The 57,671-nt window shown below is 45.9% G+C and carries 53 protein-coding genes and 1 pseudogene (2 of these 54 cut by a window edge); 22 read left to right on the forward strand and 32 right to left on the reverse strand.

Features of this window, described 5'->3' with window-relative positions; genetic code table 11:
* From argF to dnaB, 3 genes are all read right to left on the reverse strand, one after another.
* Positions 1-795, reverse strand: the 5' portion of a protein-coding gene (argF, locus tag LU290_RS04620) for an ornithine carbamoyltransferase (RefSeq protein ID WP_277809373.1). It extends 126 nt beyond the left edge of the window; the window shows 795 of its 921 coding nt (coding positions 1-795); its start codon is at positions 793-795; its stop codon lies beyond the left edge, outside the window.
* Between the two features lie 130 nt (positions 796-925).
* Entirely contained in the window at positions 926-2,047 is a 1,122-nt protein-coding gene (alr, locus tag LU290_RS04625) for an alanine racemase (RefSeq protein WP_277809374.1), read from the reverse strand.
* 356 nt (positions 2,048-2,403) lie between these two features.
* A complete protein-coding gene (dnaB, locus tag LU290_RS04630; protein ID WP_277809375.1) occupies positions 2,404-3,846 on the reverse strand; it encodes a replicative DNA helicase in 1,443 nt (480 codons plus the stop codon).
* A 114-nt stretch (positions 3,847-3,960) separates the two neighbouring features.
* On the opposite strand from dnaB, the gene pdxA reads away from it, so the two are divergent.
* Together pdxA and LU290_RS04640 are read left to right on the forward strand one after the other, a co-directional pair.
* Positions 3,961-5,061 (forward strand): 4-hydroxythreonine-4-phosphate dehydrogenase PdxA, encoded by a 1,101-nt coding sequence (pdxA, locus tag LU290_RS04635; protein WP_277809376.1) that lies wholly within the window; start codon positions 3,961-3,963, stop codon positions 5,059-5,061.
* Positions 5,062-5,163: 102 nt separating this feature from the next.
* On the forward strand, positions 5,164-5,529 hold the full coding sequence (locus LU290_RS04640; RefSeq protein WP_277809377.1) for a hypothetical protein: 366 nt from the start codon (positions 5,164-5,166) through the stop codon (positions 5,527-5,529).
* Between the two features lie 79 nt (positions 5,530-5,608).
* Here the strand turns inward: LU290_RS04640 and LU290_RS04645 are convergent, their stop codons facing one another.
* Together LU290_RS04645 and LU290_RS04650 are read right to left on the reverse strand one after the other, a co-directional pair.
* Positions 5,609-6,142 carry a hypothetical protein gene (locus LU290_RS04645; RefSeq protein WP_277809378.1) on the reverse strand — a complete coding sequence of 178 codons (534 nt, stop codon included), beginning with the start codon at positions 6,140-6,142 and terminating at the stop codon, positions 5,609-5,611.
* A 129-nt stretch (positions 6,143-6,271) separates the two neighbouring features.
* Positions 6,272-6,838 carry a 5-formyltetrahydrofolate cyclo-ligase gene (locus LU290_RS04650; protein ID WP_277809379.1) on the reverse strand — a complete coding sequence of 189 codons (567 nt, stop codon included), beginning with the start codon at positions 6,836-6,838 and terminating at the stop codon, positions 6,272-6,274.
* 165 nt (positions 6,839-7,003) lie between these two features.
* Here LU290_RS04650 and fumC point away from each other — a divergent pair, with 165 nt between their 5' ends.
* Entirely contained in the window at positions 7,004-8,395 is a 1,392-nt protein-coding gene (gene fumC / locus LU290_RS04655; RefSeq protein WP_277809380.1) for a class II fumarate hydratase, read from the forward strand.
* Between the two features lie 126 nt (positions 8,396-8,521).
* On the opposite strand, the gene LU290_RS04660 is transcribed toward fumC, so the two are convergent.
* Both LU290_RS04660 and LU290_RS04665 read right to left on the reverse strand, forming a co-directional pair.
* A complete protein-coding gene (locus LU290_RS04660) occupies positions 8,522-9,424 on the reverse strand; it encodes a LysO family transporter (protein ID WP_277809381.1) in 903 nt (300 codons plus the stop codon).
* Between the two features lie 221 nt (positions 9,425-9,645).
* Positions 9,646-9,786, reverse strand: a complete 141-nt coding sequence (locus LU290_RS04665) for a hypothetical protein (RefSeq protein WP_277809382.1) — start codon at positions 9,784-9,786, stop codon at positions 9,646-9,648.
* Positions 9,787-9,816: 30 nt separating this feature from the next.
* Between LU290_RS04665 and LU290_RS04670 the strand changes: the two genes are divergently transcribed.
* From LU290_RS04670 to ttcA, 3 genes are all read left to right on the forward strand, one after another.
* Positions 9,817-11,004, forward strand: a complete 1,188-nt coding sequence (locus LU290_RS04670; RefSeq protein ID WP_277809383.1) for a mechanosensitive ion channel family protein — start codon at positions 9,817-9,819, stop codon at positions 11,002-11,004.
* Between the two features lie 98 nt (positions 11,005-11,102).
* Positions 11,103-13,976 carry a bifunctional 23S rRNA (guanine(2069)-N(7))-methyltransferase RlmK/23S rRNA (guanine(2445)-N(2))-methyltransferase RlmL gene (rlmKL, locus tag LU290_RS04675; protein ID WP_277809384.1) on the forward strand — a complete coding sequence of 958 codons (2,874 nt, stop codon included), beginning with the start codon at positions 11,103-11,105 and terminating at the stop codon, positions 13,974-13,976.
* A 33-nt stretch (positions 13,977-14,009) separates the two neighbouring features.
* A complete protein-coding gene (gene ttcA, locus LU290_RS04680; protein WP_277809385.1) occupies positions 14,010-15,089 on the forward strand; it encodes a tRNA 2-thiocytidine(32) synthetase TtcA in 1,080 nt (359 codons plus the stop codon).
* 143 nt (positions 15,090-15,232) lie between these two features.
* Here ttcA and ilvD read toward each other — a convergent pair whose 3' ends face one another.
* A complete protein-coding gene (gene ilvD / locus LU290_RS04685) occupies positions 15,233-17,131 on the reverse strand; it encodes a dihydroxy-acid dehydratase (protein ID WP_277809386.1) in 1,899 nt (632 codons plus the stop codon).
* Between the two features lie 657 nt (positions 17,132-17,788).
* Between ilvD and LU290_RS04690 the strand changes: the two genes are divergently transcribed.
* Positions 17,789-19,423 (forward strand): BCCT family transporter, encoded by a 1,635-nt coding sequence (locus LU290_RS04690; protein WP_277809557.1) that lies wholly within the window; start codon positions 17,789-17,791, stop codon positions 19,421-19,423.
* Between the two features lie 100 nt (positions 19,424-19,523).
* Here LU290_RS04690 and nth read toward each other — a convergent pair whose 3' ends face one another.
* On the reverse strand, positions 19,524-20,168 hold the full coding sequence (gene nth, locus LU290_RS04695) for an endonuclease III (RefSeq protein ID WP_277809558.1): 645 nt from the start codon (positions 20,166-20,168) through the stop codon (positions 19,524-19,526).
* Between the two features lie 327 nt (positions 20,169-20,495).
* On the opposite strand from nth, the gene LU290_RS04700 reads away from it, so the two are divergent.
* Positions 20,496-21,104 carry a 4'-phosphopantetheinyl transferase family protein gene (locus LU290_RS04700; RefSeq protein WP_277809387.1) on the forward strand — a complete coding sequence of 203 codons (609 nt, stop codon included), beginning with the start codon at positions 20,496-20,498 and terminating at the stop codon, positions 21,102-21,104.
* 43 nt (positions 21,105-21,147) lie between these two features.
* Here LU290_RS04700 and hpt read toward each other — a convergent pair whose 3' ends face one another.
* The 4 genes from hpt to LU290_RS04720 form a co-directional block, all read right to left on the reverse strand.
* Positions 21,148-21,666 carry a hypoxanthine phosphoribosyltransferase gene (gene hpt / locus LU290_RS04705; protein WP_370688554.1) on the reverse strand — a complete coding sequence of 173 codons (519 nt, stop codon included), beginning with the start codon at positions 21,664-21,666 and terminating at the stop codon, positions 21,148-21,150.
* Positions 21,667-21,750: 84 nt separating this feature from the next.
* Positions 21,751-23,013 carry a serine hydrolase domain-containing protein gene (locus LU290_RS04710; RefSeq protein WP_277809389.1) on the reverse strand — a complete coding sequence of 421 codons (1,263 nt, stop codon included), beginning with the start codon at positions 23,011-23,013 and terminating at the stop codon, positions 21,751-21,753.
* A 96-nt stretch (positions 23,014-23,109) separates the two neighbouring features.
* Positions 23,110-23,988, reverse strand: a complete 879-nt coding sequence (locus tag LU290_RS04715) for a MaoC family dehydratase (protein WP_277809390.1) — start codon at positions 23,986-23,988, stop codon at positions 23,110-23,112.
* A 49-nt stretch (positions 23,989-24,037) separates the two neighbouring features.
* Entirely contained in the window at positions 24,038-25,399 is a 1,362-nt protein-coding gene (locus tag LU290_RS04720; RefSeq protein ID WP_277809391.1) for a 3-oxoacyl-ACP reductase, read from the reverse strand.
* 511 nt (positions 25,400-25,910) lie between these two features.
* Between LU290_RS04720 and LU290_RS04725 the strand changes: the two genes are divergently transcribed.
* Together LU290_RS04725 and LU290_RS04730 are read left to right on the forward strand one after the other, a co-directional pair.
* Positions 25,911-27,194 (forward strand): acetyl-CoA C-acetyltransferase, encoded by a 1,284-nt coding sequence (locus LU290_RS04725; protein WP_277809392.1) that lies wholly within the window; start codon positions 25,911-25,913, stop codon positions 27,192-27,194.
* Positions 27,195-27,468: 274 nt separating this feature from the next.
* Entirely contained in the window at positions 27,469-29,052 is a 1,584-nt protein-coding gene (locus tag LU290_RS04730) for a carbon starvation CstA family protein (protein WP_277809393.1), read from the forward strand.
* Positions 29,053-29,159: 107 nt separating this feature from the next.
* Here the strand turns inward: LU290_RS04730 and LU290_RS04735 are convergent, their stop codons facing one another.
* From LU290_RS04735 to tusD, 3 genes are all read right to left on the reverse strand, one after another.
* Complete coding sequence (locus tag LU290_RS04735; RefSeq protein WP_277809559.1) at positions 29,160-29,474, reverse strand: TusE/DsrC/DsvC family sulfur relay protein; 315 nt, start codon at positions 29,472-29,474, stop codon at positions 29,160-29,162.
* Between the two features lie 25 nt (positions 29,475-29,499).
* A complete protein-coding gene (locus LU290_RS04740; protein WP_277809394.1) occupies positions 29,500-29,805 on the reverse strand; it encodes a hypothetical protein in 306 nt (101 codons plus the stop codon).
* Positions 29,806-29,867: 62 nt separating this feature from the next.
* Positions 29,868-30,248: a sulfurtransferase complex subunit TusD gene (gene tusD, locus LU290_RS04745; RefSeq protein ID WP_277809395.1), complete on the reverse strand. Its 381-nt coding sequence runs from the start codon at positions 30,246-30,248 to the stop codon at positions 29,868-29,870.
* Between the two features lie 117 nt (positions 30,249-30,365).
* On the opposite strand from tusD, the gene glnE reads away from it, so the two are divergent.
* Positions 30,366-33,155: a bifunctional [glutamate--ammonia ligase]-adenylyl-L-tyrosine phosphorylase/[glutamate--ammonia-ligase] adenylyltransferase gene (gene glnE / locus LU290_RS04750; RefSeq protein WP_277809396.1), complete on the forward strand. Its 2,790-nt coding sequence runs from the start codon at positions 30,366-30,368 to the stop codon at positions 33,153-33,155.
* A 3-nt stretch (positions 33,156-33,158) separates the two neighbouring features.
* On the opposite strand, the gene LU290_RS04755 is transcribed toward glnE, so the two are convergent.
* The 13 genes and pseudogenes from LU290_RS04755 to LU290_RS04815 form a co-directional block, all read right to left on the reverse strand.
* Positions 33,159-34,109, reverse strand: a complete 951-nt coding sequence (locus tag LU290_RS04755) for a capsular polysaccharide synthesis protein (RefSeq protein ID WP_277809397.1) — start codon at positions 34,107-34,109, stop codon at positions 33,159-33,161.
* A gap of 64 nt (positions 34,110-34,173) precedes the next feature.
* The gene (locus LU290_RS04760; protein ID WP_277809398.1) at positions 34,174-35,019 is read right to left on the reverse strand and encodes a WlaTC/HtrL family glycosyltransferase; all 846 of its coding nucleotides are present in this window, start codon (positions 35,017-35,019) and stop codon (positions 34,174-34,176) included.
* A gap of 1 nt (position 35,020) precedes the next feature.
* Positions 35,021-35,854: a glycosyltransferase gene (locus LU290_RS04765; RefSeq protein WP_277809399.1), complete on the reverse strand. Its 834-nt coding sequence runs from the start codon at positions 35,852-35,854 to the stop codon at positions 35,021-35,023.
* On the reverse strand, positions 35,855-36,454 hold the full coding sequence (locus tag LU290_RS04770) for an acyltransferase (protein WP_277809400.1): 600 nt from the start codon (positions 36,452-36,454) through the stop codon (positions 35,855-35,857).
* The gene (locus LU290_RS04775) at positions 36,444-37,562 is read right to left on the reverse strand and encodes a DegT/DnrJ/EryC1/StrS family aminotransferase (RefSeq protein WP_277809401.1); all 1,119 of its coding nucleotides are present in this window, start codon (positions 37,560-37,562) and stop codon (positions 36,444-36,446) included. The genes LU290_RS04770 and LU290_RS04775 overlap by 11 nt, the downstream gene beginning before the upstream one ends.
* On the reverse strand, positions 37,559-38,416 hold the full coding sequence (locus tag LU290_RS04780) for a WxcM-like domain-containing protein (protein WP_277809402.1): 858 nt from the start codon (positions 38,414-38,416) through the stop codon (positions 37,559-37,561). Before LU290_RS04780 ends, LU290_RS04775 begins: the two co-directional genes overlap by 4 nt.
* Entirely contained in the window at positions 38,413-39,282 is an 870-nt protein-coding gene (gene rfbA, locus LU290_RS04785; protein ID WP_277809403.1) for a glucose-1-phosphate thymidylyltransferase RfbA, read from the reverse strand. Before rfbA ends, LU290_RS04780 begins: the two co-directional genes overlap by 4 nt.
* 14 nt (positions 39,283-39,296) lie before the next feature.
* Positions 39,297-40,364, reverse strand: a complete 1,068-nt coding sequence (gene rfbB / locus LU290_RS04790; RefSeq protein WP_277809404.1) for a dTDP-glucose 4,6-dehydratase — start codon at positions 40,362-40,364, stop codon at positions 39,297-39,299.
* On the reverse strand, positions 40,365-41,147 hold the full coding sequence (locus LU290_RS04795) for a glycosyltransferase family 25 protein (protein WP_277809405.1): 783 nt from the start codon (positions 41,145-41,147) through the stop codon (positions 40,365-40,367).
* Between the two features lie 3 nt (positions 41,148-41,150).
* Complete coding sequence (locus tag LU290_RS04800; RefSeq protein WP_277809406.1) at positions 41,151-41,939, reverse strand: glycosyltransferase; 789 nt, start codon at positions 41,937-41,939, stop codon at positions 41,151-41,153.
* A gap of 10 nt (positions 41,940-41,949) precedes the next feature.
* Positions 41,950-42,756 (reverse strand): glycosyltransferase family 25 protein, encoded by an 807-nt coding sequence (locus LU290_RS04805; RefSeq protein WP_277809407.1) that lies wholly within the window; start codon positions 42,754-42,756, stop codon positions 41,950-41,952.
* Positions 42,757-42,773: 17 nt separating this feature from the next.
* Positions 42,774-43,529, reverse strand: a pseudogene (locus tag LU290_RS04810) (glycosyltransferase family 2 protein); the annotation flags it as partial.
* Between the two features lie 86 nt (positions 43,530-43,615).
* Positions 43,616-44,086, reverse strand: coding sequence for an Lrp/AsnC family transcriptional regulator (locus LU290_RS04815; RefSeq protein WP_277809560.1), 471 nt, complete (start codon positions 44,084-44,086; stop codon positions 43,616-43,618).
* A gap of 167 nt (positions 44,087-44,253) precedes the next feature.
* Here LU290_RS04815 and leuA point away from each other — a divergent pair, with 167 nt between their 5' ends.
* The 4 genes from leuA to LU290_RS04835 all read left to right on the forward strand — a co-directional run bounded on the left by leuA (position 44,254) and on the right by LU290_RS04835 (position 48,572).
* Positions 44,254-45,996, forward strand: coding sequence for a 2-isopropylmalate synthase (gene leuA, locus LU290_RS04820; protein ID WP_277809408.1), 1,743 nt, complete (start codon positions 44,254-44,256; stop codon positions 45,994-45,996).
* A 133-nt stretch (positions 45,997-46,129) separates the two neighbouring features.
* Entirely contained in the window at positions 46,130-46,483 is a 354-nt protein-coding gene (locus tag LU290_RS04825) for a hypothetical protein (RefSeq protein ID WP_277809409.1), read from the forward strand.
* Between the two features lie 23 nt (positions 46,484-46,506).
* Positions 46,507-46,854 (forward strand): phosphoribosyltransferase, encoded by a 348-nt coding sequence (locus LU290_RS04830; protein ID WP_277809410.1) that lies wholly within the window; start codon positions 46,507-46,509, stop codon positions 46,852-46,854.
* A 188-nt stretch (positions 46,855-47,042) separates the two neighbouring features.
* Positions 47,043-48,572, forward strand: coding sequence for a helicase HerA-like domain-containing protein (locus LU290_RS04835; RefSeq protein ID WP_277809411.1), 1,530 nt, complete (start codon positions 47,043-47,045; stop codon positions 48,570-48,572).
* Between the two features lie 67 nt (positions 48,573-48,639).
* Here LU290_RS04835 and LU290_RS04840 read toward each other — a convergent pair whose 3' ends face one another.
* A complete protein-coding gene (locus LU290_RS04840; RefSeq protein ID WP_277809412.1) occupies positions 48,640-49,299 on the reverse strand; it encodes a TerD family protein in 660 nt (219 codons plus the stop codon).
* Between the two features lie 400 nt (positions 49,300-49,699).
* Between LU290_RS04840 and LU290_RS04845 the strand changes: the two genes are divergently transcribed.
* On the forward strand, positions 49,700-50,542 hold the full coding sequence (locus tag LU290_RS04845; RefSeq protein WP_277809413.1) for an META domain-containing protein: 843 nt from the start codon (positions 49,700-49,702) through the stop codon (positions 50,540-50,542).
* 95 nt (positions 50,543-50,637) lie between these two features.
* Here the strand turns inward: LU290_RS04845 and ruvC are convergent, their stop codons facing one another.
* Positions 50,638-51,222 (reverse strand): crossover junction endodeoxyribonuclease RuvC, encoded by a 585-nt coding sequence (gene ruvC / locus LU290_RS04850; protein ID WP_277809414.1) that lies wholly within the window; start codon positions 51,220-51,222, stop codon positions 50,638-50,640.
* Between the two features lie 138 nt (positions 51,223-51,360).
* Here ruvC and LU290_RS04855 point away from each other — a divergent pair, with 138 nt between their 5' ends.
* Together LU290_RS04855 and LU290_RS04860 are read left to right on the forward strand one after the other, a co-directional pair.
* Positions 51,361-51,984, forward strand: coding sequence for an FxsA family protein (locus tag LU290_RS04855; RefSeq protein ID WP_277809415.1), 624 nt, complete (start codon positions 51,361-51,363; stop codon positions 51,982-51,984).
* A gap of 153 nt (positions 51,985-52,137) precedes the next feature.
* A complete protein-coding gene (locus LU290_RS04860; RefSeq protein WP_277809416.1) occupies positions 52,138-52,743 on the forward strand; it encodes an MORN repeat-containing protein in 606 nt (201 codons plus the stop codon).
* Positions 52,744-52,803: 60 nt separating this feature from the next.
* On the opposite strand, the gene LU290_RS04865 is transcribed toward LU290_RS04860, so the two are convergent.
* Entirely contained in the window at positions 52,804-53,745 is a 942-nt protein-coding gene (locus tag LU290_RS04865; protein WP_277809417.1) for a LysR substrate-binding domain-containing protein, read from the reverse strand.
* 273 nt (positions 53,746-54,018) lie between these two features.
* Here LU290_RS04865 and LU290_RS04870 point away from each other — a divergent pair, with 273 nt between their 5' ends.
* From LU290_RS04870 to LU290_RS04885, 4 genes are all read left to right on the forward strand, one after another.
* On the forward strand, positions 54,019-55,851 hold the full coding sequence (locus LU290_RS04870; protein ID WP_277809418.1) for an AmpG family muropeptide MFS transporter: 1,833 nt from the start codon (positions 54,019-54,021) through the stop codon (positions 55,849-55,851).
* Complete coding sequence (gene prmC / locus LU290_RS04875; protein ID WP_277809419.1) at positions 55,844-56,695, forward strand: peptide chain release factor N(5)-glutamine methyltransferase; 852 nt, start codon at positions 55,844-55,846, stop codon at positions 56,693-56,695. Before LU290_RS04870 ends, prmC begins: the two co-directional genes overlap by 8 nt.
* Complete coding sequence (locus LU290_RS04880; protein WP_277809420.1) at positions 56,692-57,441, forward strand: HesA/MoeB/ThiF family protein; 750 nt, start codon at positions 56,692-56,694, stop codon at positions 57,439-57,441. The genes prmC and LU290_RS04880 overlap by 4 nt, the downstream gene beginning before the upstream one ends.
* A gap of 131 nt (positions 57,442-57,572) precedes the next feature.
* On the forward strand, positions 57,573-57,671 hold the start of the coding sequence (locus LU290_RS04885) for an ABC1 kinase family protein (protein ID WP_277809421.1). The gene runs 1,191 nt beyond the window's last position; the window shows 99 of its 1,290 coding nt (coding positions 1-99); it begins with the start codon at positions 57,573-57,575; the stop codon falls past the right edge of the window.

Here is a 57,671-nt window from a genome sequence, read left to right on the forward strand (position 1 = left end):
GCCACGATGTGCAGGCAAGCAGTGCATGAACAACACTTCCTTATCGGCGGTGTCTAGCAGGGCAGGTGTGATTTGAAAACCTGTAAAGTCTTTTTCACGCTGTTTTTGCTCGGCTTCTTGCCCCATGCTTGCCCAGACATCGGTAACGACAAGGTGTGAATCTTTGACCGCATCCGCCACGCTGTTGGTCAAGGTCAAGCGATGGGAGTATTTGGCGACAAGCTTGGCATTTGGCTCATAGCCTTTTGGCGTGGCAATGTTTAGATGAAAATCAAACTGCTCAGCTGCCAAGATGTAAGAATTGCACATATTGTTGCCATCGCCCACCCAAGTGACGGTCTTGCCCTTGATGTCGCCTTTATGCTCAAAAAAGGTCTGCATGTCCGCAAGCAGCTGGCAAGGGTGATAATCGTCCGTTAGGGCGTTGATGACAGGTACGCTTGAATATTCGGCGAAAGTCTGCACTTTTTGATGGGCAAAGGTACGGATCATGACGATGTCGGTCATTGAGCTGATGACTCGTGCCGAATCTTCAATCGGCTCGCCACGACCCAGCTGCGTGTCGTTGGGCGACAAAAACAGGGCTTGACCGCCAAATTGTCCCATGCCTGTTTCAAAAGAAACTCGGGTGCGAGTGCTTGATTTTTCAAAAATCATGGCAAGCGTACGCCCAACAAAAGGGCGATAAATCTCGCCTGCGCGTTGCATTTTTTTAAGTTCAGACGCACGGGCAATCACGCCTTTAAGTTCATCTTTGGACAAATCAAGCAAGGTTAAAAAGTGGCGAACGCTCATGGCAGGTTCCTTCGGCTAATGAGTGAAAAAAATTTCAGTATAGCAAAATTTTACAAATATTGACAATGGCTTTTTGTAATTAATTGCCAATGTGTGCCAATGCGCTTGCCAATTTGCATCAGGTCTGCCATCACACCACAGTCCGTCTGGTCGGTCGGTTGGTTGTTTTACAAAACAGCTCGTAGTCAATGGTATTTGCCCAGCTTGCCACCTGATGAGCAGGCAAACCATCGCCCCAAAGCAGGACTTCATCACCCACATTTAAGGATAAATCGCTGATGTCAATCATCATCGTATCCATCGCCACTCGCCCAATAATCGGCACAAAGTAAGGCTGATTTTCCTTAATAATCAATACCTTAGCACCATTGACCACACGCGGGTAGCCATCGCCATAGCCGACACTTAGCACGCCAATCTGGGCGGGCTTATCCGCCGTCCAAAGTCCGCCATAGCTGACACTCTCGCCTGTGCGTAGCTGATGTGTGGCAAAAATTGACGCACCAAAAGTCATCGCAGGGCGTAATCCTAGCTCATAAGCCGTGCGATCTGCCACCGCCTTGCCACCATATAAGGCAATGCCAGCACGCACCCAGTCATGATGGCAATCAGGCTGGCTAAAAATCCCTGCCGAATTGCACAGCGATGCTTGAATGTCTGTATCAATGTCTGTTCTTAGTATGTGCAAAATTTCGTCAAAACGCGCGATTTGCTTGGCGGTGATGGGGTGGTTTGGTTCATCAGCACAGGCAAAATGACTGGTCAAAATCAGCTTGTAGCCTGCTTGGTGCAAGGCTTTGGCAGCACAAATCACGCCGTCTTTATCAAAGCCTAAGCGGTTCATGCCAGTGTTGTATTTAAGCCAAACGGTGCGTGTAAAGCTGTCTGGCTTGGCAGGGTGTTTGATGGCAAAATTAAGCTGAGCGGTGTTGTGAATCACACAGCCAAAGCCGTGTTCTCGTGCCAGCTGCCATTCGTCAAAACCAAACACGCCTTCAATGAGCACAATGGGCTTGTCCATGTCAAGCGTTTGGCAAACCTCTTGCACTTCCAAAGCCTCGCTCATGCACGCCACCCCAAATGCATCCGCCTCGCCAAGCCCTGACAGCGTGTGAGATATGCCATGCCCATAGGCATTTGCCTTGACCATCGCTAGGACTTTGGCAGGGCGGTCTGGGTTTAGGGTGTGTTTGATGGTGCTTAGGTTGTGGGCTAAGGCGGTTTGATTGATGGTGATGGTCGTATTTCGCATGGTTTTTGTGGTTAAAATTTGGTTGTTGGGTTTTATGAAGTCTGAGCGTACAAATCTGCTCGTAGGATTATCATTGATATGGTAGGGGCGAAATATTTTTCGCCCCATAAAATTTTGTAGGCTAGGGGCTGAGCATAACCCAAAACTTTTAAGTGTAACTCTTTGAATTTGTTGGTTTTCGCTTTGCTCAACCCAACCTACGACTGCTTTCATTAAAAGCGTATCAAACCTTAAATGGTGGGCATAGTCCACCCTACATAGGCTACGACTGCTTGTAGGATTGTCATTTGTAGTAGGGGCGAAATATTTTTCGCTCCAAAGACCATAACACAAAAATTTCTGGGTTCGGCGGTCATTTACTCTTCTTCATAGTCATCAGGCATGCCATGACCTGCGATGAAATTGCTAAAACGAGTAAATTGCCCTTCAAAGCGTAGTGGCACTGTGCCGATCGGGCCGTTACGCTGTTTGCCGATGATGATTTCCGCAAAGCCTTTATTGTCCGCCTTGTCCTTATTATACACTTCATCACGATAGATGAACATGATGAGGTCGGCATCTTGTTCAATCGCCCCAGATTCACGCAAATCCGACATCACAGGGCGTTTATTGGGTCGTTGTTCAAGGCTACGGTTGAGCTGAGAGAGTGCCACCACAGGGCAATTCATCTCACGAGCCAGTGCCTTGATGCTACGGCTAATCTCGCCAATCTCACCGACACGGTTATTCTCCATGCCGGGGACTTTCATGAGTTGCAAATAGTCAATGATGACCATGCCCAAGCCTGTATCTGGGTGGTTTTTGGCGATGCGGCGACAGGCAGAGCGAATCTCGGTCGGCGGTAAGTTGTTGCGAGCATCCACATACAAGTGCGTGTCTTGGAGCATGGTGATGGCGGTGGAAAGCTGTGCCCATTCTTGCTCGCTCATGTTGGCAGAACGCAGGTTGGTTTGGTTGATTTGCCCTAGTGATGACAGCATACGAGTACCGATGGCTTCGGCAGGCATTTCCATAGAAAACACCACCACTGGCAAGCCTTGCATCAGCACCGACTCAGCAAGGTTCATTGCAAAAGTCGTCTTACCCATGGATGGGCGAGCCGCCACGACAATCATATCGCCTTTTTGTAGTCCTTGGGTTTTGTTGTTCAGCTCTTCAAAGGGTGTCGGCAGACCAATCATTGAGCCGTCTCGCGCCTTTAATTCGGCAAGCTGATTGGTGATGTTTTGCAGAATGTCGGTGATGTTTTGCACACCTTGTTTGCCCACGCCACTGGTGTAGTTTTCGTTGATACGAAAAATGTCCGCTTCTACGATGTCCAAAATCTCGCTCACCGTTTGTTTTTTTGGATGATAGGCAAGATTGAGCATATTATTGGCAGACTTAATCAGCTGGCGATACACCGAAAATTCACGCACACGCTCGGCATAAGGCACAAGGTTAAAGATGGTGGCAGGGCTTTGGTTGATTTGCATCAAATACTCTTCGCCCCCTGCGGCGTTCAGCAGGTTTTGGGTGTTTAGATAATCATACACCATCAAGCTGTCATAAGGCTGATTGACTCTGGATAAATGCGTGATGGCACGAAAAATGTGCTTGTGTCGCTCGCCATAAAAATCATCGTCTGTGATGATACTGTCGATTTTTTCAAATGATTCATCAATGCTTATCAAAGACGCAAGCAACGCCTGCTCAATCTCAATGCTGTGTGGCGGTTGTAGGCTTAATAAATCGTCTGTGCTGGCGGTGGATTTGTCATGCTCTTGGGTTTTGTTTTTGGTTAAAGTGTCGTTTTTCATGGTTTATTTTGGTCAAAGTTTTTTATTGTTGGCGGTAAATTTTAGCACAAAAATCCACCGATAAATGGTAAAATTTATTTATCAAAACGATAAAATCATCAAGGAAAAATCATCATGACCGCCCAAAGCTCCATCGCACTTGCAGCCACGCCCACCGTCCCATTTGCCCACACAAAACCACTACTCATCACCACAGGCGAGCCTGCTGGTATTGGCATGGACATTGTCATTGATGTGCTGTGCCATCATCAAGATGAATTGCCAAAACCGCTATTCATCACCGCCGATGCGACCGCTTTTGGCGAGCGGGCAAAAACGCTGTTGGCTGTTGGCGTGATTGATGCTTTGCCAGCATTTACCGTCATCAATGACGATGAGGCTTTGACCGAAAATATCACCCATGCAACACAAAGACATCGTGATGGTGTCTTTATTATTAACATACCTTGTCATGACAAAGTCATTGCAGGGAAATTAAACACAAAGAATGCACCGATGGTTGAACGCCAACTGAATTTGGCTCATACTTTGGCAAGTCTTGGGGTGATTGGGGCGATTGTTACCGCACCGATTCAAAAATCGGTGATGATTGATGGTGGAATTTGTCTTGATGATGGGCAGATGTTTAGCGGACATACCGAGTATTTTATGCAAAAGGCAGGCTGTGATAAGGTGGTGATGATGCTTGCCAATGCCAAAATGCGTGTGGCACTCGTTACCACGCACATTCCCCTAAGGGCAGTGGCTGATGCCATCACGCCAGAGGAAGTTCGCCAAACGGTGCAAATCACTCATGACGAAATGGTGAATAAATTTGGCATTTTATCTCCTAAAATTTTGGTGTGCGGTCTAAATCCGCACGCAGGCGAGGATGGTCATCTGGGCGATGAGGAGATGAATATCATAAATCCCACACTACAAAAATTCATTGATAAGGGTATGGACATCAGCCTTGCCATGCCTGCCGATACGCTCTTTACGGACAAATATCTGTCTCAGGCACACGCCATCATCGCCATGTATCACGATCAAGGGCTATCTCCGCTCAAATCGCACGGCTTTGGCGATACGGTCAATATCACGCTAGGTCTGCCCTATGTTCGCACTTCGGTGGATCACGGTACGGCACTGGATTTGGCAGGTACAGGTAGGGCGAGCAGTAGCAGTCTAAGACAGGCGATAAAAGTGGCGTGTGAGATGATGGGTGGGGTGTAGGGGGTTGGGTTTGTTAGGGTTTGCAAGCAGGGTTCAGCCTACGGACTTACAAGCTGAGCGTAATGCAGTTGCAAATTTTTAAGGTAGGGAGATAATGAAAGTATGACTGTAATCAGAAAAATCTACATACCTATATCTGTAGATGCTTTAATTAGATTGAATTACGATATTAGTCAAGATGATGAATTGATTGAGATAATTATTGGAGAATCTGAATTTGATTCTCTATTTCAAACAGGTTTATTTAAGAAAATAAGTCAGCAATTGAAAATATTGGTAGATGATTATGAAGATGAATTAATTTTTTATAGCCAGCTTGAGGTATTTGGTAAAATCTTGAATGAGGTTATTCTTGATAATCCAAATAATATGGCTTTGCAAAAGTTGTGGTTGATTTACCAATTTGCCCATGATCTTAAAACAGGTTTATATCTTAACTTTACACCTACATATATTGAAATTAAATAAAGTCCATGCGGGCTTAGGTTAGCGATAGCGTAACCCAGCATTATGATATAACTTATTGATTTTATTGGGTTTCTCAGGCTCAACCCAACTTACAGGGCTTTGCATAAGCAATGATATAATCTGGATTGGCAGCGAATAAAAATAAGTTTTGTGAACTCGTCATCACGCAAAACTCGGTATGATTATCAGTAGCAAGAGCACCCATAAAATCGCCAAGCAACATGTAATAATATTCAGCATTACAAGGGGTTTCGGCAATCATCGGTGGAGTATACCATTCAAGTGTTTCAATGATGACTGTTCCTTTTTTTTCAGAATCGGAAAAGAAGATAAGCGTATCGTCTATTGCACAATAGCTTTGTAGCAACAATGGAATTACCACTTCACAATAATTGGCTTCAAGCCCCAAATCATCATCGGTAAAATCAACAGCATAAGGAAATTCTAGCTTGCTGTAGCCAGCCCTGACAAACAATTCATCACGCATATCTCTATGATAAGTTTTTAAAAAATCATACAGCAGTTTGACTGATTGTTCTGTTGGATTAAATAGTGGCTTGATTTCATTCAAGTCCCGATCAAAGAATGGCGGGTGAATTTCTTGGTTTGACATGATAATTTACCTTGTTGGATAACGAATTTTTAATGTGGGTGATTTTTGCCAGTTCGGCAGATTGAACTCTGGCACGAAACTCAACATTTATGACACAACCCATTAAATTTATTAGATTTTTTCTTAACATCAGCCCACTCTTATCACGCCACCATCGCTGATGACGATATCCACCCCTTTATCCCAATCATTGACCGCCAGTCTTTCTACCACCTGAAAATCATAGCACCAGCCCACTTTTAGACCTTTAAAAGTGGTAAAGGTGCGGTCATAAAATCCACCACCCATGCCCAGCCGATTGCCCTGTTTATCTACCGCCACCAAAGGGCAGATGATACAGTCTAACTGATTGATTTTAATGATGTTTTTGTAAAATGGCTCTTTCATGCCAAGTGCGTGGCGTTTGAGCGGTGTTTTGCCAAGATCATAAAAACACGGGGCGAATGTCAAGGGCTTGTTCTTTGCTGTGATGGGCAGGTAGGGCATAAAGCCGTGTTTTTGGCAAAATTTGAGAATGGGTGCGGTCGGCAATTCGCCAAAATCGTCCAAATACAGCCCGATGTTGGCATTTTTTGGTAAGAGTTTGGCAAGTTTTGGTAAATGCAAACTGGCAAGCGATGATGAGTGCTTGCGCTGTGCGTGGCTTAGGGTTCTACGCTGTTTGCGTATGCGTTGGCGTAGGGCGATGTTATCCATGTTCGTCCTTTTTTGATAATGAGAATTATTTTTGATTGAAAATTGAGCTTGATGATGTTATAGTAGCTAAATGATGGCGGTTTTGCTTGAATTTGCCATTTTAGCTTTGCATTTTAACCCTGTTTTGATAAAAATTTAACCATCTTTTTAAAAAAGGAACATTTTATGACAAATACTCGCATTGAAAAAGACACGATGGGTGAAATTGCTGTCCCTGTCGATGCCTATTGGGGCGCTCAGACTCAGCGAAGTCGTGAGAATTTTAAGATTGGTGGCGAGACTTTGCCCGTGCCACTCATTCGTGCGATGGCATTGGTCAAAAAGTCGGCAGCCCTGACTAACGGCGGCTTGGGACGCATTAGCGAGGATAAGGCAAAGCTTATCGTGCAGGCGTGCGATGAGGTGCTAGACGGCAAATTGTCCGACCAATTTCCGCTCATGGTCTGGCAAACTGGCTCTGGCACGCAGTCTAATATGAACATGAACGAAGTCATCGCCAACCGTGCTAATGAAATTGTAGGCAATGCCAAAGGCAGCTATCAGCCAGTGCACCCCAATGACGATGTCAATCACGCCCAATCCACCAACGACAGCTTTCCGACAGCCATTCGTGTGGCGGCAGCGGTGGAGATTGAGGGCAAATTAGTGCCAGCGATTACCAGATTGCGTGATACTTTGAGCCGTAAATCGGCAGAATTTAATGATATTATCAAAATTGGACGCACGCATTTACAAGACGCCACGCCACTCACTCTGGGGCAGGAATTTAGTGGCTATGTGTGTCAGCTTGACAATGCACTGGTGCGTGTCGGTCAGGCTTTGACAGGGCTTTGCGAATTGCCACTGGGCGGTACGGCAGTCGGCACAGGGCTAAACAGCCACCCAGATTATGCCGTCAAATCCGCTCAAACGCTGGCAGAATTGACAGGCTTGCCGTTCGTCACCGCACCGAATAAATTTGAGGCTCTGGCGGCTCGTGATGCCGAAGTGTTCGCCAGTGGTGCATTAAAGACTTTGGCGGTAAGCCTAAATAAAATTGCCAATGACATTCGTTGGTTGGCAAGTGGTCCTAGATGTGGCTTGGGTGAGCTTCGTATTCCAGAGAATGAACCGGGGTCGTCCATCATGCCGGGTAAGGTCAATCCCACACAATGCGAGGCGATGACGATGGTCTGCTGTCAGGTCATCGGCAATGATACGACCATCACGATGGCAGGAGCGAGCGGTAATTTTGAGCTCAATGTCTATATGCCTGTGATTGGTTATAATCTGCTCCAATCCATTCGCCTATTGACGGACAGCATCAACAGCTTTGATGAGCATTGTGCGGTAGGTATTGAGCCAAATCGTGAAAAAATTGATTATTATCTGCATCATTCGCTGATGCTTGTTACGGCTTTAAATCGCAAAATCGGCTATGAAAATGCCGCAAAAGTGGCAAAAACCGCTTATAAAAACGACAAATCGCTTAAAGAAACAGCGATTGAGCTTGGTTTATTGACAGGCGATGAATTTGACGAAATTGTCCGTCCAGAGCAGATGGTGTCGCCAAGATAAAGCGGTGGATAACAAGGATATTTAAAGACAGCAGATAAAATCCATCATAAAAAGGGGCGTACAATCTTTCGCCCCTTTATTATTAGATTTTTTCTTAGTGTTGTTTTTATAAAATCGCCAAAAAATTTAGCCAAGGGCGCTAAAAAACACCATCAAAATCGGCGAGATGACATTGGTGATAAAGCCAAAGCTGATGATGGTGGGAATGATTTGCGTGCCACCTGAGGCGGTGAGCGTAGGTAGGGTGAAGTCAAGACTGGTGACGCCACCAAGTCCGATCGCCGCCGATGATGAATGGCGCATGACATAGGGGATGAAAATCAAGGCGAGAATCTCTCGGGTGAGGTCGTTGAGTAGTGCCACACTGCCCCAAACCGCCCCATAAGCATCCGTCATGACTGTGCCTGAGAGCGAATACCAGCCAAAGCCAGAGGACAGCGCCAAGCCTTTGGTGATGGAGACATTCTCAAAAATGAGCGCAAAAACCACGCCAGATAACAAAGTCGCCGCCATAAAGACAAGGCTGATCTGCACGCCTTTTTTGTTGAGCATTGCTTCTTTTAGGGTGACGCCTGCGCCTTTTAGGCTGATGCCCACCAAAAAAAGCAGCGCCATGAGTAAGGCGGTGGTGCTGCCTTGCGGAGGTAGAAAAGAGGCAGGTAGCACGCTTGCCATCACAAAGCCTAGCGCCAGACAGCCAAGCTGCACCAGACTGCCGCCTAGGCTGATTTTGGTCTTGGTGTGTGGGGCGTGTGTGCGAGTCTGGCTGCGATGGTCAAACAGCCACAGCGCCACCAAGCCAAAGCTGATTGTAAGCACCACCAGCGTGCTTAAATACAAAGCAATCTCACCGACTTTTTGTGCCAAATCATCGACCAGCCCAAGCTCAATGCCGATGACAATCAAGATCAAATAAATCAAGTAATTAAGCGCACGCTCAGCAGCCTTGACCAAGCCTTGATGGGCAGGCAGGGCAAAGCCTATGAACATGGGCGTTAAAATCAAAATGAGCGTAATCAATCCATTCATTGTCAGTCTGTCTTTATGCCAGTGCGCTCACCTTGCGGACGAAATGACGATGCCTTCGCCACAGATCGCATTTTTGAACATTTTTATAAAAAACCCAAAATATTTCAATATTTCAAAAATAAAAGCGTATTTTTGCAAATAAGTTTGTTAAAATAACACATATCATTAGCGCTTGTCTTTTTCCGCTGTTTTGGCGGTTGTGGGGTGTGCGATGATGATAGTCAAGCCTGATTTTGCCACCAGTCACCGCCAGTCATCAGCAGTCTGATGAGTGCGTCTTCGCCGTGCATGGCATGGGCGAATTTGTCGCAGATTTTGGCTTGATTTGATAAGCATTTGCTCATTTTTGCTAATTGTAACATTATTGCCCAACAAACGCCACCGTCAGCCCTATGAACAGTCAAAGTGTGATTCAGTTTTTTGATAAGATTTTAAACGACCTTTACCAAAGCGTGTATTTGTTTTTGGGTGGGTCATTGGACGATCAGACCCTAAACTGGGCGGAGCGTGGGCTGTCTTTGGCAGCGACGATGATAAAGATTCTCATTTTGCTGTCTTTGATTGGCTTTGTTTATTGGCTGCTTGTTTATTGTGTCAAGCACACCCAGCGGTTTTTGCATGTGTCGCATCGTGGCATGCGCATTGTGCGTGCGGTGCTGCGCTATGTGTGGTTTGTGACGAGCTTGATTGCGGTGATGATGCAGATCGGCTTTCATGCGGACACGGTCAAGGCGACGGCGAAGGCAGCGGCGTGGGCGGGCTTTTATTATGTGCTTTGGGCGACCTCAGGTCGAATGCTAAGCGGTGTGTTGAAGCACTACGAGCTGAACGCCTCCATCGAGCAGCTGCTCAAAAACATGATTTTGGTCGTGGTGCTGGTGCTGGTGTTTGCCAGTGTGCTTGCGCAGTTTGGCTTTGACATCGTCTCACTGGTGGCAGGTCTTGGTATCGTGGGTTTGGCGGTGGGTTTTGCCGCCCAAAGCACTCTGGCAAACTTCATCGCTGGCATCACCATTTTGATTGAGCAGTCGTTTCAAGTGGGTGATTGGATTCGTCTGGGCGATAAAGAGGGGCGAGTGGTCAAGATTTCTTTGAGAGCCACGCAGATTCTCGATCGTGACAACATCATCATTATTATTCCAAATTCCACCGTCTCATCGTCTGAGGTGGTCAATCTGACTTCCAAAAAGATGATTCGCTTTGATGTCAAAGCTCGTATTGCTTTGGAGGCGGACATCAGTCAGGCGCGCAGCATCATCGTCAAATTACTTTCCAAAGACGAAGTGGTGTTAAAGCACCCTGCACCGATGGCGACGGTGAGTGAGGTGGGGGAGTATGGCGTGTATTTTATCGTGCGTTTTTGGGTGGCGCCTGTGTCGGTGGCACGCATTCCCATCATCAAAGAAAACATCACCGAAAAAATCAAGCGCGCCTTGGATGAGGCAGGCATAAAGGCGCCGTATCCGCACATGCGCCTGATCATGCCTGATGATGGACTACAAATCATTAAGCCAACCCCCGCAGTGGGCACTGATGATGGCATCGAAGAGAATATTGAGCTTGCCGAGCGCAAAAACTGATAAAACCACAAAATCTCAACAAATCCGCCAAAATTCCCCTGAAATTGGCGGATTTGTGCTATAATAATCCGTTTGATTTGCCTGCTTTTGGAAAAACTATGAGTCACACCGCCCCTGTATTAACCCATCCGTTTGCCCAGTTTGATGTCAATGATTTTGAGCTTGTCATCACTTGTGCCGATGGGCTTGAAAATGCCTTGTTGATTGAGCTGGACGGCTTTGGCATTAAGGGCGAGCTGATTCGTGCAGGTCGTATTTTGGCACGGCTGAATTTGGCTCAGTTTTATCACATTTGTCTGTATAGTCGTGTGGCGAGCCGTGTGCTTTTGCCCATTGGCGAATACCATTTCAAACAAAAACAAGCCACCACCAACCAAATTTCCAAAGACAGCCAAGGGCGTGCCATCACTCGTACGCTAGACACTCAAATCATTGATGAGGATGTGCCAGAGGCGTTGTATCGTTTTGCCGCTCGTTATGATTGGACGCAGATTTTTGGGCTTGATGATACTTTTGCCATTCGCCTATCCACCGACAAACGCATGACGGTCAATCAGCAGTTCGCCACTTTGCGTATCAAAGATGCGATTGCTGACACTTTTAATAAAAAATTGGGCGCTCGTCCTGATGTCTCTAAAACGCCAGATTTTCATATTTTTGCGGCGGCGAATAATAAATTTGCCGAGCTGTTTTTGGATTTGTCTGGTACAAGTTTGCACCGCCGTGGCTATCGTGTGGTCAATACCGCAGCACCGCTCAAAGAAAACTTGGCGGCGGCACTGTTGTATGAGGCAGGCTGGCACACAGGTCGTCATGATGCTCTGATTGATCCGATGTGTGGTTCGGGGACTTTTATCACTGAGGCGCTTCTCATGCGCGCCAATTATCCTGTGGGTCTGGATAAAACCACCAGCGAGTTTGGTTTTTATCATTGGCAGTATCACGATGATACGCTGTGGCAAGAGCTGGTCAGTTGTGCCAGTGATGAATTTCATGCCAATTTGCAAAAACTGAGCGACACCATGCCGACCATCATCGCATCAGACGCTGACGCTACGGCGGTTCATGCGTGCCATCAAAACTTGCTTGCCTCAGGGCTTGCGCCGATTGCGTCAAAAATCAGCCTACAACAAAAGCCTTTGTCCGCCCTAAAACATACGCTGGCTGACATGAAAGCGACATATCCGCTCATCATCACCAACCCACCTTATGGCGAGCGACTGGGCGAGAGCGATTTTATCAAGCCTTTATATCAAGGCTTGGGGCTGTCTGCGGTAGATGGGCTAAAGCGTGCAGGCGTGGTGCGTGCAGATTTGGCGGTGCTTGGCAGTCATGTGGAGTATGTGGATACGCTACCGATTGTTGAGCCTGCGACTTTGCGTTGTCATAACGGGGCATTGACGGTGTATTTTCGTCATGGGGCGATGGATTTGTCGGACAAGCCCAGTCTGATTGAGCGTTTTGAAAAGCGAGAAGTCATCAATGACGATTCTCAAGAGTTCATCAACCGCCTACAAAAAAATCTTGCCCACCTAAAAAAACTTGCCAAAGCCGATGGCGTGAGCAATCTGCGTGCTTATGACGCTGATTTGCCAAATTATAATGTTGCCATTGACATTTATGGCGACAAAGTCCATGTGCAAGAATACGCACCGCCCAAGCAAATCCCTGCTGATGTTGCCAAGGCTCGTTTTAATTTGGTCTTAAATGGCGTTCGTGAAGTGCTGGGCGTATTTCGTGAAGATGTGTTCATCAAAACTCGTGCCAGACAGCTTGGCAACGAACAATACACCAAAAACCCCAATGCCGATAACAAACGCAAAAAAATGTATGTCGTGCAAGAACATGGGGCTTATTTTTATGCCAATTTTACCGATTATCTGGATACTGGGCTGTTTCTTGACCATCGTAACATGCGTCAAATCGTGGCGGCGGCAAGTCGTGGCAAGCGAGTGTTAAATTTGTTCGCCTATACTTGCAGTGCCAGTGTTCATGCGGCGATGGCAGGGGCAAAAAGCGTAACGAGCGTGGATTTGTCCGCCAATTATCTGGACTGGGGTCGTCAAAATTTCGCCCTAAATGGACTGGATTTGACCGCCACTTTCCAAGATGAATTAAAATATCAGTTTGTCGCTGCCGATACTTTTGAATGGATTAAGGAAAATACCGAGCAGTATGAGGTGATTTTTATTGATCCGCCGACTTTTTCTAATTCCAAAAAATTCAAAGGCACCTTTGATGTGCAGCGAGATCATGTCGCACTCATCAATCGTGCGATGAACCGCCTGACCGCTGATGGCGTGCTGTATTTTAGTAATAATTTTACTCGTTTTGAGATGGACGAGTGCCTATCCGAGCGTTATGAAGTGGTGTGCATCACCGATAAGACCATTGGCTTTGATTTTAATCCCAAAAAACCCATTCATCAAAGTTTTGAGATCCGCCACAAAAATCGCCTAAAACGCATGGCAGATGTGCATGATGATTTTGAATTTGCTGATGGCGTGGCGGATCGTTTTGACGGTGGTTTTGCTGACAAATCGGCAAGCAGACAAGCTCAGTTTTCAGCCAAGCCAGTATTTGATAAAAAAGCAGAGAGCAAGTCTTATGCCAAAGATGGTCGTCAAGGCAAAACTTACGGCGATCGCCATGTGAATCATGATCGCCCAAAAACTTCGTCCAAAGACTTTAAAAAGAGCCTTGATAAAAAAGATGGTAAAAAAGATTTTGGCAAAAAAGACCGTGATCATCATGGCTTTGGCAAAAAAGACTTTGCCAAAAATGGCGTCAATAAATCAGCCCAATTTGTCTCTCATCGCCGTGAGTTTGATGACAAGTCATCATCCAATGATAAGCCTGTGCAAAAAGTGCGTTATGAGAAAATTGATGGCAAGCTGGTCGCCATGCCGATGGAGACTATGGCAGATACTACGCCTAAGCCAAAAAAATACACCGTAAAATCAAAAACTTAAGCATATAAATAGCATATTAAAATTGAGAGATTGATGATGACCATGCAAGAAAAACAGCCACTAAGCCTAGATGCAGACGAGCTAGAAATCGTGCAGGCGTTTGCTGATGGCGAACGCCTAGATGACGATGGCGATGATGATGAGCATGATTTTGATGACGGTATCAAATCCGCTCGCTTTAAAAAGCTACAAAAAAAGCTAAGAAAAGAAGTCTCGTGGGCGATTCGTGATTTTAAGATGATCGAAGATGGCGATGTCGTGATGGTGTGCATTTCTGGTGGTAAAGACAGCTTTACTTTGCTGGATATTTTACTATTTTTAAAGAAAATTGCACCAATTCATTTTGATGTCGTGGCGGTCAATCTTGACCAAAAACAGCCTGGTTTCCCAGAAGAAGTCTTGCCAAAATACCTATCCGAGCAGGGCATTCCCTATTATATCTTGGAAAAAGACACTTATAGCATCGTCAAGCAAGTCGTACCAGAAGGCAAAACTTATTGCTCGGCGTGTTCAAGACTTCGCCGCGGCTCGCTGTATGGTTTTGCCAAGCAGATTGGGGCGACCAAAGTGGCGCTCGGACATCATAGAGATGATATTTTGGCGACTTTCTTTTTGAATTTATTCCACGGTGGTAGCCTAAAAGCCATGCCACCAAAACTGCTGAGCGATGATAAGCAAAATGTCTTGATTCGTCCGCTGGCTTATGTCGCCGAAAAAGACATCATCAAGTACGCCAATTACAAAAAATTCCCCATCATTCCGTGTAATCTGTGCGGCTCTCAGGAAAATCTGCAACGAGCGATGATCAATGACATGCTTAGAGAATGGGACAAGGCACACCCAAAACGCCTTGCCAGCATGTTTAAGGCACTACAAAATGTTGCCCCAAGTCAGCTTGCCGACCGTGAGCTGTTTGATTTTGAAAACCTAAACCTTGACCGCAACAGTGACGAGCGGCTGTTTGAAGGCGATAACATTCAAGTGGGTGTGGCGGACAAACTGGACGAGATGGGTCTGCCTGTCAATCCAGAAGTGCAGACCTACAACCCAAAATACGACAAGGACAAAGACAGTAAAGATAACAAAATCCCTGTGATCAATCCTGTCTTATGATTGGCAAAATAAAAACTGGGCGGATGATTTGCCCAGTTTTTATTTAAGTGTGGTATGCGCTGGATTGCACTATTCATACATAAGCCATGCATGAGTTTATGTCATGCAAGGGCAATTATTGCAAGTTAGCGCTCATTCGATCATCACTCCACCTGAGAGACATCTCGCACCGCCCCTGTATCGGCACTCGTTGTCAAAACTGCATAGGCTCGCAGAGCTTGGCTTACCTTGCGGACGCGTGAGACAGGTTTCCACGCTTGTTTGCCTTTTGCGTTCATTTGTTCACGGCGACGGGCAAGCTCGTCATCAGACACATCTAGGTGGATAGAGCGGTTTGGAATGTCAATGATGATGGTATCAAACTCTTCCACCAGCCCAATCGCACCGCCTTCTGCCGCCTCTGGGCTTGCGTGTCCGATAGACAGCCCCGAAGTACCGCCGCTAAATCGTCCGTCCGTCAATAAGGCACAGGCTTTGCCCAAGCCTTTGGATTTTAGGTAACTTGTCGGATAGAGCATTTCTTGCATACCAGGCCCGCCTTTTGGACCTTCGTAGCGGATGATGACAATGTCGCCTGCCACAATTTTATCTGCCAAAATCGCCTCCACCGCAGAATCTTGGCTTTCAAAGACACGGGCACGCCCCGTAAATTTCAAAATACTCTCGTCCACGCCTGCGGTCTTGACCACACAGCCTCGCTCGGCAATGTTGCCAAACAGCACCGCCAAGCCACCATCTTGGGAATAGGCATGTTCTTTACTACGAATACAGCCAGACTCACGATTGACATCAAGATTGGACCATTCTTTATTTTGGCTAAATGCCTGCGTGGTGCGAACGCCAGCAGGGGCGGCGATATACAAGTTTCGTGCGTCCACATTGTCAGGGTTCATGATGTCCCATTTATTTAGAGCGTCTTTTAATGTGGGCGAATGCACGGTTGGTACATCGGTTTTTAATAGCCCAGCTCGGTCAAGCTCTGCTAAAATGCCCATTACGCCCCCTGCACGGTGGACATCTTCCATATGATATTTTTGCGTTGCAGGGGCGACTTTAGACAGGCACGGTACGGCACGGCTTAGGCGGTCAATGTCCGCCATTTTAAAGTCCACGCCTGCCTCGTGTGCGGCTGCGAGCAAATGCAAAATCGTGTTGGTGCTACCGCCCATGGCAATGTCAAGACTCATTGCGTTTTCAAAAGCCGACTTAGTGGCGATACTTCTTGGCAAAACGCTATAATCGTCCTTCTCATAATGGCGTTTGGCAAGCTCAACAATCATTCTGCCCGCTTCTAAAAATAAGTCTTTGCGTTTGGCGTGTGTCGCCAATAACGAGCCGTTACCTGGTAAAGACAGCCCCAATGCCTCGGTCAAGCAGTTCATCGAATTGGCGGTAAACATACCAGAACAGCTGCCACAAGTTGGGCAGGCTGAGCGCTCCACGCTAGCCACATCTTCGTCCGAAATCAAATCGTCCGCTGCGTCAATCATCGCATCCACAAGGTCAAGTTTTCGTACCTTTTTGCCGTCATCAGAAGTTACGGTTTCGTGGGTGGTGTGTCCATCTGCCAAATCAGATGCAAGCACCTTGCCAGCTTCCATCGGACCGCCAGAGACAAAGATGGTCGGAATGTTAAGTCGCAAAGCCGCCATCAGCATACCTGGGGTGATTTTGTCGCAGTTAGAAATACATACCAACGCATCGGCGCAATGGGCATTGACCATATATTCTACCGAGTCGGCAATCAAATCACGGCTTGGCAAGCTGTACAGCATACCCCCGTGTCCCATGGCAATGCCGTCATCAACGGCAATGGTGTTAAATTCTTTGGCAACGCCGCCTGCCTGCTCTATCTCGCGAGCGACCAGCTGACCTAGGTCCTTTAAATGCACATGACCTGGCACAAACTGGGTAAAAGAGTTGGCGATGGCGATGATCGGCTTATTAAAATCATCATCATTCATACCTGTGGCACGCCATAGCGCACGAGCGCCTGCCATATTACGACCTGCGGTAGAAGTTTTGGAGCGGTAGATTGGCATAGTGATTCCTATTTTTACATTTTATCAGTTTGTAACAATAATCAATAATTATCAATTTTGTGGCGATATTTGTGGCAATAATCGTGCCAAAACAACACCAAAAAAGATGGCGACAGCTGTCTTTGGTTTTGGGCATCGCATAAATCAGATGTATTGTACCACCATTGACGCTAAATTTTCATAAAAAATTCTTTATAAATGATAAACTTTCAGATTGGCTGATTTGGTTTACGATCAAAATGTGACGGCATAAATGATGGGTCGTTGGATGGTGTTTATGGGAGGTGGCGTATTTTGTTACAAAATTATAACTCACAGAAAAAATCCATAAAATACAAAGGGTTAATTTTAAATAATATCAAAAATTTGCTGTAAGATGGACGCTTAATTTGCAAAAATAGCGTGATTTTGTTAAGGTTAGACTGCTGTAATTTATGGTTAATTTTTAAATTTGTTTAGTTAATCACCTAAAAATGATGATTTTTGCAAGATGTTTTTGAATATTTGAATTTATGAATGGATGAGTATTTTGTATTGTGTTTTTAAATTTAAGTATTTTATGGAAATCTGAATAAAATCATAAGGAGAAGATCAATGAATGTCGATAATGAAAAACCCACCGCCGAAGAACGGCAGCTACAAGAGGACAGGGCGCTGATGGATGAGGGGCTTACCACCAAAAGATTTTTGGTGTTTCCCAAGGTCAGTCGCCCTGTTTTTATCATCTCAATGCTGCTGATTGTGGCATTTATGGTGTTTGGCTCGCTGTTTACGGAGTTTGCTGGACAGCTGTTTGGCGATTTGCAAGCCTTAATCACCAAGCACTTTGGCTTTATGTTCATCATCTTGATGAATGCTGCCTTGGTGTTTTGTGTGTATGTGGCGCTCAGTCGTTATGGCGACATTCGGCTGGGGGCGCAGACCGAGACGCCTGAATACAGCTTTGGCTCGTGGATTGGCATGCTGTTTTCGGCGGGGATTGGTATTGGGCTTTTGTACTGGGGTACGGCTGAGCCTTTGTATCACTTCGTGCAGCCGCCGATGGCTGAGCCCAGCACCGTTGAGAGCGCCAAAGAGGCGATGCAGCTGTCGTTCCTGCATTGGGGGCTGCACGCATGGGCGGTGTATGCACTGGTGGCGCTGTCTTTGGCGTATTTTCATTACCGCCGTGGGCTGCCGCTGTCGATTCGCTCGGTGCTATTTCCCATCATTGGTAAGAATATTTATGGCAAATGGGGTCATGCGGTAGACATCTTGGCGGTGTTTGGTACGATGTTTGGTGTCGTGACTTCGCTAGGCTTGGGGGTGATGCAACTTGAAACAGGGCTTGGACAGGTGTTTGGCATTGAGCCTAGCTTGGTGTTTAAGGTCGCCTTGATCGCAGGCATCACGGCGTGTGCGGCATTCTCGGTGATGGCAGGGCTTGATAAGGGCGTGAAGCGGCTAAGTGACATCACCATCATCGGTACGCTTGTCATGCTGGCATTCATGATCGTCACAGGTCCGACGCAGTTTATCTTAGACAGCTTTGTGGAGAATGTGGGCAATTATGCTGGCGATCTTGTTACTTTGGGGCTTTGGAATGAAGCTTATATGGACAGTAGTTGGCAGGCGTCTTGGACGATTTTCTACTGGGCATGGTGGGTGAGCTGGTCGCCATTTGTGGGGATTTTTATCGCTCGTATTTCAAGAGGTCGTACGATTCGAGAGTTTATCTTTGGCGTGCTGTTTGTGCCAATGCTGCTGTTGTTTTTGTGGTTTACGACTTTTGGTGGCGTGGCGATTCACATGGAGCTGATGGGCGACTATGGGCTGTCGGCGGCGGTGCTAAACGACTCAGGCAGTGCGATTTTTAAATTCATTGAATACTATCCATTCACACAAGGCTTAGTGGTGGTGATTTTGGTGATGATTGTGCTGTGGTTTGTGACTTCGGCAGACTCAGCCAGTCTTGTGGTGGACATGCTTACTGCTGGCGGCGACACCAATCCACCGAAAATTCAGCGCCTGTTTTGGGTGACTTCTGAGGGCATGATTGCTGCGATTTTGATGGCGGCAGGTGGATTGTCTGCGCTACAAGCGGCGGCGATCGTGGCAGGCTTGCCATTTGCCTTTGTCATCTTTGTGATGATGTACTGCCTGATTCGTGGTCTGGGTCGAGACCGATTGACCTTGTATCGCAACACCCAGTGGTACATCACCGAAGAGTCGGCAGAGCATAACAGTGCCAATGAGATGGTGGATGAGCATTTGCTCCCCGGTCCGCCACCGACAACAGACAAGACGGAGTAAGGCATATCAATTAAAAATGCCAAAAAAAATCGGGCGGTTTAGGCTGCTCGATTTTTTTTTTGATTTTTAAGTTTTTGGTGGTTGGCAGCAAGGTGGGCTGTTAAAAATCCGCCCATTTTTCTTTGTCTTTGAACATACATTCATCAAAGACCACGCACGAGCCGCATTTTGGACTTCTTGCCATACAAGTATAGCGGCCGTGCAGGATTAGATAGTGATGAGCATCAACCAAAAACTGTTTGGGGATTCGCTTCATCAGGGCTTTTTCTACCGCCAGCACGGTTTTGCCTGTGGCAAGTCCTGTACGATTGCCAACACGGAAAATGTGCGTATCCACCGCCATCACAGGCTCGCCAAATGCGGTGTTCAAGACGACATTGGCGGTCTTTCGCCCTACACCAGCCAGTGCTTCAAGCTCGGCTCTGGTGCGTGGTACTTGACCGCCGTGTTTTTTTAGCAAATCTTCACAAGTTTTCATCACATTGGCAGCTTTGGAATTATACAGTCCGATGGTGCTGATGTAGCTTTTTAGCCCATCAAGCCCCAAATCTAGGATTGCCTGCGGTGTGTTGGCGACAGGGAATAGCTTGTCGGTGGCGATATTGACGCTTTTGTCGGTGGCTTGTGCTGAGAGCATCACGGCGATGAGTAGCTCAAAATCGCTAGAATAGTTCAGCTCGGTAACAGGCTCTTTGATGTGTTGGGATAATTTTTGAAAAAACGCCAAGCGTTTTTCATCATTCATCGGACGAGAGGCAGGCGTGTCGGCGGTTTTGGCGACGGTGAGCTTACTGGCTTTGCCAGAGGCAGCAGTGCTAACGGCTTTTGAGATGGCTTTGGATTTTGGTTTTTTGATGTCGGTCATAAAATGGGGTTTGGTAAATTTGGTTTAAAATTGGCAGAAAAATTTACATTATTATAACATGGCTGATGATAAAAAATGGATTCTAAGCATTGGCAAAACTAAAATTTGTCATCGATGAATTAAAATGGGTTGCAATTTTTGACGTTTTCAAGTAAGTTTTTAAGTAATTTTTAGGGTGTTTTTAAGCTGTTTTTAAGATATTGTTTTATGATTTATGTTTATTTTGACAAATTGGCAAATATCATCGCACAAGCAAATATTGCGCAAGACAATCTGCAAAAATCTCAAATAAAATCAATGCTTTTTAGTCATAGACATCAGATTTTAAGCCAGTTTTGCTCGCAAAATCATCTGCCTGTGCCAGTATATGCCAAACAATCGCATGGCAAGCCTGTGGTGACAAACAGTCCGCTTGCGTTTAATCAATCACACAGTGATGATGATTATGCGCTTGTGTATTCATTGTCTGTACAAAGATTGGGCGTGGACATTGAGGGTGTTCATCGGCAGGCGAATTTTGAGCCGTTGGCAAGGCGGTTTTTTCATGCAGATGAATATGCACTTTGGCAGGCGAGTGGATGCGATCGTGTGCTGTGGTTTAAGATTTGGACGATTAAAGAAGCGGTGTTAAAGGCAAGTGGTCTGGGCATTCGCATGCCACTTCGTGAGCTCAATGCTCAATTTGCAAGCGAGCGACAGGGCGAGGTTGTTCATGAGAAAATCGGTCGTTATCGCTTTGAATGTGTGATGGTGGGCGAGTGTGTGCTGACGGTGGCTTATGAGGGGTGTGTGCAGGCGTGGCAGTTTGTCAAATGACTGAGCGCCCAAATGCAGGCGCTCACTGTGATAAAAATGTGGTTTATAGTCCGATTTCACCGATGAATGGCAGGTGGCGATATTTTTGATCATAATCAAGCCCGTAGCCAACGATGAAACGATCTTCCACTTCAAAGCCCAAAAACTTCACTTCCATCTCAATTTCACGGCGAGAGGGCTTGCTGACTAGGGTGCAAAGCTCGATGGAGTTTGGATTGCGGGTTTGTAGAATCTCAACGACCTTTGACAGCGTGCGTCCAGAGTCGATGATGTCTTCGACGATCAGCACATCTTTACCTGAGATCTCGCTGTCCAAATCTTTTAAAATCTTGACATCGCCGCTGGATACGGTGGTCTTATTGATGTAGCTTGATACGGTCATAAAATCCAGCTCGTGCGGCTTGTCGATGGCACGGCACAAGTCTGCCATAAAAATCACCGAGCCACGCAGCAAGCCGACCAAGATTAGCTCTTTGTCGCTGTTTTGGTAGTGTGCGTTGATGGCGGCGCCAAGCTCTTTGACCTTGTGGGCGATGTCTTCGGCTGTGATCATGACATTCATGGTTGGTTGTGTATTCATTGCGATATTTTATTAAAAAAAAGTTTATTTTAGTGCATTGTGTCAAAATTAGCAAGCGCCTGCTTTCTAAAAGCTACTGTGAAGCACCGCCATCTCAGACAGGGCAAACTGCCGCACATCGTTTAGCATCGTCGTGTCAAAATTGTGAATAAAGGCAAACGAAAGCTTGCGGTCAGGGTCGCAAAAAGCCACCGAGCCATTATAGCCCATGTGTCCATAGGCATTGGGCGTGTGCTGTATGCTAAATAGTCGATGAAAGCCTGTCCGCCAGCGCATGTTGGCAGGCATCACCGCATCAAAGCCATCGACCTGCACACGGCGCAAATCTGCCATGACAGCAGGGGAGATCAGTATCTGATCTTGCCATACGCCGCCATTTGCGTGCATGGCGTAAATCAAAGCTAGGGCATGGGCGCTGGATACGCCATTGGCAGCAGGGATTTTGGCGCACATTACTGACGGGCTATAATACTCCACGCCATCTCGTCCATTGGGCATGAGGGCGTTTTTGTAGTTAGTAAGATTCATCTTGGAGGTGTCAAAATACAGACGGTTGATGTTGGCGGTACCAAGAAGATTGGTGCTGCCAAGTGCATCTTGCCACAGCTTAGCGGCAGGCAGCTTTGACAGCGTCTGTACGGTCTGTGGGCTGTCTGGCTTTAAAGTGGGTTTGCGCTTAGTGTCAGGCACGCCTTCAAAATAACGCACCGGTCTTGCCACCTCATCGACCTTATCATAAGGAAGCTCATAATAAATCTGCCCGACCATGCCAAGTGGCTTGGCAAGATGCTCATCGAGCACCGCCTGCAAACGCTGACCTGTGACACGCTCAATCACATGACCCAAGATCCAGCCTGAGACAAGGGCGCTGTATGCACTGGCATAGCCATGCTGTTCTTGACCTTTTGGGATATCAGGACTCATCGACGCCACAAGCTCGCCCATCGCCTGCCAGTCGGTCAAGTCATCGACAGACTGTGTCAAATTTGCAATATTAAACAGCCCAGCGCTGTGCGTGAGTACTTGGCGCAGTGTGATGTTTTGTTTGCCATGATTGGCAAATGCCGCCCAATACTGCCCAATCGGTGCGTCATAATCGATGATGCCTTTTGATACCAAGATCGCCACCAGCGTCGCCATCACGCCCTTGCCGATGGAAAAATTCACCGAAAGCGTCTTGGTCGTCCATGCGTCATTGATGGTGGCGTTGCCAAAGGCTGTATTGACCACTTCTTTGCCATCTTGATAAATGACGAGCGCACCGCCTGCCGTTGGTTCGTCGAATTGTAGCTGTTCTAGCACTTGGGGGAAATCTTGCCAGCTTGTCATGAAGCACTCTTTGTTTGGGGTTTGGAAACAGTGGGGCTGCCATCAACACAAAAACTGGAAATTAATCCAGTCTTTGAGCGTTGGATTTGTGCATGATCACAAAAAAGTAATGCGACCTTGCAGATGTGGCTTGTCTGTGCCTGCTGCATACAGCGCAAAGCTGCGACCATCTGTCTCTTGGCGTGCCACAAAATCAATCTTAGAAGGCAGAAAAATCGGCGTTTTGAATGATACATCCACTCGATAAGCCTTGGGCAAATCATGAAACTGAGCGATGCTTGCCGCCTTTGACCACATGCCATGCGCAATCGCACGAGGAAAGCCAAAAGCTCTCGCCGACAGCGGATGCAAGTGAATCAAGTTAAAATCACCAGAGACGAACGCATAGCGACGACCGATGTCTTCAGGAATGTTGATGAGCTCTGCCCAGTGGTTATCATCAGGTTCAAGGCGTGGGGCTGGCGTTTCGATGCTTTTAGCCTTGGCACGCTCTTCGGCGCTTTTTTTCTGGCGAGAAAGGTAGGTGGATACGCCTTCCCACACCAGCTCGCCGTCGATGGTGGCTGTCGTCACGAAATCAAACTGCTGCCCTTTGTCATGCGCTCGCAGATTTGCCAGACGCACCGAGAGTGTCACAGACTCGCTGTCGTAGATGACTCGATACTGGGTGACGCTGTTTTCAAGATGCACCAAGCCAAGCATGGCAAAAGGAAAATCTGGCTTTGCCATCATGTTCATCTGCAAAGTCTGAGACAGCACGGCATAATAAGTTGGCGGCACACGACCGTCATTGATGAATCCGCAGATTTTGCGGTACTCTTTTAAGTTATGCTCATCAATGGCAAGATGATCCACTTGATACACCGACTCTGGCAAATCACTCGCCTTATTATCGCCAATGGGAATCAAGCTTTTGATGACATTGGCGTAAGTGGTGTGCATTTTTGGCAATTCTTTAAAATGTTGTTCTGCCATACGATACCTATTGTTAAGTTTTTTTTGAAATGTTAATCATCGATGCGGTTTAGGCGCCAAGCAGGCTTTGACCGCAAACTCGTACGACATTGCCATTAAGACCGCAGGCTTTTGGTGACAGCAGCCATGAGATGGTCTCTGCCACATCGACAGGCTCGCCGCCTTGGCTCATGGAGTTCATGCGTCTGCCTGCCTCTCGAATGGCAAACGGAATCAGCCCTGTCATCTTGGTCTCGATGAAACCCGGTGCGACAGCATTGATGGTTTGGTTGGTACCTTCAAAGGCTTTGGCGGTCGCCTCGACCAAGCCGATCACACCTGCCTTGCTCATGGCGTAGTTGGTCTGACCCAGATTGCCCGCAATGCCTGAGATGGACGAGACGCAGACGATGCGTGCGCTGTCGCTAAATCCTTGGTTGTTCATCAGATGGTCATTGATGGTGTGGATGGCTTTTAGGTTGATGTTCATCACCAGATCCCATTTGTCCTCGCCCATGTTCGCCAGCGTCTTATCACGGGTAACGCCCGCATTATGCACGATGCCATCTAGCGCGCCACACGCTTTGACAATCTGTTCGGCAGCGTCTGGCGCTGTGATGTCAAGCGGCAGGGCGTGAGCGCCTAAGTTGCCAGCGACTTTTTGTAGCTCAGACAGGCTTTGAGGCACATCCAGACAGTATAGCGTAGCGCCATCACGAGCCAGCACTTGTGCCACTGCCGCACCGATGCCACGAGAGGCACCTGTGACGAGAATTTTTCGACCTTGTAGTGGCTTGTTTTCATTGAATGCCACGACATTTACTTCACCGCCTTTTTTGATAAAAATAGGCTGACCTGACACATAGGCAGACTTTGCTGACAAGAAAAATCTTAGTGCGTGGTCGAGGTGTGACTCAGCACCCATTTGCGTATAAAGGACATTGGCAGTGATGCCTTTTTTGAATTCTTTGCCCACTGATTTGGCAAAGCCTAGTAGGGCACGCTGAGCCAAGGCAAAGCCGATGTCATCTGCCGTGCAGCACTCAGGGCGAGCGATGATGATCACACGACCAGAGGCTTTGATACGGCGAGCAAGCGCATGGAAAAATTCATACACCGCTTTGAGTCCGTCTGTGTCTTTGATGTTGGTGGCATCAAAAATCGCCACTTTAAATTTGGCATGGTCATCAGCAAGTCTTTCACTAAGCTGTTCACTGGTGGTGATCTTGGCGTCGAGATTGGCAAGCAGGCTACCGATGGCGTCTGCCACCGAAGTATCCTCGCCTGCCGTTTTGCCAAAGGCGACCTCACCACGCAGCACAGGCTGACCTGACTCATAGCGGTCAAGCTTGATGGGCATGGGCAGCCCTAGGTTTTTGGCGACTTTTTTGCCCAGTGGAGACTGTACCAATTCACCATAACGATCGCTCATAAGATTGTCCTATTATCCTTAAAAGTGTATGTCATCTGTCATCAAAGCCTTAAGTCCATGATGAACTTGGGATCATCTGCCGTAAACTTTGGCGTTGGGTTGTGGCTTTGCATTCATTTTAATACTGCTTTAATTGTCATGCTGCTTGCGTCAAGCTTGGTCTTTAAAATTTACAACGACATTGGCATGACTCAGCTTGGCATAACCATACAAAAAGCATAAACACCTACATTCTAACACAAAAAATCAGCCTTACCACCCATTTATCATCGCTTTTTGTGTACTGGTCGGTATTTGTTTGCGTGATTTGCCAAAATTTTGTTACAAATTACATCAATCTTTTTGCATCAATCTTTGGATTTTGATAAAAATAATGCTAAGCTAGTGGGGTGTTAAGACTGAGTGTTTGGGCTTTAAACCACCGATTGAACAGCGGATTTTAACAATATTAACAATGAACAACCCCTAAAATTTCACGATCACAGATCGCACTTGATTCAAGGAGAATCTTATGACCATCAAAAAAGTCGCCATCTTAGGTGGCAATCGCATTCCCTTTGCCCGCTCAAATGGCGCTTATGCCGACGCCAGCAACATCGACATGCTAAGCGCTGCCTTAGATGGCTTGGTGACACGCTTTGATCTGGCTGATAAAGAGATCGGCGAGGTGGTGGCAGGCACGGTGCTAAAACACAGCCGTGACCTAAACCTAACCCGTGAGTCTGTGCTAAATACCAGGCTTTCTGCCACGACGCCTGCCTATGACATCTCGCAAGCGTGCGGCACAGGTCTTCAGGCAGCTTTTGCGGTGGCAAACAAAATCGCACTTGGCATCATTGATAGTGGCATTGCAGGCGGTACGGACACGACTTCTGATGCACCGATTGCCTTAGGTGATGGCATCAGAAAGCCACTGCTGCGCTTAAATACTGCCAAAGACGCCAAGGCAAAACTTGCCGCACTAAGCACCATCAATCCAAAAAAACTACTGGCGTTTCCTGAAAATGGTGAGCCACGCACCCGCCTATCTATGGGTGAGCACCAAGCAATCACTGCTTTGGAGTGGGACATCACTCGTGCTGATCAAGATGCACTCGCCTATGCCAGCCATCAGAACTTGGCTCGTGCTTATGAAGAAGGCTTTTTTGACGACCTAATCACCCCTTACAAAGGCGTCAGCCGTGATAATAATTTGCGTGCCGACACCACCCTTGAAAAACTTGCCACCTTAAAGCCTGTCTTTGGCAAGAAAAACGCCAATCCAACCATGACCGCCGCCAACTCCACGCCACTGACTGACGGTGCGTCTTGCGTGCTTTTGTCCAGTGATGAGTGGGCGCAGGCAAATGGCTATGAGCCTTTGGCGTACATCACGCATCAGCAGACGGCAGCTGTGGATTTCATCGGCAAAGAAGGCTTGACCGAAGGGCTGCTCATGGCGCCTGCCTATGCCGTGCCAAAGATGCTACAAAGAGCAGGACTGACCTTGCAAGACTTTGATTTTTATGAAATTCATGAGGCATTTGCTTCGCAAGTGCTGTCCACTTTGGCGGCATGGGAAGATGAAAAATTCTGTAAAAATCGTTTGGGCTTGGATGCGCCGCTTGGCTCAATCGACCGCAGCAAGCTCAATGTCAATGGCTCAAGCCTTGCCGCAGGGCATCCATTTGCAGCGACAGGTGGGCGCATTCTTGCCACTGCTGCCAAGCTACTGGCTCAAAAAGGCTCGGGTCGTGCGCTCATCTCCATCTGTGCAGCTGGCGGTCAAGGCGTTACTTGTATCTTGGAGCGCTGATTAGCCTGTATTTGCTTTAAGCTTAAGCATATGATAAGCATTTAATAAAAGCATGCCTTAGGGCGTGCTTTTTTGTGGCTTATTTATGACTTAAAGTCGTCTGATAAATTGTATGACTTTTGTTAATTTTTCACTTTACATTTGTACATTTTTTAGGTATGTTATTGCAGATGTATGTCTGGAAGTTTAAACACTTTTGGTGTTTTTTAGTGTTTTTTCGTGTTTTAAAATTTTCTTAACAGTAAATTTATCATCTTTTTAGGAATAACAACTCATGTTATGGTTCTTTTTCTGTGTGGCGGTGCTTGTCATTGGCTACTTTGTGTATGGTAAGGTGGTCGAAAAAATTTTCGTCATCAATCCAAATCGTGAAACGCCCGCCTACACGATGGCGGATGGCGTGGACTATGTGCCGATGTCAAAAGGTAAGATTTGGCTCATTCAGCTGCTGAATATCGCTGGCACAGGTCCGATTTTTGGTCCGATTTTGGGTGCGCTGTATGGGCCTGTGGCGATGCTTTGGATCGTGCTTGGCTGTATTTTTGCTGGGGCGGTGCATGACTATATGTGTGGTATGCTGTCTGTGCGTAATGGCGGTGCAAGCATGCCGTACTTGACGGGTAAATACTTGGGCGCCATCCCTAAGCACTTCATCAATCTTTTGGCGGTGGTGCTTTTGGTGTTGGTGGGCGTGGTATTTGTGGCAAGTCCTGCGCAGCTGCTTAGCTCCATCACGATGGATGTCTTTGGCACGACGGCGACGGGCGCCATCTCGGTGGACAATGCTGAGAGTGTGAGTGTTGCCGCCACCGATGCTGCCAATACGGTCTTTGGCATGACCAAAGAGGGCGTCATCATCGCTTGGACGACCATCATTTTTGTGTATTACATCGTCGCAACCTTGCTACCGATTGACAAAATCATTGGGCGTGTTTATCCATTCTTTGGCGGTCTATTGCTGTTCATGTCGCTTGGCATGACTTATGGCTTGGTTGCCAATGAATTAGGCACTGCTCAAAGCTATTTTTATAGTAGCATGGGCGGTCTGTCTGTCGAGGCATTTTTCCAAAACTTCCAGCCCAAAGGCGATCTGCCCATCTGGCCGCTGCTATTTTTGACCATCACCTGTGGTGCTTTGTCGGGCTTTCACGCCACGCAGACACCGCTGATGGCTCGCTGCGCCATGAATGAATCGGAAGGGCGCTTTATTTTCTACGGTGCGATGATTGCCGAGGGTATCATTGCTCTCATCTGGTGTACAGTGGGTCTGTCGTTCTATCCTGATTTGGTGTCGCTACAAGAAGCCATCGCCGCAGGTTCGCCATCAAAAGTGGTCTATGACAGCTCGATTGCTTACCTAGGTGCGATTGGCGGTGTATTTGCTGTGCTGGGTGTAGTGGTATTACCGATCACTTCGGGTGATACAGCTTTCCGTGCCGCTCGCTTGATCATTGCAGAGTTTTTGAACATGGAGCAGCGCACTTTGATGAAGCGCCTCATGATCGCCATTCCGCTGTTTGTGATTGGCTTTGTCGTGTCAAAAGTGGACTTTCAGATTCTATGGCGCTATTTTAGCTGGGCAAACCAAACGGTCGCTGTCGTGATGCTTTGGACTGCCGCAGGCTATTTGTATCGCTATCGCAAGCTACATTGGATCTGCACCATTCCTGCCATCTTTATGACTGCCGCTTGCGCAACTTTCTTAGCCTATAATAAGATCGGCTTTGGTCTGGATTATACGCTGTCGCTGTACATCGGTGCGGCTTTGACTGCCTTGATTACCGCTGCGTTTTTCTTGTTTGTCAAGCGTGAAGGCATCGCAGGCGATCCTGAGGCGCTGGTGAATCACAAAGCTTAACAGCCCTTAATGAAAAAATGCGAATCTTGACGGTTCGCATTTTTTTTTTGATTTGGGCGTCTTAAAATGATGGCAAGGCTACCTTTAAAGCCTTCAAGTCATAAGGACTACAAGCAGTTTGGCGGCTTGGGCAAGCCTGCAATGCGATTGACATGGCGAGCGACCAATCCTGTATTAAACAAGGCTTGCAGCTTGGCGTTGTTGATTTCATCGTCAGGCAGGGTTTGGCTTAGGTGTTTGATGAGTGGGCGTGTCGCAGGACTGTGATGATATTTGTCAAAAAATGCCCGCACTTCGCCCAAAATGCGATAGTGAATCTCATCAAGCGTCACATCCAGCGTGTCCGCCAATATTTGTGCCACCACAGGCGTCCAAAGCGTGTGATCGGTCAAATGCCCATCATCGTCTAAAGTCAATGTCAAATCTGCCATAACAACTCCCAACCCATCAAAACACCAGTACGCTGTCAAAATCTGTCGAACACACCGCATCCGTTGGCACAACCACATCGCCAATCACATCGTCCAAGCGAATGTCTGGGGCGAAATCTGCCCACGCTTTTGGTAAATCGTACAAATCCAGCGACTGAATCATGCCATAAATTCGGCTCTGTGGGTCATTTAACACCAAATGACTGCCATCTGTAAAATAAAATTGTACCTGATGATCAAAACTTGCCAAAGTAAAACCCAAAGCAATCGCTTCGTAGCCGATCAGCTCACTGTCTGAGCGGATTTGTATTAAGAATTTCATGATAAATCAACATGGTCAAATGATAAAAATGGATAAATTCGCCAAAGGCTTAGTGGGCGTGATTAAAATTGCATGACGGTGTCAGCACCATCAATCTGTAAGGCAAGCTCGGAAAGTCCCACCAAGCGAAACGGCGAACGCAAATTATCGCCGTCTAGGTGGTGGCGTTTGGCGTTGTCGCTGTCGGTAATGCCACGAGCCAAGGCGGTGCTGACACAGACGGGCAGGTCGAGCGAATATTCATCGGCAAGCTTGACCCATTCATCGGACACGCTTGGCACATCGGCGGTCTGCCACATCAGGCGGTTTGCGGTATAAGCCCCATCGCCATAAAAAAACACGCTAACATTTTGTTTTTGGTCTAGCAGGGATTTGGCGGTGGCGATGGCTTGTTTGGCGGTTTGGCTGTGTGGGTTTGCGGTAATGAGTAATAAAGTGGGCATGGCAATAAAATGTTTAGAAAAATAAAAATCTGCAAAATTGTGCTTATTATAGCGAATTTTTGGTGTAAAATGGGAAAACATTTTATTCTGTTTGTATTGTTTGTTGATTGAATTGCCATGACTCACTGTGTATTTACCCCAACGCAAAATCAGCTTCATCAGCTTTGGCTTGCCAGCCCCTTTGCTCATAAATTATACGAAAAACACACCGCTTTGGCTGAGGTGTTTTTGGGGGAGTTTCGCTTAGATCATCCGATGGCAGATGATGAATTTACGCAGTTGATTGAGCGGTTTGTCGGTGAGTCGGCGGAGCAGGGCGATGAGGCAGGCGTGATGGCAGCTTTGCGTAAACTGCGTCACCTACTCATGCTAAAATGGATTTGGCAGGATGCTTTGGGTGTGATTGCTCTTGAGACACTCATGCGTGAATTGTCGGTTTTTACCGATGCTTGTATTAAGTTTGCTAAGGATTTCGTCTATCAAAACTTAACAAAACGCTATGGCATACCCACTGTGATGGTGGATGGGCAAAAACAAGCGGACGAATTTGCCGTGATTGCCATGGGTAAGCTGGGTGCAATGGAGCTTAATTTATCCAGCGACATTGATTTGATTTTTATTCATAAGGGGCTGGGTGAGACGGACATTGGCCAAAAAAGCATTGAAAATCAAAAATTTATGACGCATCTGGGGCGTGGTATCATTCGGCTTTTAGATGAAGTCACGGCAGATGGCTTTGTATTTCGGGTGGATATGCGTCTGCGTCCGTGGGGCGATGGCTCGGCACTGGTGATGACAGCGCAGGCGTTGGAGAAGTATTTTAACCAGCATGGGCGCACTTGGGAGCGATTTGCTTGGCTAAAAGCTCGTGTGGTCAATGAAGTGTCGACACAGTTTTTGGATAGATTATTAAGCCTTCGTAAGAACTTTGTTTATCGTTATTATATTGATTATAGTGCTTTTGGGGCTTTGCGAGAAATGAAATCGTTGATCGTCGCTCAGCAGACCCAAAGGCAAGATTTGGATAATGTTAAGCTTGGCGTGGGTGGGATTCGTGATATTGAGTTCATTGTGCAGTCGTTCATGCTCATTTATGGCGGGCATGAGGCGGCGCTTGGCGAAAATCTGCCTTGCTTGGACGGCATACAGGCACTCTTGCAGTATGGCTATCTGGACGCCAAAGAGGCGGAGGACTTGGCGGGTGCTTATCGTTTTTTAAGGCGGCTTGAACACGCCATTCAAGCTCGTCATGATGAGCAAACCCAAAGGCTGCCACAAAATCCAGACGAGCTAAGTAGCATCGCTTGCGTGCTGGGTTTTGAGGATGTCGGTCAATTTCGCCAAGTGTTAGACACGCACCGCCATCGTGTGTCTGTGCCTTTTAATAGAATGATCACCGACCGCCAAAGTCCTGCGCAGGATTTGGATGATGCCAAGACCACTTGGCAGACGCTCAAAGGGATTTTGAGCGATGAAAGCGTGCGTTTGTTTGAGGAATTTTTTGACTCAAAGCTGGTCAAGAGCTTAGATGCTGAGCCAAAATCTCGCCTGGATGCTGCCCGCCCCATCATTTTGCACGCTTTGCTTGAGCACGCTAAGAGTGATGGCGCACCTAGGGCGGATGTCGCTGTGCCTAGGCTGATTGCACTTTTGGAGTCTATCTGTCGCCGCTCAATTTATCTGGTGATGCTTGCGGAGAATCCAAACGCCACCATTGCGCTTGTGCCCATGCTCTCGGCAAGTCATTGGATCGCCAAAGAGCTTGCCTTACACCCCATGCTTTTGGATAATTTTCTACAAAAACGCTATTTGCACCTGCCAAACAAAGATGAGCTTGCTGATCTGTTGCGTCAAAGTCTGCTGCGAGTCGAGCGCTTTGATGATGAAAGCTATCTGGCAAATATTCGTTTATTCAAAAAAACGCAAGTCCTTGCGGTGGCGACTGCCGATGTGCTGAGACTTCGCCACATCATGAAAGTATCAGACAGCCTGACATTCATCGCTGAGGTGGTGCTTGAGTCCGCCATGCACCGAGCCTTTGATGAGCTTGCCGCCAAGCACGGCCATCCGCTATTACAAAGCGGCGAGCGTGCCTGCCCTGAGCGCATGGGCTTTGCCATCATTGGCTATGGTAAGCTTGGTGGCATTGAGATGAGCTATGCGTCTGATTTGGATGTGGTATTTTTGCACAGCATCAATGAGCAAGCCGACACCGATGGCGACAAGCCTGTCAGCGGCATGAAGTTTGCATCCCGTTTGGTGCAAAAGGTACTCAGCTATCTCACCACGCAGACTCGTGACGGTCGAGTGTATGAGCTGGACATGAGACTGCGCCCTTCGGGTAATGCAGGCGTGATGATCGGCTCGGTACAGGCGTTTGAGCTGTATCAGACTCAAAAGGCGTGGTCTTGGGAGCATCAGGCGCTTGTGCGGGCTCGTGGCATTGCAGGTGATAGGGCGGTGCTTGGGGTATTTGATGAGATTCGCCAAGCGGTATTGACCAAAGCGCGTGATGTCGAGCAGGTGCGTGTGGATGTACAAGAAATGCGCCAAAAAATGCAAAGTCATCTAGGGACGCAGGGCGATAAGACGCATCAATTTAACCTAAAACAGGATTTTGGTGGCTTGGTGGATATTGAGTTTTTGGCACAGTTTTTGGTGCTGGCACACGCCCATCAACACCCAAATCTTGCCATTTGGTCGGATAATGTGCGAATCTTTGAGGAAGTGGCAAAGACAGGACTCATCAGCGATGAGTGGTGTGATAAACTCACCCAAACCTACCTACTACTTCGTAAGACCACGCACGAGCTTGCCCTATCCGACAAGCAAATCATCGTGGATGATGAGCTGTGGCAAGAAAGCCGAGCCTTTGTGCGTGGGGTTTGGGAGAGGGTGTTGGGGTAAAATTTAAGGGTTTAGGCTTTGTCTGATGTGATCATAATACGAACCTTTTTTGCATTCTTTAATGTAGGTCAGCTTATGAATCTGCGTCTGTTTGCAAATTTGCTCAAAGTCGTGCTGATTAAATGGTTCATTTAGGCGACTGATAAGCAGATGGGGTAGGGTATCGTCCATCGGCAACATCACAGGCATCGTCCCACGCTCGGTCAAAACATCAAACATAATCTGAAAAAAGAAATAATGCGTGATGTGATTTTGTGTGTGCCAAAAATTAAGCATCAACTGCAAACTGTCGTACGCTAGGTTATTACCTTGTTTGGCGACGATAAAACTATTTAGAATATTTACATAATGATGCTTATGCCAACCAAAATAATCAGCATTAAAATTCTCCCAAAAGTCCTGATTGCCTGCATTTGGATGGCGAGAGAACATAAAAAAATCTTGTGCCAAAATCCGCTCATCAATCGGTGCTGTCAAAAGTATGGTCGCATCAACCCATACACCACCATAATGATAAAGCAAAGCTAAGCGTAAAATATCAGCAAAAAATGCTGGCTTAAACTGTGGATTTTGTCTTTTTTCAAATACAAAATCTGGAAATTCGAGATAATCAGACAGATTGTCATCATCCAGACGAATGACTTGATAATCGCCTTTGTATTTATCTACTGATTTAAAGCATAGCTTAACAATATCAGGCAAATCGCCATTGACGCCTTGCCCCCAATATTGCCAAATGATTTTTTGATGGGTAAATTGTTTTTTGGGTGTGATGGTGAAATGCGGGAGTTTATTTTGTCGATACAGCCCAATCAGCTCTTGCCAACATTCTGCCAGATGAGCTTGCTGAGTGAGTTTGGCTTGTTTTTCGGCAAGCTTTCTGCGATTTTTTGGTACAAAAGCATTATAAAACCACTTAAGCGGTTTTTGTTTATAACGCTGAATTTTTTGCATTGATGGTGTTAACTGGTCAAATTTTTCTATCAATGGCTGAAAGTTGGTTGTAGTTTGTGCCATATTAAATCAACCTATCTTTAATCTTTTCCCAAATTGAAATGTTAGAAGTTTGGTCGTATTTTTTGAATGTAGAAAACCATTGGTTTTTGCCCAAATAATTCAGCTGAAACAATTCTGGCTGATGGTATAAGCACATCATATAAAGCCCCTGATCATCATCAACAATGTTTAGTTTGAGTAATTGTTTTTGTTGGTCAAATAGCAATTTTAAGAATGCTTGCCATGCCTGCTGATTGGCGACAGTTACGCCACCGATGATATAAACCTTATTTTGAAAAATGCAATCCAAAACATCTTGCCAGCTTTTAGGTGCACTATTTTTGACAATACTAAAAAAATTGATTTTATTGTTATTAAAATCATATCGCCAATTACGGACATTATTTAGCGTGTCTTGTGAGCGTACATAGCCAAAATCAACCCAAGCTACCAAATTATTTTTAGCCAATTTTTCTTTGATGGCTTTATTGATAAAATAAGTTTTTAGATTGGTAACCAACACGTAATCAGCCGACCAATATTCAATATTATTTCGCAAATCTGGGTGAATTTGACCGATAAACTGCTTGTCCTGCTGTATGTTGGCAATCTTGTTTCTAAGATAGTGCAGTCTATTATGAAAATCAAATGCAACGACTCGTGTTGGTTTGCCTTGTCTTAATGCTTTGATTTTCTCGACATATTCTAGACTGGTAAAAATTACCATCTCATTTTCTAGTTGTGCCAGATTGGCAAAATATTCAAAATAAGTGTCGGTCGTTCTGCTCATATAGCTTGGTGCATTTTGTCTTTGAATATTGCCACGACCAATGTCAAAAAATGCGGTTACGATAGTGATGTTTGACATATCAAGCCTTATTAAATAGATGGTACTTAATTATTAAGCCAATTTTCGATAGATAGTAATGTATTTTTCTACCGTTATCACGATTCAGCTTTATCTCTTTTCTCTTAAGATTGTATAGTGCCTGCTTATAGGTTGGTTTATTTTTGTAAAGTGATAAAATTTGATGTTCAGCTTGAAACATTTTGGTAAAATTAGCAGACATATTATCATCGTGCTTACGATACTGTACTAATACATCTTCTAAAAAGACTACTCTATAATCGTTATCTAATAGTCTGAGCCATAGATACCAATCTTCAATCATGATGTTTTCATCAAACCCACCTATGTTTTTTATTGCGGATAGATGATGCATTTGGCTGGGGGCGAATAGATGATTATGAATCAAGGTTTCATCAAAATGATATTCTTTTTGTATTTGATTGGTGCGTCCCGTGATTGAGTTGTTGTGATTGATAAATTCAAGATTTGCAGAAACCGATGTAATTTTAGGGTTGTCTTCCAGATATTCTACTTGGATGCTAGATTTTTTTGGCAGCATCATATCGTCAGAGGCGATAATGCTAAGATATTTTCCTTGACACCATGTTAGAGCCTCATTTAATGTAGCGCACAGTCCTTTGTTTGGACGGTGATGGAATTTGAAACGCACAAATCTATCTTCGCAAAGCGGTTTCATTTGTTCAATTTTTTGCACGGAATTATCTTTTGAGCCGTCATCGATGATGATTAGCTCAATATTTTGATAATCTTGATCAATAATGCTATGAATGCAGTCTTGAACATAGTGTTCGTGGTTGTAGCATGGTATGATAATACTTAACAAGGGCTGCATTTAACTTCCTGGAATTTCTCTAATAAAATGAGCTGGTACGCCTGCAATAATTGAATTGGCGGGCATTGATTTTGTTACAATAGATCCATTGGCTATGACACAATTATCACCAATGCTCACTCCTTTTAAAATTGTTACATTATTGCCAATAAAAACATTATCTCCAATTTTAATATCAGCAGATAAATAATTGCTGTTTGTTCTGTTTTGGATGGCTAAACCGTGAAAATCGGAATTTATCGCAGTAAAATTTAGCCCGATTAAGCAATTTTTACCAATGTAAATATTTGCTTTGTCTGCAATAATTTCTACTTGATTATTAAAAATTGTTCCTGAGTTAATGCTGATGATATCATCATTATTTCTGGCTTCAATATATCCATAGGTACTGAGGAATTTTGGAGATGGAAATACGCCAAATTCAACATGATCAAGCTTTATTTTGCCATTACCAACAAATTGCACAGGCTGATTAAGTCGACAATTTTTTAAAGTTAAGTGTTTATTATTGGAAATGATTTTGTAAAATGCAATTCGCCATTTTTGATAATATTTCATCAGCTTATGAGCAATCTTATTTTTGATTTTTTTATTGAGCATTTTGGATACCAAATTGATTGCAAACGTCAACTACCTCTTGAACTTCCCTCATCGTCATCACAGGTGAAATTGGCAAGCTTAACACTTCTTTATGGATTTGTTCTGTAATTGGCAGGCATAAGTGATTAAATTCACCATATGCCTGCTGTTTGTGCGGAGCAATTGGATAGTGAATTAAGGTTTGTATGCCTCGGTTGCTTAGATATTCTTGTAATTGCTCACGGTACTGGGTGCGTATCACAAATAAATGCCAGACATGTTGTTCATCCTTAATCGGTTTTTGCGGCAACTGAATGTAAGGATTTTTGATATTATCCAGATAGTAATTAGCGATTGTTTGACGATGGATGGTTTCTTGCATCAAGTAATTTAATTTGGCGCTTAACATTGCTGCTTGGATTTCATCAAGACGGCTATTTACCCCCTGTATCAGGTTTTTATACTTTTGATGAGAACCATAGTTGCGCAAGGCTTTTAGCAAAGTCGCCAATTCATCGTCATCGGTTGTAATTACTCCTGCATCGCCCAATGCTCCTAAATTTTTACCAGGATAAAAACTGAATCCTGAGGCATGACCCCATGCCCCTGCTTTTTGGCTGTCAATGCTGGCAAGGTGAGCTTGGGCGGAATCTTCTATGACTAGTAAATTGTGCATATTGGCAATCTGCATAATTTCAGGCATCGGAGCAATTTGTCCATACAAATGCACCGCTAAAATGCCTTTTGTTCTATCGCTAATGGCATTTTTGATACTGCTTGGGCAAATATTAAAGCTGAGTGGGTCGGGCTCAACCAAAACAGGCGTTAAGTCGTTTTCGCTAATCGCCAAAATGCTGGCAATATAAGTATTGGCGGGCACAATGATTTCATCGCCTTTTTGCAATTTACCAAGTTCTTTATAGGCTCTCAAAATTAAAATCAATGCATCCAAGCCGTTTGCCACGCCAATACAATGTTTTACCCCACAAAGGTGTGCGAATTTTTGTTCAAAATTTGTTAATTCTTTGCCCATAATATACCAACCAGAGTCAATCACACGAGTGCAAGCGTCTATCAATTCTTGGCGGTATTGGGCATTCATTTGTTTTAAATCTAAAAAGGGAATCATTTTGTATATCCTTTGATATAAGCAGGATTGCCAACGACAATAGCATTGTCAGGCACATCTTTGGTAACAACTGCACCCGCTCCAACCATTGCATTTTTACCGACTTTAATATTCGGTAATAAAGTGGCGTTTGCCCCAATACTTGCTCCTTGTTCAATAATTGTGCTTAAAAATTTTTCTGGATATTGCTTGGAGCGCGGGTGTTTGTCATTGGTAAAGCTGACATTTGGACCGATAAATACATTTTCGGCAATATGTACACCATCCCAAATAAAAACGCCTGATTTGATGGTGGTATTATTCCCAATTTTGACATTGTTTTCAATTAGTGTATGAGCACAGATATTGCAGTTTTCACCAATTTGAGCATTTGGCAATATGACCGCATATTGCCAAATTCGAGTTTTTTGTCCAATGTTCTTTGATTGTACGTCAGCTAAATGATGAATAAAAGGGCGGTTAACATATCCCAAAAATTCATCATAATTACGAATATAATCACCTTCGTCATAATAATCACTTGCCAACACCAATAAGACGCAATCTTCTGAAAAATCGTGCATCTCGTGCCAAATTTCAGGTTCTACAATCAACCCTTCGCTTGGTTTGTTTAAGGTCATCCTCTCTTTTTGCTTGCCATTGTCTAGCAGCACTGAGCATTGTCCGCTGACACAAATTAAAACTTGATTCAGTTCTTTATGTGCATGAAATCCACGAGCGACATCGGTCTTGGTGCTAAAAATATAATAGACTCGTTTGATGTCAAAAGGGATGTTTTTGTATGACTCTAAGGCGACCAAGCCACCACGCTCATCGCCCAAGTTTTTAAAATCAATCAGTTTAATTAAGCTCATTTATCATCCACCAGTGAAAGCAGGTATTGTCCATATTCGTTTTTACTCATTTTTTGCCCAATAGATCTGAGCTCATCAGACGATAGCCAGCCGTTATTAAAAGCAATTTCTTCCAAACAAGCTACTTTATAGCCTTGGCGCTTTTGCAATGTTTCTACAAATTGACCTGCTTCTAGCAAACTGTCATGCGTGCCTGTGTCAAGCCACGCAAAACCACGCCCCAAAAGTTCCACTGTCAAATCACCACGGTTTAAATAAGCCTGATTGATGCTGGTAATTTCCAATTCCCCACGTTCAGAAGGTTTGACTTGTTTAGCAATCTCAATCACATCATTGTCATAAAAATATAAGCCTGTCACCGCAAAGTGTGATTTAGGACTTTTGGGCTTTTCTTCAATAGACAGCACTTTATTGTTGTTGTCAAATTCTACCACACCAAACCGCTCAGGGTCTTTGACTTGATAGCCAAATACAGTCGCTCCTTTGGATTTGGCTGCTGCGTTTTTTAGCATTGGGGTAAACCCTTGACCATAAAAAATATTGTCGCCAAGCACAAGGCAAACCCTGTCCTTATCAATAAATTTCTCGCCCAAAATAAAAGCTTGTGCCAAACCGTCCGGGCTGGGCTGGGCAATATAACTAAGATGTACGCCAAACTCCGAACCATCGCCGAGTAGTCGCATAAAACCATCTTGGTCATCTGGCGTGGTGATGATTAAAATATCACGAATACCAGTAAGCATCAGTACAGATAAAGGGTAGTAAATCATTGGCTTGTCATAAATCGGCAAAAGCTGTTTGGATACGCCTTTGGTGATCGGGTACAAGCGAGTGCCTGAGCCTCCTGCTAAAATAATGCCTTTCATTGTCTAGAATCCTATTATGATTTGTACTGCTTGTTGATCCAGTGGCGATATTCGCCACTTTGCACATTTTTAACCCACTCTTGATTTGCTAAATACCATTCTACGGTTTTGCGTATCCCGCTTTTAAAGGTTTCCTGTGGTCGCCAGCCTAGTTCACGTTCAATTTTACTGGCATCAATGGCGTAGCGCACATCGTGCCCTGCACGATCCTTGACATGAGTAATTAGGTCTTTGTAGTGCTTTACACCGTTTGGTTTGTTTGGGGCTAGCTCTTCTAACAATTCACATATTTCATGCACTACATCAATATTGCGCCGCTCGTTATGTCCGCCAATATTGTAAGTTTTTCCATTGTCTGCTTGGGTTGCCACGAGATATAACGCTCTGGCATGATCTTCTACAAACAACCAATCACGGATTTGTAAGCCATCGCCATAGATTGGCAAAGGTTTGCCGTTTAGGGCATTTAAGATGATAAGCGGAATAAGTTTTTCAGGAAAATGATAGTATCCATAATTATTGGAGCAGTTTGTGATTACCACGGGTAAGCCATAGGTGCGCCCCCATGCTCTGACTAAATGGTCAGAGCTGGCTTTGCTTGCTGAGTAGGGTGAGCTTGGGGTATAGGCGGTGGTCTCGGTGAATAAATCTGTCGTGCCATGCAAATCACCATAAACTTCATCGGTAGAGATATGGTGAAATCTGAATGTTGCCTTCTGCCTCTCGTCTAAATTATCATAATACTGGCGAGCAACTTCTAGAAGCATATAGGTGCCTATGATGTTGGTTTGAATAAAATCTGCCGAGCTTGCGATAGATCTATCCACATGGCTTTCCGCTGCCAAGTGCATAATAATGTCTGGGCGAAAGGTTTGGAACAAGTGGGTAAGTGCTTCTTTGTCACAGATATCGGTTTGACTAAACTGGTAACGTGAGCTGCCACTTACACTGACCAAAGACTCTAAATTGCCTGCATAGGTTAATTTATCTACATTCAATACATTGTCGGTTGTTTGAGTAATGATGTGACGGATAACGGCTGAGCCGATAAAACCAGCGCCGCCAGTAATTAGGATATTCACTTATCTAAACTCCACCATCTGTTTTGAATCTTTATCTTGATTGATTTGTTTAAACACTCGCCCAAACTCTCGCTTCACTTTTTGCAACAGGGTGCGTTTTTGTTTTTCGCTGTCCATTCTGGCTCGGCGTTCGGCATTGATGTCGCTTACCAAAGCGGTGTTTGGGTCAAGCCTATCGCTTTGAATGCATAGTGCTGGGCTGAGCTGGGCGATGAATATTGATTGATTTTCAATCATCTGAGCAAACATAAAATGATCGATGGCAATGATGTCATCGGCAGAGATATTTTTAAGAATTTTTAATAAATGATGGGCTGTATTTTTGTGAATGACATAGCCTGCCGTGCCAAGATTGGCGCTTAATAAAGGATAAACCTCTCTACCGTGATGGCTTGCGATCGCCTTGCCCAGATGTAGTTTTGGATAAAAATGCTCAATCTTAACCAAGCCAAACGCACCGCTTAGCCAGTCGGAACGATTTAAAAACAGATGGGCATTTTCGCCCAAATGCACATCATCTTCAAAGATGGCAAGCCACTCTATGTCATCATCAAGCAGTTTTTGCCACAGTGAAAGATGGCTTAAAAAACAGCCTTTTTCGCCATTGGCAAGGTGGTGGGTTTGTTTGATGTTATCAAATCCCAAACGGTCGCATACCGCATCAATGTCGGCAAAACTAACCGCATCAAAAAACTCAAAATCAATGCCTTGTTTACCAAATTCTTGGCAAATGTGCGTGCGTCTGTCATGGGCGGTGGCAAGACTGATGACGATATTTTTCATGATTTATACCTGATTATCCAGCATTTTTGCCAAAATGCAATCTGGAGAGATTTCATCCAAATTCAAATGTCTGATGGTTTCATTGTACAGATGCACGCAAACACTTTGATTGGTGATGGCGTCCTTGATGTCGATATTTGGGTCTAGCAGTTTGCCCGTTTCGTGATGTTGAATGGGGTATAGGACATCTACGGGCTGCACCAGATGGTTGAGTTGTAATTTATTGACATAGTGCGTGACGGCACTCGGACCTGTCACTCCCCAGCCCATCTTTCCTAAGGTGTTAGCATGACCAAATAGGCGTTTGATTTTCAGTCTAAGCTTATCATAGCCTGAATACCATTCGGGGGTAAAATAAGGCTGGCTGGTCAGATGAATCAAGATGTCAAGTAACTCGCTATCTTGGGGCAGGGCAAGAACGGCATTGCTGATGATACTGGGGTTTTCGTAGCCGAGCAGATAGCCATGATCTGGGAGTGTCATAGGTTTTAGGCAGTACACATCGCAATCCACATAAATGCCATTGCTGATTTGTTTTAGCATATTATAGCGAAAAACATCGGAAAACGGTGCATAGCTGCCCCTTTTGTGATGTCTAAAAATTTTGGATTTGCCCAAGATTTGATTGGCATCAAGCACATTGATCCCTTGGGGCAAGTCAGCCATCTCGTCATAAGCGTACAGATTGACTTGGTGTCCGTGCTTTAAAAAGGAAGTTAGGCAAGCTGATGAAATTTTCCCTAGACTGCCGCCAATCCATAGGGCATTAATGCTTGGTAATTGCTCATTCATGATGAATTTCCTATAAAAATTTATCCCTATTTACCAGGATTTCTCTTTTTTCTCCCAGTAGAAGTGCTTTGATGGTTTTGATGCCAAGTTTTATTTGGGTGAAAATGCGGTTTTTCTTAAAGGCAAGCTTATGCCTAAGCGTGGGCTGAAAGTCGATGGTGTTTTTGATGGCACCGATGATTGAGTGCGGCGGCGTTTCTACAGGAATGTCGTAGGCAGGGCAGATGACATCTTGTAGAAGTGCGGCAGGCTCAATTTGGGTGGTTTTTAAATCAGGGCAGCTATAAATAAAAGCATCCGCCAAAGCAAGGGTGGTTTTTGCTTTGTTAAGCAGTTTTTTTGCACCGCTTGGATAAATGATGTAGCCACCTGTGCCGTTTTTTTCCAAGAATAATTGATATAAGCGGTATTCTTGGTTTAAAAGGCTGGCGATCGGTGCTTTACTGACGATTTTTTTTCTGGGCTGTACTTCAAGATTGATGAAATCAACGGTTTCATTGAGATTTTGGCGTTCGATGTCTTGCAATAGTTCGGCAAAGTCATGCGTAAGTAGGGCATCATCTTCTAGAATGACGCAAGGCTCGTCATGATGGACGACCAGCTCCCACGCCTTTTTATGGCTTAAAAAACACGCCATTTCGGTTTGTTTCATCAATCGCTGACCGTGCCAAATATTTGTAAGATAAAACTCTTTGGAGATGTTGGTGACGGACACGGCAGGTAAGCGTTCAAATGACAGATTGAGTCTGGCAAATTGTTTGTGCTGCAAGGCAAGTCTGTCTGTGGATTGTTCCAAATTGATGATATAAATTTTCATTTTGCTCGACCTTTTTGCCAAAGTAGCAAGTATTTATTAAAAGTGTATTGACAAAAAATTAACGAATAAACGAAACCGTGCTTGCCTTGCAAAAAACGCCCATCAAACACATACTGACGCATAAACTGCCAAAGCGGATTGGCGATGATGGCAAATAAGCTGGTTTTTTTGCCTTTTTGGTGTTTTTCGTTCGCCCAGATTTCGGCGTATTGTAGGCGTTTTGATAATAAAAACTGAGCATCAGGGGCGGTGTGATGATTCAAAAAACCCGCTAAGCTCACCGTTTTCGCCCCTGTGATGTCCAAAGATTCATGGACTTGTAGGTCGTTAAACTGATAAGATTTTGGGAACAGTCGCCAGTAGGATTTCACGCCCCAATAGGGATTGTCAATCTGATGACCAAAAATAAAATCTAGGCGTTTTAAACCATAAACAGTGTGTTCAGGTTTGTTCTGAATGACTTTTAAAATGCTTTGTTTTAACTCTGGCGTGATTTCTTCATCAGCGTCCAATGCCAAAATCCAATCGCCTGTGGCATAAGATTGGGCAATTTGTCGCTGCTTGCCAAAGCCTTGCCAGTCGGTATTGACAAACCATTTTGCCCCATATGCTTGGGCAACCGAACGGCTGTCATCGGCGCTGCCACTGTCCAAAATAATGATTTCATCTGCCAAGCCGTCCAAAGCAGGCAGAGAGATTGCCAGATTATGCGCTTCGTTTTTTACGATCATGACGACAGATAGGGAGTGGGGGCGTTTTTGCATGGCAGTCATTGGATGAAATTTTTGCTTATTATACTCATTATCTGAGCAAAATTTAAGCATTAAATGATATATTTTTGCATTTTGTCAGCTTGGGCTTACACCACACCCCTACGAAACACTTCCCTTAATTCAAAACTGGTATGAAGTTGACTGACCCCTTCAATTTTACTCAAGCGATGGAGCAAAAATTCTTCATAATGAGCCATGTCTTTGACCATGACTTTGAGTAGGTAGTCTTCTGTGCGTCCTGTCACCAGACTGCACGACACCACTTCGTCAAATTCACGGATTTTGTTTTCAAATTCGCCAAACCGCTCGGCAGTATGCTTATCCATGCTCACCGCCACAAAGACTGACAGCGTGTAGCCCAATTTGGCAGGGCTGGTGTGGGCGTGATAGCCTGTGATGATGCCCAGCTCTTCAAGCCGTTTGATGCGTCTTGCGGTCGGTGTGGCAGACAGATTGACCACATCGGCAAGTTCGCTGATGCTGGCTTGGGCGTTGGTGATGAGATGGGCGAGCAGTTTTTTGTCGGTGGGGTCTAGGGTGGGTGTTGGCGTGTTCATGCGTGGAATTTGAGTGAAATTTGCCAAATTTTACCATAAATTTGGTGATTTTTGCCAAAATTTTAAAAAATTAATATGAAATATGGTTAAAATTGCTCAAAAAATTTGTTATGATAACTACCATAAAAACACCATCAAATTTCTTAGGAAAATTTATAGGAAAAGCCATGAGTCAGCCAGCCGTTTCTCCAAAAATCACCCCAAAAAATCCAGCCTTCGACTTTACCAAGTACCGTCCTTTTGAATTTGCACCGCACATTCCAGACCGTACTTGGTGCGACAAACGCATTGAAAAAGCCCCAATCTGGGCGAGCGTGGATTTGCGTGATGGCAACCAAGCCTTGATTGACCCGATGACCATTGAGCAAAAGTTGAAGTTTTTTAAATTGCTTGTGGCAGTGGGCTTTAAGGAAATTGAAATCGGTTTTCCGTCTGCCGCCCAAGTGGAGTTTGACTTCACACGCCTTTTGATTGAAGGTGGTCATGTGCCTGATGATGTGACTTTGCAGGTATTGGTGCAGGCTCGTGAGCATTTGATTGAGCGTACTTTTGAGAGCTTGAAAGGTGCCAAAAAAGCCATTGTTCATGTCTATAACAGTACTTCAAAAGTACAGCGAGATAAGGTGTATCAGCTTGACAAAGACGGCATTAAAGCGATTGCGGTCAATGGGGCGACCTTGCTACGAGACATTGCCAAACGCTATCCTGACACCGATTGGACTTTCCAATACAGCCCTGAGAGTTTTAGCCAGACTGAGACCGATTTTGCCGTAGAAGTCTGCCAAGCGGTGTGCGATGTGTGGCGACCCGAGGATGGTCAAAAGGTGATTTTAAATCTGCCTGCCACCGTAGAGGCAAGCACGCCAAATCTGTACGCCGACCAGATTGAGTATTTCTGCCGTCATTTGCCAAGTCGTAAAGATGTCATCATCAGCCTACACACGCACAACGACCGTGGCTGTGGCGTGGCGGCAAGTGAGCTTGGTGTGATGGCAGGGGCTGACCGTGTGGAAGGCACGCTTTTGGGCAATGGCGAGCGTACGGGCAACATGGACATTTTGACCATGGCGATGAACCTTTATACGCAAGGCATTGACCCTGAGCTGGATTTGTCGCAAGTGAGCGAGATTGTGCAAGTGGCGACCGAATGCACCAATTTGCCAGTGCACCCACGCCATGCCTATGTGGGCGAGCTTGTATTTACTGCGTTCTCAGGCTCGCACCAAGATGCGATTAAAAAATCACTTGACTATAATGAAAAGCACCCAGAAACCGAAAAACACTGGGATGTGGCGTATTTGCCGATTGACCCTGTGCATATTGGGCGTAGCTATCAAGATGTGGTGCGTATCAATAGTCAGTCTGGTAAGGGCGGGGCGGCGTATATTCTACAAAGACATTATGGCTTTGATTTGCCACGCTGGACGCAAATTGACTTTGCCAAAGTGGTGCAAAACGAGGCGGAGACTTTGGCTCGTGAGCTAAAAACTGAGGAACTCCTTGACATCTTCACTCGCACTTTCTTGACCCAAGAGACCTTTAAGCTCAGTGATTATCAAATCAATAATAAAGGCGGGGAAGTGTCATTCCAAGGGCAAGTCGCCACCACTGATGAAGTGCTAGAAATCATCGGTCAGGGCAATGGGGCGTTAAGTGCGTTCATTGATGGCTTGGTGAAAGTGACTGGCAAAGAAATCCATGTCACCAATTACTCTGAACACGCCATCAACACCAAAGCGACCGTGAGCGTGTTGGATGATGAGCTGGGCGACAATCAGACACACTCTGCGGCGGCGTCTTATGTACAGCTTAATGTGGCAGGCAAAGTGTATTCTGGGATTGGCGTGTGCAACAGCACGGTATCGTCCATGCTAAAAGCGGTGTTGTCGGCACTGTCGCAGGCGTGGTGATTGTCGGTATTTATCAAAAAGCGAGGGCGTGGTGCTTCGCTTTTTTTGGTTGGTTAAAAAGTATGAGGATTTGTTTTGGTGGTAAGTCTGCCAAACCATTGAGGAATTTTGGTTTTAAGCATGAGGTGTGTTTATGAGTCGTACTGACTGGGGTGCTTTTCCAAATGCAATGATTGCTCATACTGACAATACAATTACAATGCATCATGAATATCTAAAAGCTAAATCAGGCGACATTAATTCAGCATTGATACTGGTTGATGAATTCTTGTCTGATGAGTTTGTTGCAAAGATCCAAAAGGTAATTATTGGTTATTCAGACATTCATATTTTGCCTGTACATGCCGAAGAAATGCTGGGGAGAAATAAGATTTTAATGGTGTATGCACTGGCATTATCTGAAATTTTGGGCGTGTCAATGGATTTGAATATCGTAGAAGCTGAGAGAGCTTATCGTACGATTCTGATGGCGTTGGTAGGCTGTTAAAGCGTGTTGGTTTTGATGGTAAAGTGGAAGAAAATCGCCATTATGTCATTGTTGATGATGTGATTACGCAAGGCGGTACGCTGGCAGATTTGCGAGCGTATATTGAAAATTATGGCGGTAATGTGGTATTGGCAAGCACCTTGAATGGCAGGTCAAATTCTGCTAAACTACCCATTACTAGAGCTACGCTTGGGCAGTTACGCAAACAAGCAGGTAGGCAGATTGAACAATGGTGGCAAGAGGAATTTGGTTATGACTTCTCAAAATTTACAGAATCAGAAGCAAGATACCTTGCAAAACAAATCCATCGGCATGGCATTGACACCGTCCGAGATACGCTCATTAAGACAAGACCTTCGGGAGGCTTATGAGCATGGCAAGGGGTATTTTGCTCATCGTGCCAAGCGAGTGCAGACCTTGACAAGCCAATAGTGATTGATAAACTTTGTAGCAAAAAAATATTAAAAAATCGGCGTGGCGATAATGCTCATGCCGATTTTTTGATGGCTTGTGATAAAATGTGATGACATTAACCACGACTTTCATCAAAGGATAATTCATGACTCAATTGACCTTGGCAAAAAGCATTGATACTCATAGCGATCAAGTATTGAATGGTAAAATGGCGAACCGCCACGGTCTGATCGCAGGGGCGACAGGTACAGGTAAGACCATTTCACTTCGCAAAATGGCGGAGGAATTTAGCCGTGCTGGTGTGCCTGTGTTTTTGGCAGATGTCAAAGGCGACTTGTCAGGCATTGCCAAGCGAGGCGAACACACGGGCAAAGTCGCTGAGCGTATGGCTCAGTTTGGGCTTGATGAGAGCTATTTGTCCGATTTTCCTGTGCGTTTTTGGGATGTGTTTGGGCAGGCGGGCATTCCTGTGCGTGTTACGGTCAGTCAAATGGGAGCGATGTTGCTGGCTCGTTTGATGAATCTGAATGACACGCAAGAGGGGCTATTGAACATCGTCTTTAAGGTGGCGGACGATCACGGCTGGCGTATTTTGGATTTAAAAGATTTGCGTGCCATGCTGACCCATATCTCGGACAATGCCAAAGAATACCGCACCCAATACGGCAACATTTCATCTGCCAGTGTGGGGCCGATTTCTCGTCAGCTGCTACAATTAGAAAGCGAAGGGGCGGAGACTTTTTTTGGTGAGCCTGCTTTGAATTTGGAGGACTGGGTGCAAACCGACGACGGTCATGGCGTGATCAATGTCCTAAATTCTGAAAAACTCATGCGTTCGCCCCGTCTGTACAGTGCGTTTTTATTGTGGTTTTTGGCGGAAGTGTTTGAGACTTTCCCAGAGGTGGGCGACCTTGACAAGCCCAAATTTGTGCTGTTTTTTGACGAGGCGCATTTGTTGTTTGACAATTCGTCCAAGGCGCTGATTGAGCAGGTTGAGCAGGTGGTGCGACTGATTCGTTCAAAAGGCGTGGGCGTGTATTTTGTTACCCAAAATCCGCTGGATTTGCCCGAAAGCATCTTAGGTCAGCTGGGCAATCGCATTCAGCACGCCCTGAGAGCCTTCACCCCAAAAGACCAAAAAGCGGTCAAAGCGGCGGCGGATACTTTTAGAAGCAATCCCAATCTGAATGTCGCAGCGGTCATCAGCGAGCTGGGCGTGGGCGAGGCACTGGTGTCATTTTTGGACGAAAAAGGCATGCCAAGCGTGGTGGAGCGTGCCTATGTCATGCCGCCATCATCTCACCTGACACCGCTTAGCGACACAGAGCGAGCCGCAAGCTATTTAAACGACACATTGTATCTACATTATAAAGACATGGTAGATGCTCATTCTGCTTATGAGACACTCAATGAACAAGCCCAAGCATCAGCTCAGGCTGAGCAAGCCAAACAAGAGAATGCGTCTGCCGGCGAAGAAAATAAGACAAATACCAAACAAAATGATGAGCTGGGAGCGTTGGACGGCTTTATCGGTGGTCTGACTGGCTCTCGCAAAAAAAGCGGTCAAAGCGCCAGCTATAATGTCGCCGATGCCATTGGCAGCCAGCTGAATCGCCAAGCGGTCAAGGCGGTGGAGCGTGGACTGATGGGCGTGATTAAAAATTTGTTTAAGTAGTCAAATCCATAGGCAAAGTATCTGCCGTTACTGGCTTGGCAGATACTTTGTGGACGCTTTGAAATGACTACCAGCGAGTATTTTTGGCAGATAAAAGCTCTTCGGCATTGTCAATAAGGTCGGTCATGTCGGCGTGCTTGATGCTTTTGAGTGGGGCGCTTACTCGCCAGTCGCCATCATCTCTTTGTAGATGCCATGCCACGAGCGCCTGCACGCCATCGTCCAATGATGCCAATTCAAATTCGTGCACCAAAGCGCCTTCATTGTCCCGAAGTACGCCCAAGCCTTTATTGGCCTTAGGTAGGGGCTGCTTGTGGTGGTTGGCGATGATGATGAAAAGATGATGCACTTCTTGGTCGATTTTATTAAGATGCAGCTGAATCTGCTCTTGATTGATGAATTTTTCTTCAAAATCAGACGCCCCGAGCAGCCCATCACCGCCATGACGCACGCTGCCATCATCAGTGCGAATGTTACCATAATGCACGCTTTGCAATATCTTGCCCGTCTGACTCATCAAGACACAGCCGACATCGATGTCCATGGCAATGGGCGCTTTGCTTATTTTTGGCAAATGCGACAGCCATTTGGCAAGTCCTGTTTTTGGCAAGGCGGTGTGCTCATAACGCACGGCAGGCAGCAGGATATGCCCTGTAATGCCAAGCTCGCTTAGGGTTTTTGGTTCAAAAAAAGTCTTTAATGGCTGATCTGTCGCTGACTGACTCATGAGAAATTCCTTAAAAATTTTCACCATTGTAGCAAATTTTTGTTAAAAAATCCCAACAATGCGTCAGTTTTTCAAAGACTTAAAACAATTTGTACAATTCGTTACGCCTACGCATCAAAAATCATCAAAACAACCATCAGAAACACCAGTGACAAAACCATCAATTACAAAAAACTATCAAATATCTTCATTAAGCAACAAATCCTAACATAACGCCTTGCCAAGATGTGATATATTACGCCAAAATTTAACTTTTCATAGAATATAGAATAACGCCAATGACGGACGAATGCTGACGGTCGGCTGTTTTTAAATCGTTTTAATTTAAATTTTAAATCGTTTTAATTTAAAACAATTTTAAAAAACAGTTAAGCCATAAGCAAACACAAAGCATTGACAGATGCCAAGCACCACCAACCCACCCAAAGTGCCAATACGAGCCAACGCCATGAAAGCAACCGCCAAATTTTTCAAATTCTCACCGTCTAGCCTTGTTGCCTGTTTGGCGATTTTTTTGGCGGGCTGTCATTCTGCCAGTGACACGGTGAGCCTTGCCGACAAGCGAGAGCAGGCGGTCTTGGTAAGTGCTGACAAGCTGTCTGAGTACGAGTGGCGACTGGCGGAGGCGAACGGGGCGTTGTCGTCGTTTGTTGGGGCGGTCAGGCTTGATTTTAAGGGTGATAAGCTAAGCTTTGATGCTGGGTGCAATGTGCATACGGGCGAATTTGCCTTAAATCAAGAGAGTATTTCGCTGGATTCATCTCGGCTGTCTGCCACACGCCGTGCCTGTGAGCCTGAGCGCCACCAAGCTGAGGCGGCATTGACAAAGGCTTTGTCATCGTCAAAGCTGTCTTTGACGGTCAGTGAGGATCGCACCACGGCGACCTTAATACAGACAGTCAAGTCTCAGGATAAGGCGCACACTCTGCGATGGTACGGCACAAAAAAGCCTGAAAAAATCTCAAAGCCTGTGATGGTGTATTGGGAAATCGACCCTGAGCCTGCCATCTGCGCAGATGATACCAGTGCGCATTGTCTAAAAATTCGCCACATCCGTTACAATGATGATGGCATCCAAGAGGGCAAAGGGGCATGGCAAAACTTTGAAGGTGACATCAAAAATTACACGCACCACACCAACATGCGCAGTATCGTGCGTCTCAAAGCTTATCAAGATACCACCAATCCCGACCAGCCCATTTATGTGTATGATGAGACGGTGGAGTCTAGCATCATTAAATGATGGGCATTTAAACGATGAGTGTTGAAATGATGAGAGTCAGTGATGGGTGCTGGGTTTTACGAAAATCCAAAAGATAAGTCCAAAAATAACCGATATTAGCGAAGCTTTAATAAGTCTTCTTCTGACAGCCGCCAGCGTCCTTTTTTCTTGGAAGTGCTGCGTCCTGACAGTGCGGCATTGCCGAGCAGCTTGTGCATCGAGTGGCTAGAATGCGCATGACAGATGGCACACGCCAAACCGTCTGCGGCATCCGCCTGCGGCACGACATCCAGTAATAAAATGCGACAGACCATCGCCGAGACCTGCTCTTTGTCGGCGGCGCCATAGCCACAGACCGCTTGCTTGATTTGGCGAGCGGTGTATTCTGACACGCTTAGATTCATGGCGGTCAAGGCGGCGATGGCAGCGCCACGAGCCTGCCCAAGTTTGAGCGCTGAGTCTGGGTTGGTTGCCATAAATACCTGTTCGATGGCGGCGTGCATGGGCTCGTCGCTGTATTTTTGATAATGCTGAACAATGCGGCAGACGCCAGAGAAAATCTGAGCAATGCGAGTTGGCATGTCGCTGCTGTCGGTGCGAATCGTCCCTGCGTCTAGGAAAGTCAGCTTGTCTGCATGAGAGCTGATGATGCCGTAGCCGGTCATGCGTGAGCCGGGGTCGATACCGATGATGAGTGACATGAAAGATTACCGCCTAAAAATCAGATTTACGCTTGAAAAACTTGCCAAGCGCCTAAATAATCTGATAGTATAGCTCATTTGTGAGCAGTTTAGCAATTCATTGATTTTTATTGATTTTAGATAGGATAAGGAAACTTTATGGGTGCAGTCGTTGGCATTGCTTTGGTTTGGTTCATCATTGAGATGATGGTTTGGTATTTGGTGGCGCAGTTTGTGAGTGGTTGGTGGGTGTTTTTTTGGTTCATCATCGCTGCCGTTATCGGCATCATGCTCATCAAAAAAGCCGCCAGCACACTAAATCCGATGGCGCAGCAGCTCAAACAGATGCAAAATGGCGTCATTCCAAACCCTGCCAATCAGCCTGCTGAGGCGACGGTTGCAGGGTCGGTGGCGACTGGCATTGCGGGCATTTTATTTTTGTTGCCGGGGCTGTTGTCTGATGTGGGTGGCTTGATTTTGCTTTTGCCATTTGTACAAAGAAAGCTGACTGGCGCCGCCAAAAATTACGCCCTAAAAAATCAAGACAAAGTCCTACAAATGATGTCTCGACAAATGGGCGGTCAAAGCCCCTTTGGCATGGGCGGCACCGTCAATCCGAACAATCCTTTTGGTCAGGGCAATCCTTTCGGTCAAGGCGGCGGCTTTGGTGGCTTTGGCAAGGGTGGTTTTGGTCAAGGCGGCTTTGGTGGCACGACTGTCGATGGTGAGGCAAGATCTGTGCAAAAAAATGTCAAGCGACTTAAATCTGCCAATGATGAATGATGACTTTTGATGTCGTGTTTCATCTCACCATGAAGTAAATTTTGATAAAATCCGTCCACTTGGGCGGATTTTTATTGTAAGTGCTTGGAGGATTGGTTAAGATATGGGTTTGGTAAAGAATGTCGTTTATTTAAAAAGTCATCAGGAAATATCATGAAAAAATCAATGATTGCCATCGCCATGATGGTCTTATGCGATTTGGCTGTTGCAAAGGATGTAAGCGTGCTGCCCGAAGGTTTTGTCAGCATTATGAAGACGCATGAAGGCTGTGTCATTAACAATCCATTACCCAAAGACGGAGAGTCTGTCTCATGGTCGGGCGGCTGCGTCAATGGCTTGGCAGACGGCTACGGCGTGCTACAATGGTACTTGCATGGCAAGCCCACAGACAGGTATGTGGGTGAGTATCAAGCAGGGCGCATTCATGGCGTGGGTCAGTATGTGCGGCGAGATGGCGTCGTTCATACAGGGTCTTGGAAAGATGACAAGGTGGATGGCTTTGCTGAGATTGTATTTACTGGGATGTGGCAGGGCGATGTGTATGTCGGTGCGATGCAAGATGGCAAACGACATGGCAGGGGTACTTATTATAGCAATATCCACAACTTAGGCACCAGACGCGACTACGGAGATGACTTTTTGTCAAAGCATGTTGCGGGTGTGACTCGGCGTGGCAGTTATTTGGTGGCAGACGCCATCTATGAAGAAGGCGGTCTTGTCGCCATCTGCGGTAAAGATGCGCATGATCTGTGCCACTGATGCGTGCCACAATCAATCCGCCATTTAGACGGATTGATTGCAAGTATCATCAAAACAAGGCTAGCTAGCAAACTGCTCTTGACATAGCTTGATGAATTCATGCCCAAATTTGCGAATCTCGCTGTCATCACGCACGGCGATCCAGCTGGTAAACCGCCCAAAATGCGTGATCGGAATGGCGACCAGATCGGGGTAGTGCTTTGGTTCGTATGCCATTTCGGCGATGATGCCAATGCCTAAGCCTGATGAAACATAGGTGCTGATGACATCTGAGTCGAGTGCGGCAAGCACGATGTCAGGCGTCAAGCCTTCTTTGGCAAAGGCTTCGTCCATCGCCCCACGCCCTGTAAAGCCGCCATGATAGGTGATGATGGGATAGCTTGCCAAAGTTGGCAAATCCACGCCATCTGTCACGCCTGCCAGACTCGCCAGCTCATGATCTTTTGGCACGATGACCACATGCGACCAGTCGTAGTAGCGATGACAGCGCAGAATGTCATTATTCAAAAGCGACTCGGTGGCAATGCCAATGTCCGCCTGTCCACGAATCACCATCTGAGCGATGGTCTCAGGGTCGGCTTGTTGGAGCACCAGATTGACCTTGGAAAATTTTTCACGAAACGCCTTGACAATGCTTGGCAAGACATAGCGGGCTTGGGTGTGTGTGGTGGCGACCGTGAGCGTCCCTGCTTGGGCATTATTAAAATCAAGACTTAGGTTTTCGATGGTGCGAATCTCAGCAAAAATCGCTTCAATGTGCGGCAGCAGCGCCTTACCAATCGGTGTCAGACCTGTTAAGCGCTTGCCTTGACGGGTGAAAACATCGGATTTAAGCTGATTTTCTAGGGCGGCGATTTGTTTTGAAAGGCTAGACTGGCTGGTGTGGAGTAGAGTGGCGGCTTGGCTTAGGTTGTAGCCATTGACCACAGTGTGCCAGACAGTTTCAAGCTGTTTGAGTTGGATTTGTAAGTGTCGCTGATTGATGACGATGTCGATTGCCATAAAGATTTCCGTATATTAAACTGCCGATGGGTGGTTTGTTTTGCTTGCATTATAAAAGCCTAATCCCAAAAACAGATAAGCAAAAACAGTAAAAATATATTCCATATTTGCATATCATAGCAAAATCTGTCTGCCATTTGTGACTAAAAAGGGGGGATGCGCAAAAAAATTTGAGAATGTTTTGCAAAAAAAGCAAATTTGTTCTAATATTGTGCATTTATTTGTATTTTGTGGTTTGATACCGCTTGTATTTTAGTTGTCATTTGGATTGTTATGGCGAACACAGCACACTCATCGTCTTGGTCGGTTTTTAAAGAAACTTATCTCACCAAAAATGCTCTGGTCATGCTCATGCTTGGCTTTTCGGCAGGTCTGCCGTATTTTTTGGTGTTTTCGACATTGGGGATTTGGCTTCGAGAGGCGCAAATTGACAAAAGCACCGTGACGATGTTTGCTTGGGCGGGCTTGGCTTATTCTTTTAAGTTTCTGTGGGCGCCTTTGGTGGACAGCTTGTCCATACCGTTTTTACAAGATTATCTGGGCAAGCGCCGCAGCTGGCTTTTGCTCATGCAGTGCTGTGTGATCGCAGCGATCGTATTGATGGCGTTTACAAGCCCTATGGCAAGCCAAATGAGCTCGCTTGAAATGATGGCGCTGTTTACCGTGCTTTTGGCGTTTTCGTCGGCATCGCAGGACATCGTCATTGATGCTTATCGCATTGAGATCGTGCCTAAGTCCATGCAGACGGCATTTTCTGCGCTTTATGTCTTTGGCTATCGACTTGGTCTCATCATCTCAGGTGCAGGCGCTTTGTACTTGGCGACTTATTTTGGTTCGTCCGAGGAGGCGTATCAGTACGGCGCATGGAAAAATACTTATCTGGTGATGGCTTTGGTGATGGGTGTGGGCGTGCTTACCACCCTAAGTGCCAGTGAGCCAAACAGCCAGATGCTCACACCAAAAAAACAATGGCTCAATGATAAAGTCATGGGTATTTATGCGGCGCTGGCGCTCATTCCGATGGCGATATACGGCGTGTGGTATCTGCTTGATCAGATTTCGGTGCGTATTCTTGAAATGGTGAACAGCCCATTTGCCATCACAGAGTCGGTGGCGCATGTCGCAGGCATGTATGGCATGGCGGTGCTTGTGCCTGCACCTTTGGTGCTGATTTTCTTGCTGCTCAATCAACCCAAGATCAAGCCGCTGTCTGTGCTAAGCCGCCATGACGCCCAAACGATGCGCCAAGATGGCAGAGACAATCTGCGTCTTTTGCTGATGTTTGTGCTGTCGATGGTGGCGTTTGTGTTTGCTTTCCGTGCGCTTGGCGAGGTGTTGATTGGCGGTACAGAGCATTCTAATTTGGTTGGCTTTGCACTTGAAAGCGTCCGCTTTATCGGCAGTGCAATGATGGCGGCGATGACGGCAGGCGTGCTGGTGAAACTGGGCTTGGTCAAAAAACAAGTCGCCGTGCGCAACTGGATCGAGCCGATTTTAGACTTTTTTAGAACTTATGGCAAAAAAGCTGCACTCATCTTGGCACTCATCGGCGTGTACCGCATTTCTGACATCGTGGCGGGCAACATTGCCAATATCTTTTATCAAGACTTAGGATTCACAAAGGTGCAGATCGCCGATGCCAGTAAGCTTGTGGGTTTGACGATGAGTATTTTGGGTGGTTTTTTGGGTGGTTTTATTGCCCAAAAAATGCGCATCATCGTTGCCATGATGGTGGGGGCGGTCTTGGCGGCAGCGACCAATTTACTGTTTGTTTTGCTATTTAATAGCCCGACGGCAGGCATGCTGTATGTGGCGGTCATCGCAGATAATTTGGCAGGTGGTCTGGCGAGTGCGGTATTTGTGGCGTTCTTGTCGGTGCTGACTTCCATTCGCTTTACGGCGGTGCAGTATGCGCTATTTTCGTCTTTAATGACTTTGTCGCCAAAGATTTTGGGTGGTTATTCTGGTAGCATCGTTGAGGCGACCAGCTATCCGACTTTCTTTATGATTACTTGTTTGATGGGCGTGCCAGTGCTGTTTTTGGTGTATTTGGTGGGCAAATACATTGACCTAGGTGATGGCAAATTTGCCCTAAAAAATGACTAAAACGGAACAGCTGATTTTGACTTTATCTGACATCAAAGCCCTATATCGCAGCGACTCCCTGCCCCGTCACTGGTGGCAAGGTTGGCTGTGCCATGTCCTTGATCAGCCGTCAAGTTTTTTGATCACGCATGATGATCATGTGCTCACACCAAAGCAAAGACAGCTGTTTGATGAAGGGATTGCCAAGATGAGGCAGGGCGTGCCTTTGGCGTATCTGACTGGCGAGCAGGCGTTTTTTGGTCGAATTTTTGCGGTTAATGAACATACCTTAATCCCAAGACCAGACACGGAGCGACTCATTGAGGTGGTGCTTGACTGGGCAGCCAAAAGCCCGCTTGATGCTGGCTATATTTTGGATTTGGGGACGGGTTCTGGCTGTATTGCCATCACGCTTGCCAAGGAGCTGCCATCTTGGCAGGTGCTGGCGGTGGATTTTTCTGACGAGGCGTTAAAAGTCGCCAATGATAATGCCAAGCGTTTGTCGGCGAATCATTGCCAGTTTGCGCGCTCGGATTGGTTTGAAAATATTGAGGGTGCATTTGATGTCATCGTCTCAAATCCACCCTACATCGCCCAAGATGATGAGCATTTGGCGACGCTTGTGGCAGAGCCGATCACGGCACTGGTGGCTAAGGACGATGGGCTTTATGACATTGAAATCATTGCCAGTCAGGCGCAGCGATTTTTGAATAAAGACGGTCTGCTCGCGGTGGAGCATGGGTATGATCAGGGTATGAGCGTGCGGCAAATTTTTGATAAATATGGCTATGATGACATCAAGACCATCCAAGACTATGGCGGCAATGACAGACTGACGGTGGGTGTGCGAGGTGTGAGTAGATGAGCGCTTTGACAGACAAGGAGCTTTTGCGTTATTCTCGGCAGATTTTGCTGGATGATTGGGATTTGGAGGCGCAGATTCGCCTAAAAAACAGCACGGCGCTCATCGTTGGCTTGGGTGGCTTGGGTTGCCCTGTGTCGCAAATCTTGGCACGAGCAGGGGTTGGCAGACTGCATTTGGTGGATTTTGATGTCATTGATGAGAGTAATTTACAGCGGCAGACGCTATTTTTTGAGGCAGATGTCGGCAAATCAAAAGTCAAAACCGCCCACAAAAGATTGCGTGAGCATAATGAGCTCATCGCCATTGACCACACTGAGACCAAGCTAACTGCTGAGAATTTGCCAAAGCTTTTGACGCAAGTATCGCCTGATCTTGTGATTGATTGTACTGATAATTTTTCTGTTCGTGATTTATTAAATAAATCATGCCGAGCATTGGGCGTGCCATTGTTGTCCAATTCGGCAATCGGTGAAGTGGGGCAAATCGCGTTATTCACCAAAGAAACAGGCTGCTATCAGTGTCTGTTTGGTGAGGAGGGTGGCGATGAGCAGACCTGTGCGACATCAGGCGTACTGGCAAGTACGGTGTCTGTGATTGGCTCGATGGCGGCTCAGGTGGCGCTTGACTTTTTGGGAAGGGGGCGCAATCCCATTGCAGGCAAGCTTGTGCTGTGGCAGGGTCGGACGATGACTCTGCGTAATGTTCAATTTGCCCAAGATGAGCTGTGCGCAGCCTGTTCTGGGTGAGCCTTTGAAATTTTAATCATTCAAAGAGTTGTCAATTAAACACTAATCTTAGCCAAGCTTTGCCGCCAAGACCTAAAATCATCTTTCTAAGACTTAAAAAACCAACAAAACCAACAAAACGACCAACAACCATGCTAAAAAAACCAACAAGAAAATCGCCTTTTGCCATCGCAAAGAAGTCTGTCAGCACAAGCCTAAATGTGCTGGGGCGCATTCAAAAGACCGCTTCT

The sequence above is a fragment of the Moraxella nasibovis genome, assembly GCF_029581575.1.
Lineage (GTDB): Bacteria > Pseudomonadota > Gammaproteobacteria > Pseudomonadales > Moraxellaceae > Moraxella > Moraxella nasibovis.

What these genes read in the sequence shown, in the direction of transcription:
- LU290_RS04645 (WP_277809378.1), bottom strand. Translation starts at nt 6,142, where the DNA reads ATGTCAAACCAAGAAATTCACCCGCCATTCTTTGATCGGGACTTGAAT.
- LU290_RS04720 (WP_277809391.1), bottom strand. Translation starts at nt 25,399, where the DNA reads ATGAGCGATCGTTATGGTGAATTGGTACAGTCTCCACTGGGCAAAAAA.
- rlmKL (WP_277809384.1), top strand. Translation starts at nt 11,103, where the DNA reads ATGAGTCACACCGCCCCTGTATTAACCCATCCGTTTGCCCAGTTTGAT.
- tusD (WP_277809395.1), bottom strand. Translation starts at nt 30,248, where the DNA reads ATGCCCACTTTATTACTCATTACCGCAAACCCACACAGCCAAACCGCC.
- LU290_RS04880 (WP_277809420.1), top strand. Translation starts at nt 56,692, where the DNA reads ATGAGCGCTTTGACAGACAAGGAGCTTTTGCGTTATTCTCGGCAGATT.
- LU290_RS04740 (WP_277809394.1), bottom strand. Translation starts at nt 29,805, where the DNA reads ATGAAATTCTTAATACAAATCCGCTCAGACAGTGAGCTGATCGGCTAC.
- LU290_RS04815 (WP_277809560.1), bottom strand. Translation starts at nt 44,086, where the DNA reads ATGAACACGCCAACACCCACCCTAGACCCCACCGACAAAAAACTGCTC.
- alr (WP_277809374.1), bottom strand. Translation starts at nt 2,047, where the DNA reads ATGCGAAATACGACCATCACCATCAATCAAACCGCCTTAGCCCACAAC.
- LU290_RS04715 (WP_277809390.1), bottom strand. Translation starts at nt 23,988, where the DNA reads ATGGCAGAACAACATTTTAAAGAATTGCCAAAAATGCACACCACTTAC.
- LU290_RS04770 (WP_277809400.1), bottom strand. Translation starts at nt 36,454, where the DNA reads ATGCTCAATAAAAAAATCAAAAATAAGATTGCTCATAAGCTGATGAAA.
- LU290_RS04650 (WP_277809379.1), bottom strand. Translation starts at nt 6,838, where the DNA reads ATGGATAACATCGCCCTACGCCAACGCATACGCAAACAGCGTAGAACC.
- ttcA (WP_277809385.1), top strand. Translation starts at nt 14,010, where the DNA reads ATGATGACCATGCAAGAAAAACAGCCACTAAGCCTAGATGCAGACGAG.
- LU290_RS04840 (WP_277809412.1), bottom strand. Translation starts at nt 49,299, where the DNA reads ATGAGTCAGTCAGCGACAGATCAGCCATTAAAGACTTTTTTTGAACCA.
- LU290_RS04755 (WP_277809397.1), bottom strand. Translation starts at nt 34,109, where the DNA reads ATGCAAAAAATTCAGCGTTATAAACAAAAACCGCTTAAGTGGTTTTAT.
- glnE (WP_277809396.1), top strand. Translation starts at nt 30,366, where the DNA reads ATGACTCACTGTGTATTTACCCCAACGCAAAATCAGCTTCATCAGCTT.
- LU290_RS04730 (WP_277809393.1), top strand. Translation starts at nt 27,469, where the DNA reads ATGTTATGGTTCTTTTTCTGTGTGGCGGTGCTTGTCATTGGCTACTTT.
- pdxA (WP_277809376.1), top strand. Translation starts at nt 3,961, where the DNA reads ATGACCGCCCAAAGCTCCATCGCACTTGCAGCCACGCCCACCGTCCCA.
- LU290_RS04660 (WP_277809381.1), bottom strand. Translation starts at nt 9,424, where the DNA reads ATGAATGGATTGATTACGCTCATTTTGATTTTAACGCCCATGTTCATA.
- LU290_RS04725 (WP_277809392.1), top strand. Translation starts at nt 25,911, where the DNA reads ATGACCATCAAAAAAGTCGCCATCTTAGGTGGCAATCGCATTCCCTTT.
- LU290_RS04670 (WP_277809383.1), top strand. Translation starts at nt 9,817, where the DNA reads ATGAACAGTCAAAGTGTGATTCAGTTTTTTGATAAGATTTTAAACGAC.
- LU290_RS04865 (WP_277809417.1), bottom strand. Translation starts at nt 53,745, where the DNA reads ATGGCAATCGACATCGTCATCAATCAGCGACACTTACAAATCCAACTC.
- hpt (WP_370688554.1), bottom strand. Translation starts at nt 21,666, where the DNA reads ATGAATGTCATGATCACAGCCGAAGACATCGCCCACAAGGTCAAAGAG.
- ilvD (WP_277809386.1), bottom strand. Translation starts at nt 17,131, where the DNA reads ATGCCAATCTACCGCTCCAAAACTTCTACCGCAGGTCGTAATATGGCA.
- ruvC (WP_277809414.1), bottom strand. Translation starts at nt 51,222, where the DNA reads ATGTCACTCATCATCGGTATCGACCCCGGCTCACGCATGACCGGCTAC.
- LU290_RS04760 (WP_277809398.1), bottom strand. Translation starts at nt 35,019, where the DNA reads ATGTCAAACATCACTATCGTAACCGCATTTTTTGACATTGGTCGTGGC.
- LU290_RS04845 (WP_277809413.1), top strand. Translation starts at nt 49,700, where the DNA reads ATGCCAAGCACCACCAACCCACCCAAAGTGCCAATACGAGCCAACGCC.
- LU290_RS04805 (WP_277809407.1), bottom strand. Translation starts at nt 42,756, where the DNA reads ATGAAAATTTATATCATCAATTTGGAACAATCCACAGACAGACTTGCC.
- LU290_RS04665 (WP_277809382.1), bottom strand. Translation starts at nt 9,786, where the DNA reads ATGTTACAATTAGCAAAAATGAGCAAATGCTTATCAAATCAAGCCAAA.
- LU290_RS04800 (WP_277809406.1), bottom strand. Translation starts at nt 41,939, where the DNA reads ATGAATGAGCAATTACCAAGCATTAATGCCCTATGGATTGGCGGCAGT.
- rfbA (WP_277809403.1), bottom strand. Translation starts at nt 39,282, where the DNA reads ATGAAAGGCATTATTTTAGCAGGAGGCTCAGGCACTCGCTTGTACCCG.
- LU290_RS04690 (WP_277809557.1), top strand. Translation starts at nt 17,789, where the DNA reads ATGGATGAGGGGCTTACCACCAAAAGATTTTTGGTGTTTCCCAAGGTC.
- LU290_RS04795 (WP_277809405.1), bottom strand. Translation starts at nt 41,147, where the DNA reads ATGAAAAATATCGTCATCAGTCTTGCCACCGCCCATGACAGACGCACG.
- LU290_RS04765 (WP_277809399.1), bottom strand. Translation starts at nt 35,854, where the DNA reads ATGCAGCCCTTGTTAAGTATTATCATACCATGCTACAACCACGAACAC.
- LU290_RS04710 (WP_277809389.1), bottom strand. Translation starts at nt 23,013, where the DNA reads ATGACAAGCTGGCAAGATTTCCCCCAAGTGCTAGAACAGCTACAATTC.
- LU290_RS04640 (WP_277809377.1), top strand. Translation starts at nt 5,164, where the DNA reads ATGACTGTAATCAGAAAAATCTACATACCTATATCTGTAGATGCTTTA.
- nth (WP_277809558.1), bottom strand. Translation starts at nt 20,168, where the DNA reads ATGAATGATGAAAAACGCTTGGCGTTTTTTCAAAAATTATCCCAACAC.
- LU290_RS04835 (WP_277809411.1), top strand. Translation starts at nt 47,043, where the DNA reads ATGACTCAATTGACCTTGGCAAAAAGCATTGATACTCATAGCGATCAA.
- LU290_RS04700 (WP_277809387.1), top strand. Translation starts at nt 20,496, where the DNA reads ATGATTTATGTTTATTTTGACAAATTGGCAAATATCATCGCACAAGCA.
- LU290_RS04860 (WP_277809416.1), top strand. Translation starts at nt 52,138, where the DNA reads ATGAAAAAATCAATGATTGCCATCGCCATGATGGTCTTATGCGATTTG.
- LU290_RS04825 (WP_277809409.1), top strand. Translation starts at nt 46,130, where the DNA reads ATGAGTCGTACTGACTGGGGTGCTTTTCCAAATGCAATGATTGCTCAT.
- prmC (WP_277809419.1), top strand. Translation starts at nt 55,844, where the DNA reads ATGACTAAAACGGAACAGCTGATTTTGACTTTATCTGACATCAAAGCC.
- LU290_RS04855 (WP_277809415.1), top strand. Translation starts at nt 51,361, where the DNA reads ATGGGTGCAGTCGTTGGCATTGCTTTGGTTTGGTTCATCATTGAGATG.
- LU290_RS04780 (WP_277809402.1), bottom strand. Translation starts at nt 38,416, where the DNA reads ATGAGCTTAATTAAACTGATTGATTTTAAAAACTTGGGCGATGAGCGT.
- leuA (WP_277809408.1), top strand. Translation starts at nt 44,254, where the DNA reads ATGAGTCAGCCAGCCGTTTCTCCAAAAATCACCCCAAAAAATCCAGCC.
- fumC (WP_277809380.1), top strand. Translation starts at nt 7,004, where the DNA reads ATGACAAATACTCGCATTGAAAAAGACACGATGGGTGAAATTGCTGTC.
- dnaB (WP_277809375.1), bottom strand. Translation starts at nt 3,846, where the DNA reads ATGAAAAACGACACTTTAACCAAAAACAAAACCCAAGAGCATGACAAA.
- LU290_RS04775 (WP_277809401.1), bottom strand. Translation starts at nt 37,562, where the DNA reads ATGATTCCCTTTTTAGATTTAAAACAAATGAATGCCCAATACCGCCAA.
- LU290_RS04870 (WP_277809418.1), top strand. Translation starts at nt 54,019, where the DNA reads ATGGCGAACACAGCACACTCATCGTCTTGGTCGGTTTTTAAAGAAACT.